The sequence below is a fragment of the uncultured Tenacibaculum sp. genome (assembly GCF_947494125.1).
GTDB lineage: Bacteria > Bacteroidota > Bacteroidia > Flavobacteriales > Flavobacteriaceae > Polaribacter.
On the sequence record NZ_CANLTU010000009.1, the window covers coordinates 1 to 57,671 of the forward strand.

Sequence of the window (57,671 nt, forward strand, 5' to 3'; positions counted from 1 at the left end):
TGGTGCCTCCAGGAATCGAACCAGGGACACAAGGATTTTCAGTCCTTTGCTCTACCAACTGAGCTAAGGCACCAGTTGCTACTTTCGTTAAGCGGATGCAAATATACAATCGTTTTTTAATTATACAAAGTAATTGTTTTAAAAAAATGTAACGTAAATTTGAAATCTAAGAATTAGAGATATGAATTTGATTATTGATGTAGGTAATACTAGAGTTAAAGTTGCTGTTTTTGAAATGAATAGCGTGAAAGAAATCTTTGTTGTTGAGAAAGAACGAATTGTTTTAGAATTGAGAAAAATTATTTCTAAATTTAATATTTCAAGGTCAATTATATCATCTGTAGCCAATATTTCGGAATCTACCCAGCAAGATTTAGTCAAATTATTAAATCCAATATTTTTAAATAATGAGACTAAAGTTCCATTTAGTAATCTTTATCAAACTCCAAAAACGCTAGGAGTTGATAGAATTGCCTTAGCATCTGCCGCAACTAAAAAATATTCTAAAAGAAATGTTTTAGTAATTGATGCGGGTACTTGTATTACTTTTGATTTTATTAATAAAAAAAAGGAATACTTGGGAGGAGCAATTTCTCCAGGAATAAATATGAGATACAAGGCATTGCATAATTTCACTTCTAAATTACCGTTATTAAAACAAAATGAAGTTTTTAATTTCGTAGGTACAGATACAAATAGCTCAATACATTCAGGTGTTGTAAATGGAATTTGTAATGAAATAGAAGGGGTAATTAATCAATATAAAGATGAGTATCAAGATTTAACAGTTGTTTTAACAGGAGGAGATACATATTTCTTGGCTAAACAATTAAAAAGTGGCATATTTGCCCATCCAAATTTTGTTTTGGAAGGGTTACATACTATTTTGACATACAATATAGCGAATGATTAAGAGATTTTTATTAGGGGTACTTGTATTTAGTACAATAACAATAGCAGCACAAAGAAATAGTGCGTCACCGTATTCTTACTTTGGAATAGGTGAAACTTTTGAAGCAATAACTGTAGAGCAAGCATCTATGGGAGGAATTGGAGTTGCTTTAAAAGATACACATCATTTAAATTTTACAAATCCTGCGTCAAATGCAGATTTAAGAGCTGCAACTTATGCAATTGGAGGTAGCTTAAGTTTTTTAACAATTAAAGAGGGTACTCAGTCGCAGACTGGGAACTCAACGAATTTACGTTATATATCTTTAGGTTTTCCAATAGGAAAAAAAGCTGGTTTATCAGTAGGTTTGCAACCTTTTTCATCAGTAGGGTATTCTTTACTAGATAATCAAAATACAGATAATATCACTTTGTTTAGAGGTGAAGGTGGGGCTAATAAAATATATGCTAGTTTTGGAATTTACCCTTTTAAAGATTTTTCAGTAGGAGTAGAGGCTGGATTTATATTTGGTAATCTTACAAATAGTGTGTTGAATCAGAGGTCTAGTGTAGCTTTTGCAACAAAGCAAGAAGAAACTATAAACATAAGAGGAGGACAATTTAAATTGGGAGCTCAGTATAAAAGAGAATTGAAAAATAAATTGAAGTTATACTCAGGTGCTTCTATTACTATAGATAGTGATTTATCTGCTAAAGGAAATGAGAAAATGTATTCATTAACATTTTCTGGAACAGGACAAGAAATTCCAAGAAATGAGTTGTTTAATAGATCTGTTGACGGTGACGTTAGCATTCCTCTGAAAAGTGTTTTTGGATTTGGTTTAGGGAAAGAAAATAAATGGTACGTAGGAGTTAATCAACAATTCCAAAGTGCTTTAAGTTCTAGTAGTTCTCTTATAGCAAATGGAGGAGCATATAAATATGATAAATCAAGTAAGTTTTCATTAGGAGGATATTATATTCCAAAAATAAATTCAATATCTAGTTATTGGGATAGAGTAGTATATAGAGCAGGTTTGCGAATAGAAGATACAGGACTGCAAGTAAAAACTAATAATGATTTTACTTCAATAAAAGACTTTGGCATAAATGTTGGTTTAGGATTGCCAATGCCAAGACAATTATCTAATTTAAACATTGGATTTGAATACGGGCAAAAAGGAACAACTAATAATAGCTTAATAAAAGAAAATTATTTTAATATAAGATTAAGCTTATCTTTGAATGATATTAATTGGTTCCAAAAAAGACAAATAGATTAACAAAAACTGATAGATGATGAAAAAAATTACGTATTTACTAACAGGATTATTTTTGTTTGTAGCCGTAAATGGTGTTAAAGCACAGGCAAGTCAAGAGTGTAATATTAAGTACAATCTTTTTAAAGGAGATGCTACAACAAAAAAATATACTCAAGCTAAACCCAGTTTAGAGTATTTATTAACGAATTGCCCTAAGTTATCAGTTAACATATATAAATATGGAGCAAAAGTAGCAGATAATTTAAAAGATCCAGCTTTAGCAAAAAGAGTATACGAAACTAGGTTAGCAAATTTTCCTGTTAAAGGAGCTGCTAAAGCCCATAGTGATTATGCAACATATTTAATTAAAAATAAATTAGCTTCTGATGCTGAAGTTTATGTGATTTTAAAGAAGGCTTATGATATTTCTCCTAAAGATATGGGAGTTAAAAATATTTTTAGATATTTTAAATCTGTTACAGAAGAAAATAAAGACACAAACCCTCAAAAGGTATTTGATACTTATGATGATGTAATGGAGTCTGTACAAGAAAAATTAGATGGTTACAGTAAAAAAATACCTTCATTACAAGAAAAAGATTCTATTGGTACTATAGGTGCTAAAGAAAAAAGATTGTTAAGAGCCTATACGATGAATTCAAATGCTTTAGGTATGGTTGAGGGAGGTTTAGATGCTATGATTTCTAAAATAGCAACATGTGAAAGATTAATACCTATTTATACTAGAGATTATGAAGCTAATAAAACAGATGGTGTTTGGTTAAAAAGAGCTGTGTCAAGGATGTATAATAAAGGATGTCAAACTGATCCTTTATTTGAAAAATTAGCAAATGCTTATGCAGAAACTACTCAGTCATCAGATGCATATAATTTCTTAGCAGGAGTTTTAGCTAAAAATGGAGATAAAAAAGGAGCTGCTCAAATGAAAAAGAAAGCATTTGATTTAGAAACTGACCCATTCAAGAAAGCAAAGTATAAGTTAAGAGAAGCACAAAGTGCCGGTGGAAGTAGAGCCAGAGCTTTAGCTTACGAGGCATTAAAGTATAATCCAAATATGGGTAAAGCTTATTTATTTATAGCAAGTTTATATCAAAAAAGTGCTAACTCTTGTGGAAGCGATGAGTTCGAAAAAAGAATGGTATATGTAGCAGCTTTAAATAAAGCATTAAAAGCTAAGAGAGTTGATCCAGGATGTGGAGCTGGTAGATATATTTCTAGTTACAGTAAAAATGTACCATCAAAAAAATTAATTTTCCAAAAAGGAGTTGCATCAGGAGGATCTCATAGAATTGGATGTTGGATTGGAGAAACTGTTCGTATTCCTTAATACGATTTAAATGAAATCATATTTAATAAATATATATAATAGCATTGCTGCCATTTGTTTGGTGGCAATGTTTTTTTCTTGTACGAATACAAAAAAAGAAGTGCGAGATTTTTTAGCAGATAAAAATTTACCAATGGGTACCGCTAAAAATATTTATCATGTTCATAAAGATTCAGGAAGGATAACTTCAAAAACGAAAGCACCAATTTTTTATGATTTTTCGAATAGGAAAAGCCATCCATATAATGAGTTTCCTAAAGGAATTAAAATAGTATCAATAAGTAAAACAGGGAAAGATTCTACAACAATTACCGGGAATTATGCTTTAACATATAATAAAACTAAGATTTCTGAAATTAAAGGTAATGTAGTAATCATAAATCATACAGAGAATTCTAAATTAGAAACAAATCAGTTGTTTTGGGATCAAAAAGAACACTATTTTTTTACAGAAGATGGTTTTAGATTAACAACTCCGAAAAGTACTATTAATGGCTTTGGTTTTGAATCTAAAGAAGATTTGACTAAGTGGATAGCTAAAGATATTACGGGAGACGTAGAAGCAAATCAAAAAGAAATATAATGAATACACTTTGGAAATATTTACAATATGGATACCTTGTAGTTGGTGTTATTTTTTTAGTAGAAGGAATTTTAAAATGGAATTCAGATAAAGAAGAGGCATTTATTATGTTTGGATTTGCTATCTTTATTATATTAATTTTCTTCTTTAAAAGACATTTTAGAAGAAAAGTAGAAAACAGAAATCAACAGCGTTAATGCAATTTGAAGTCGTTATCATTTTAACTTCTATATTATTTTCAGCCTTTTTTTCAGGCATGGAAATAGCTTTTGTGTCTGCTAACAAGTTGCATATTGAGTTAGAAAAAAAGAGAGAGGGATTTCTACCTCAAATCTTAGCAAAACTGACAAGAAAGTCTTCGAAATTTATTACTACTATGTTGGTTGGTAATAATGTAGCATTGGTAATTTATAGTTATTTTATGGGGCAGTTGTTAATGAGTTGGTTTCAGTCCATGTTACCATCAAACATATCATTAATAAACTACTTGTTAGATGATTTAAGTTTGTTAACGCAAACAATAATATCAACTGTTGTAATACTAGTTACTGCAGAATTTTTACCGAAAGCAATATTTAGAATTTATGCCAACGAAATGCTTAAGGTCTTTGTAATACCAGCATATATTTTCTATTTGTTTTTTTATGGAATAACATGGATTATAACAAAAATTTCAGACTTCTTTTTACGTGTGTTTTTTAAAACAAAAGAGGATGCTATTCAAACAGAATTTAGCAAAGAAGAATTAGGTAATTATATTTCAGAGCAGTTAGATGGAGGAAACGAAGAAGGAGAAGTAGATTCTGAAATTCAAATTTTCCAAAATGCTTTAGAGTTCCATAAAGTAAAGGCAAGAGAAATTATGGTGCCTCGAACAGAAATCATGGCAGTTGATATTCATGAATCTGTAAGTAATTTAAAGAAGGTGTTTATATCAACAGGTTTGTCTAAAATATTAGTTTACAAAAATTCTTTAGATGATATTTTAGGATATGTAAATGCTTTTGAATTATTTAAAAAACCTCGTATTATAAAATCAATATTATTACCAGTTGAGTTTGTTCCAGAATCAATGATAATTAATGATGTTTTAAATAGTTTAATGAAGAAACGAAAGAGCATTGCTGTTGTAGTAGATGAATATGGTGGAACTTCAGGAATAATAACAGTTGAAGATATTGTAGAAGAGTTGTTTGGAGAAATAGAAGATGAACATGACAATCAAGAGCTGTTAGAAGAAAAAATAAATGAAGATGAATTTAATTTATCAGCAAGACTAGAAGTTGATTATTTAAATGAAGAGTATGGTTTAAATATTTCTAAAGAAGAAGCATATGAAACTTTAGGAGGATTTATTATTAATTATACAGAAACGATACCGAAACAAGATGAAGTTTTAGAGGTAGGCAAGTTTCAAATTAAAATCTTAAAAGCAAGTGCAACTAAAATAGATAGTATCTATTTAAAAGTTCTCCATAAAGAAGAGTAAATAGAATTTTACACTTTACAAAGCAAACTACCTCAAAAACAGCATAAAAAAACATTGCATTATTTAAAGCGAAATTGTATTTTCGCACACTGTTAATAAAATTAAATAACGTATGGCAATTTTATCGAAAATTAGAGAACGTTCAATGTTCTTAATTCTTGTAATTGGTTTAGCACTTTTCGCATTTGTATTAGACCCATCTACAATATCAGATTTTTTCAATGCAAGCAAAGTAAATGAAGTAGGAGAAGTTAATGGAGAAGCAATTTCTCGTCAAGAATTTGCCGAAGCGTTAGACGCCTATAAAGCACAAACAGGTAATAGAGTTTCTGAAATGCAAGCAGCAAAAACTGTTTGGAATAACCTTATTAGACAAAAAATTTACCAAATTCAATTAGAAGAAGCTGGTATTACTGTAGGTGATGAAGACATTATGAATGCACTTTATGAAGCTCCATCATTACAAAATGATCCTAGGTTTCAAACTTCTGGTATATTCGATAAAAATAAGTTAAAAGAATTTTTAGCAACTATTAAAGAAGAAAATGGTCAACAATGGAAAGCTTGGCAAAATTACATGACTTCTTTAAAAAACAATATAGAGAAAACTACGTATGATAACTTAGTAGCTGCTGGTTTAGGAGCCTCTTTAAAAGAAGGAGAAGCGCAGTATTTAAATGAAAATACTAAAGTAAGTGCTAAATTCGCTTATGTACCTTATACTTCAATTGCAGATAGTTTAGTAGTACTTAAAAATAGTGATGTTAAAAATTACATTAATAATCACCAACAAGATTTTCAAGTAGAGGAATCTAGAGATATCAATTTTGTTAAGTTTGATATTAAACCAACAGAAAGTGATGAGGCAGCTATTAAAGCAGAGGTAGCAAAATTAATAGAAGATTCTGAAAATAGAGGAGTAGTTATTAAAGGTTTAAAAAATGCAACTGATTATAACGAATTCTTCAATGAAAATGATTCTGATTTAACTTTAGATGATGCTTATAAATTTAAAGTTCAAGTCCCACAAGTAATTGCTGAAGAGATTTTTAATGGAAAAGAAGGAGAAGTCTTTGGTCCATATAAAGACGCAGATCACTTTAAGTTATCTAAAATTACAAAAGTAGTTCAATTACCAGATTCAGTAAGAGCAAGCCATATATTAATTCCATTTGTAGGAGCACAACCTAGTGGAGCAGCACCAACAAAAACAGAAGAAGAAGCAAAAAAGACTGCGGATAGCTTATTAACAATAGTTAAAGCAAATGTGTCTAAATTTGCAGATTTAGCAAAAGAAATTTCTTCAGATAAAGGTTCTGCTGAAAAAGGAGGTGATTTAGATTGGTTTGCATATAACAGAATGGTTCCTGCATTTAGAGATTATTCTTTTGAGAATAAAAAAGGAGATATTGGAGTAGTAAAGTCTCCATTCGGATTCCATATTATTCAAATAGTAGACCAGAAGAATTTTCAACCAGTTGTTAAATTAGCAACATATGGTCGTAAAATAGTAGCTTCAGAAGCAACAGAAAATGATGTTTTCCAAAATGCTGAAACTTTTGCATTAGAATTAGCTAATGGTAAGAATTTTGATGAAGTAGTAAAAGAAAAGAACTTAACTTCTTTGCCTGCAGTAGGATTAAAATCATTAGATGAAACTGTTCCAGGAGTTGGTAATGAGAGAGAAATTATTTCTTGGTCTTTTGATAATGATGTAGAAGAAGGTAGTTATAAGCGTTTTGATATTGAAGGAGGTTATGTTGTAGCTGTTTTAACAGGACAAACTAAAAAGGGTTTAATGCCAGTAGAAAAAGCTGTATCAAGAGTGCGTCCTATTTTGATGAATGAAAGAAAAGCTGAAATGATTGAAGCTAAAATTAGTGGAAATACTTTAGCTGAAATAGCAAAATCAGGAAACGTAACTGTAAGAAATGCAGCAGATGTTAATTTAAAATCACCAACATTATCAGGAGTAGGTTATGAACCTAAGATAGTTGGGGCGATGTTAAATGCAAAAGAAAAAACAGTAATTAAAAATGTAGTTGGAGACAAAGGAGTTTTTGCTTTTGAAGTTGAGTCTAAAGAAAAGCCAACAGCTTTACCTAATTACGATTCTTATAGAAAACGTTTAGCAAACGAAAGAAAAAACAAAACATTCCAAATGTATGAGGCAGTTAAGAAAGCTTCTAACATTGAAGATAATATGAGTTCTTTTTACGGAATTCAATAAGGAGAAATAAGTCATACAGAAAAAAGCCAAACTCATTGAGTTTGGCTTTTTTATTGGTTTAAAATTTATAATGAATCTAGTTTATTGTTTTCAATATTTTAAGGTTTTAGATTTTTCAATAAACTAAGAGTGTATAAATTTTTAAAAGTAGTTTTAAATAAAAAAGCAACCTCAAATGAGGTTGCTTTTTAATATATTTAATACTTTTTTAATTAAGCATTTAAAGGCTTTCCATCCCAAGCGGCTTTAGCAGCTTCTTTTACAGCTTCCGAGTAAGTTGGATGTCCATGACAAATACGAGCTAAGTCTTCAGCAGAAGCTCTGTATTCCATTGCAACGGCAGCTTCCATAATTAAGTCAGCAACACGAGCACCTACCATATGAACACCTAAAACTTCATCAGTGTTTTTGTCAGCTAAAACTTTTACAAAACCATCAAGATCACCACTAGCACGAGAACGCCCTAAAGCACGCATAGAGAATTTTCCAGCTTTATACTCAACACCAGCATCTTTCAATTCTTGTTCAGTTTTTCCAACAGCAGCAACTTCTGGCCATGTATAAACAATTCCTGGAATTAAGTTGTAATCAATATGAGGTTTTTGTCCTGCTAAAAACTCAGCAACAACTACACCTTCTTCTTCAGCTTTATGTGCTAACATTGCTCCACGAACAACATCACCAATAGCATAAATGTTAGATACATTAGTTTGTAAATGGTCGTTAACTTCTACCATGCCTCTATCGGTAACATTTACTCCAGCTTTATCTAAACCTAAACCTTCAGTGTATGGTTTACGTCCAACTGATACTAAACAATAATCACCAGTAAAAGTAACTTCTTCACCTTTTTTATTTGTTGCTTTAACAACAACTTCATTTCCGTTTCTTTCAACAGAAGTTACACCATGATTAGCGTTAAATTTCATCCCTTGTTTCTTTAAAACTTTAGTAAGTTCTTTAGAAACATCTTTATCCATTGTAGGGGTAATTGTAGGAGCATATTCTATTACTGTTACATCAGCACCTAAACGCTTGTAAACAGAACCTAACTCTAATCCAATAACTCCACCACCAATTACTAATAAGTGTTTTGGTACTTCTTTTAATTTTAAAGCTTCGGTAGAAGTAATTACACGTTCTTTATCAATAGATATAAATGGTAATGTTGATGGTTTAGAACCCGTAGCAATAATAATGTTTGTACCTTCAATAACTTCTGAAGTACCATCATTTTTACTAACTTTTACGTGAGTAGCATCTTCAAAAGAACCTAAACCTTCGTAAACATCAATATTATTTTTATCCATTAAATATTTGATTCCTCCAGTAGTAGTTTCTACAACATTAGCTTTACGAGCAACCATTTTACCAAAGTCAAACGTTGGGTTTTCAACAGAAATTCCATGTTCTTCAAAATGTTTTATAGCGTCGTAATAATGGTGAGAAGAATCTAATAATGCTTTTGAAGGAATGCATCCAACATTTAAACATGTACCACCTAAAGTTGAGTATTTTTCGATAATAGCAACTTTAGAACCTAATTGAGAAGCTCTGATGGCAGCGATATATCCACCTGGTCCAGAACCAATAACGATTAAATCGTATTTCATCTGTTTTATATTTTGTATTTCAGAATTATAACTACAAAATTACACAATCTAACTGACTTGCAATAAAGGTTTATAGAATTGTTTTGTTCTATTTGTTTTACCTTTGAAAATCGTATGAAAACACTTTTAATAATTGGATATGTTTGGGTAGAAAAAACTACAGGAGCTGGTAATAGGATGTTACAGTTAATAGAAGTTTTTCAAAAACAAGATTATAAAATAACTTTTGCTAGTCCTGCTCAAAAGACAGAGAATTCTATAAATTTAATTAGTTTAGGAATTGAAGAAGTTTCTATTGAGTTAAATTCATCCACTTTTGATGAATTTATAATAGATTTAAAACCTGATATTGTGCTGTTCGATCGTTTTATGATGGAGGAGCAATTTGGTTGGCGTGTAGCTGAAAATTGCTCAAAAGCTTTACGTATTTTAGATACAGAAGATTTACATTTTTTACGTAAAACACGTCATCAACAATTAAAAGACAACGAAGAGTTTTCTACAAGTGCTTTATTAAAATCAAACGATGCTAAACGAGAAATAGCAGCTATTTTACGATGTGATTTAAGTTTAATCATTTCTAGTTATGAAATGAAATTACTTAAAGAGGTTTTTAAAATTGACGAAAGTTTATTGTGTCACTTACCTTTTTTACTAGATAAGATTGATAAAAAAGATATAGAAAAATGGAAGTCTTTTGAAGATAGAAACCATTTTATTTTTATAGGAAACTTCTTTCATGCTCCAAATGTAGATACAGTTTTACAATTGAAAAATAGTATATGGAAATTGATTAGAAAACAATTACCTAAAGCTGAGATGCATATTTATGGAGCTTATGCAACACAGCAAATTCAACAATTACATAAACCTAAGGAAGGATTCCTCGTAAAAGGATTTGCAAAAGATGCAATAGAGGTAGTTAGAAGTGCTAAAGTAGTTTTAGCGCCTATTCGTTTTGGAGCCGGAATAAAAGGGAAACTAACAGAGGCTATGGTAACAGGAACTCCATCTGTAACTACAAATATTGGAGCAGAAGGAATGCATGATGGTTTTGAATGGAATGGTTTTGTTGAAAGCGATTTCGATAAGTTTTCAAACAAAGCTGTTCTACTTTATTCTGAAGAGAATATATGGAAAGAATCTCAAGAAAAAGGAATGGAGATAATAAATCATATTTATGATAAAGAAAAAATAGGATTTCGATTTATAAATCGAATAAAAAAAATCCAAGAAGATATGACTACACATCGTATTCAAAATTTTCTAGGAAGTTTATTACAACATCAAACTTTACAAGCTACAAAATACATGAGTAAATGGATTGAAGAAAAAAATAAGTAGTGAGCTTTTTTTATGGCTGGTAATCTAAAGGGAGCATATTAGCAAAAGATTCAAATCCCCAGTATCCTTCATTAAATATAGCATTAGGGTTTAATAGGATCCCAGATTTATCAATAATATCTTTTCCATTTAGTAAAACAATATTTGAGGTTTGTACATTTAATGCCTTTCTTCGTTTGCCAAACATGCCTTTTAAATAATTTTCTTCTTCAGGTTCTTTAGTATAAATTACAGAAAGATAATTTTCGAAGTTTAAATAATGAGTTTTTTTATCAATTAATGTCATGTCCTGGTAGGGTACATTTTTCTTATATAAATAATCTCTATATTTTGGTTTTCTACTTTTTCTTATAGTTATTAAAGCACTGTCTAATGAAGTTGTAGGTGTATCTATTTTTTTTGAAAAATCAACTTTAGTATGTAAGCGAATTAATTCTCTTGCTAATTTTATTTTTTCTTCGGTAGGTCTTTCAGGGTTTAAAACTCGTTTGAATTGATTAACAATAAAACCGTCATGTTTCAGGTTTTGTGAGATTAAGCTTCTTAAAAAATGCATTTGAGAACCATTATAAGCTTCTAGTCTGTTTTGTTTCCATTTTCTTCTTATTGATTTAGATAAGTTCTCATATCGAGCATACCCACTAAAGAATAATTGTTTGCCTTTTAATTCAAAATTAACTAGATCGTAGGTTATTAAATAGCCTAAGTCTTTATGTTTAATTTGTAAAGGTTCTTTTGTAAATGCAGTTAAACTATTTGTTTTACTATTGAATTCAAAATGAAGTGATTTAGGGTTGAGAATTTTACATTTCTCAGCAAGTTTTGTTCTGCCTAAAAAAGCTTGTTTAAAACGAGTTAAATTGTATTTCCATTCATTGTCGTATTTTGTTTTTTGAATAACTACTTCATCTAAAAGAGTAGCATCTTCTAGAAGAGTTACAGTCATTTTCTTTTTAGAAGTATTAATAGGAATTTGTTTGGTTTTATATCCTAAAAAAGAAATTACGAGTGTGTAATTTCCATTAGGAATATTTAACTGAAATTCACCTTTGCTATTTGTAATAGAGCCAACAGTTGTGTTATTAAAATACACAGAAGCTCCTTCTAAACTTTCGTTCTTGTTGGAAATGACTTTTCCTTTAATATTAATTTGAGAAAAACTACAAATAGAAAAAAATGTAAATAGAAACAAAATAATAAATCCCTTTTTCATAAAATAAATTTTTATAAAAATAGGGACTTATTTTTTTGTTTAAAAAGAAGTGTAGTTAATTATTGTTAAAGTAAACCTGCGCGTTTTAATAAAGCGTCAGGTTTTGGCTCTTTTCCTCTAAAACGGATGTATAAATCCATAGGCTTTTCTGTACCACCTTTAGACAAAACATTATTTTTAAACTTAGTTGCTACATCTTTATTAAAGATTCCTTCTTCTAAAAAATATTCAAAAGCATCGGCATCTAAAACTTCTGCCCATTTGTAAGAATAATACCCCGCAGAATATCCACCTTGAAAAATATGAGAAAAAGCAGTACTCATACAGTTTTCTGCAACATCTGGATATAATTGTGTTTCAGAAAAAGCTTTCGTTTCAAAATCTTTTACAGAAGTAATTGTTTGTGGCGGCTCTCCTCCATGCCAATTCATATCTAATAAACCAAAACTTAATTGACGTAAGGTTTGCATACCTTCATGAAAACTAGCTGACTCTTTAATTTTTTGAACATACTCCATTGGAATTGTTTCTCCAGTTTCATAATGTTTTGCAAATAACTCTAATGCTTCTTTTTCATAACACCAATTTTCTAAAACTTGACTTGGTAATTCTACAAAATCCCAAGAGACAGATGTTCCTGATAAGCTATTATAAGTAGTATTTGCTAACATTCCATGCAGTGCATGACCAAATTCATGAAATAACGTGGTAACTTCATTAAAAGTTAATAATGAAGGTTTAGTTTCTGTTGGTTTGGTAAAATTACAAACTATTGAAACTTGTGGACGTTCGTTTATTCCGTCTTTTACTTGCTGAGGTTTATAAGAAGTCATCCAAGCACCATTACGTTTTCCAGCTCGGGGATGAAAATCAGCATAAAAATGTGAAACAAATTTTCCGTTCTTATCTGTTACTGAATAAGTTTTAACATCTTCATGGTAGGTGTCTATTGAATTTATTTCCTCAAATTGTAAATCAAATAATTTACCTGCAATTTCAAAAGCTCCATCAATTACATTTTCTAATTTGAAATAAGGTTTTAGTAATTCTTGATCCAAAGAAAATAATTCTTTCTTTAGTTTTTCAGAATAATATGCTGAATCCCATTTTTGAAGTTGATCAATTCCGTCTAATTTTTTAGCGTAATTTTCTAAATTCGTAAACTCACGTTGCGCTGCTGGCTTCGCTTTTACTAACAAATCATTAGAAAAAGATAAAACTTTCTCTGGTGTTTCAGCCATTCTTTCTTCTAACACAAAATGTGCATGCGTTTTATAACCTAATAAATTAGCTCGCTTATGACGAAGATTTACAATATCTAAAACTATTTGTTCATTATTAAAATCATTCTTTTGAAAACCTTTTTTACCCATTGCAATTGCTAGCTCTTTTCGCAATTCTCTATTATCTGTATAGGTCATAAAAGGAATATAACTAGGATAATCTAATGTAATAATCCAACCGTCTTTATCTTTAGATTTAGCTAACTCTTTTGCTGCCTCTTTTGCACTTTCTGGTAATCCTTTTAAACCTTCTTCATTTGTTAAATGCATTTCAAAAGCATTAGTTTCTGCTAATACATTTTCTCCAAATTGTAATGATAACTTAGATAATTCGGCATCAATTTTACGTAAATCTTCTTTGTCTTTATTATTTAAATTAGCTCCGTTTCTGGCAAAACCTTTATATTGTTTGTCTAACAACATAGCTTGCTCAGATGTTAAATCTAAATTTTCTTTTTGGTCATAAATAGTTTTTACTCTTTTAAATAAAGCTTCATTTAAAATCATATCATTTTTAAACTCACTTAACCAAGGAGAAATATCTTTCGCTATCTTCTGAATTTCTTCATTTGTTTCAGCTGAATTTAAATTAAAAAAGATAGACGTTACTCTACTTAGTTTTTCTCCAGTAAAATCTAAAGCTACAGTAGTGTTTTCAAAAGTAGCTTCGTTAGAATTATCAATAATAGTATTGATTTCATCTTTAGCAATTTCTATAGTTTTTTTTATAGCAGGTTTATAGTGACCTTCTTCAATTTTTGAAAAAGGAGCTGTATTAAAATCTTGTAATAATGGATTTTTAGTCATGAAAATTCATTTTAAAAATTGAGGAAACCTCACAAATCAAATATCTGTGAGGTTTCTATATATGTATTGTACTAAAGTACTTATTTTTTTACTCTTTCAGAAGCTTTTTCAACTTTAAGTTTTAAGCCTTCTTTGTAAGCAATAATTTTATCTAAAACACATTTGTCTGAAGCTCCAATAATTTGAGCAGCTAAAATTCCTGCATTTTTTGCGCCATCTAAAGCAACAGTTGCTACAGGTACACCTCCTGGCATTTGTAATATAGATAACACAGAATCCCAACCGTCTATTGAGTTTCTACTTTTTACTGGTACTCCAATTATTGGTAATGGACTCATACTAGCTACCATTCCTGGTAAGTGAGCAGCACCTCCAGCACCAGCAATTATTACTTTTATACCACGTAAATGTGCGTTCTTAGAATAGTCAACTAATTTTTCAGGAGTTCTGTGAGCAGAAACAATATCTACTTCTATTTGAATATCAAAACTTTCTAAAATATCAATTGCTTCTTGCATGATTGGAAGATCTGAATCGCTTCCCATTATAATTCCTACCATAATTATTTGCTAATTACTTTTATAGTTTCTTTTACTTGTTGAGCGATTTCTCGCGCTTTGTTTATATCTTCATTTACAATCGTTACATGTCCCATTTTACGGAAAGGTTTCGTGATTTTTTTTCCATAAATATGTGGGGTAACGCCGTCTATTTTTAAAATATCTTCAATGTTTTTATATACAACATCTCCGGTATAACCTTCAGCACCGACTAAGTTTACCATAATACCAGCAACTTTACTTTCTGTATTACCTAATGGTAAGTTTAATATACTTCGCAAATGTTGCTCAAATTGATTTGTATAACTAGCTTCAATTGAATAATGCCCTGAATTATGAGTTCTTGGAGCTACTTCATTTACTAAAATTTCATCATCGTTTGTTTGAAACATTTCAACGGCTAATAAGCCAACAAATTCAAAAGTCTTAGCTATTTTTAAAGCAACTTCTTGTGCTTTTTTTGCGACTGTTTCATCTATTCTTGCAGGGCAAATTACGTATTCTACTTGGTTAGCTTCTGGATGAAACTCCATTTCTACTACTGGATATGTTTTTGTTTCTCCATCAGAATTTCTGGCTACGATTACTGCCAATTCATTTTTAAAAGGAATTAGTTTCTCTGCAATACATTCTCCTTCTGGCAAGGATTGTAAATCTTCATAATTACGAACTACTTTCACACCGTTTCCATCGTAACCAAATTGAGCAGCTTTCCATACAAACGGAAATTCAATAATGTTGTTTTCATAAGAATGCTTTAATTCTTCTAAAAAAGCATAATGTGAAAAGTCAGCCGTAGGAATGTGATGATCTGTGTAAAATGTTTTTTGACGTGCCTTATTTTGAATTATTCTTAAATTAGATGGTTTAGGGTAAATAGTTAAACCTTCTGACTCTAGTTTATCAAGTGCATCGATATTTACATTTTCAATTTCAATTGTTAAAGCGTCTACTCTTTTACCAAAATTGTAAACGGTATCAAAATCTAATAAATCTCCTTGATGAAATTCATTGCAAATACGAGCAGATGGAGCATCATTATTTGAATCTAAAATAACTGTGTAAATATCAAATTTTTGAGTTTCGGAAAGGAGCATCCTTCCTAATTGACCGCCACCTAGAACGCCCAATTTAAAATTTGAAGAAAAATAATTTTTCAAGATAAATATTTTATTGTGTTGTTGTTAACGCAAAAATAAGAATCTAAATAATAGTACAAATAGAATTAACGAGATATTCTTAATTGTGAACTACTAATTGAGGTAACAAAATACATTAATGCATTACAACCCACATTGTCTATTGGAGCTCCATTGGCTAAATAATTGTATTTTTTATCGTCACAAGGACATTTAATATGTATCCCATCAAATGTCATTAATGAATTACAAGAAGCTTCTGGACATTGTCTGTCAAAAGCTCTATAACCATTATTTCCTGTTCTAAAAATATAAATGTTTCGACCTTGAATAGTGTTTTGAGAACTTCCACTTGGAACTAACAATCCTTGAAATTCAGGTAGAGTTAAATCGATAATAGTATTCATGGTTACTCCATTAAAACAATTGTTTACAGGGGTGTTATCGCTACAGCCTAAAGAAATTGTAAGGATAAATAGATAAAATATTTTTTTCATTGTTTTTAAATAGAGTTGTATATGTAACGCCACGAATTTACAAATATTTTGTACATTTGTAGTATAATCTCATACCTATCGGCGTGAGATTTTTAAATTTAGAAGTTATGAGTGAAGTATCATATTATACCGAAGAAGGATTAAAGAAATTAAAAGAAGAGTTATCACATTTAGAGCATACTGAAAGACCAAGAGTTTCTCAAGAAATTGGTGAGGCTATAGATAAAGGAGATTTAAGTGAGAATGCTGAATACCACGCTGCAAAAGAAGAACAATCTTTATTGGAAACGAAGATTGCTAAACTTAAAAATATAGTTGCAAGTGCGCGTATTATTGATGAGAGTCAGTTAGATACTTCTAAAGTGTTAATTCATTCTGTTGTTAAAATAAAAAACACGACTAACGGCATGGAGTTTACCTATACCTTAGTTGCAGATTCTGAAACAGATATTAGAAACGGGAAATTATCAGTAAATTCTCCAATAGGAAAAGGTTTGTTAGGAAATAAGGTTGGAGATGTAGCAGAAATTAAAGTACCTAACGGAATTATGAAGTTTGAAATTATGGAGATTTCTCGTTAATTTTTTTAAAATATTTTGATAAAAGCGTTGCAATAGCAGCGCTTTTTTTATTTTTACAAACACACAAAACAAAAAGTTATGGCTAGTATTTTTACGAAGATAATATCAGGAGAAATTCCATCATATAAAATAGCTGAAGATGAAAATTACTTTGCTTTTTTAGATATCAATCCAAATGCTAAAGGGCATACATTGGTAATTCCAAAAAGAGAAGAGAATAAATTATTTGATTTATCTAAAGAAGAATACGATGGATTGATGTCTTTTTCTTACCGAGTGGCTAAAGCTATTGAAAAGACAATTCCGTGCAAACGTGTTGGAATGAGCGTAATTGGTTTAGAAGTGCCTCACGTACATGTGCACTTAATTCCTTTAAACGCTATGAGTGATATTCAATTTATAGAAAAAGTTAAGTTATCTAGTGAAGAATTTGTAGCGTTAGCAGAAGGTATTTCTACAAACTTTCAATAGTTAAGGATAAAAAAAGAATAATTATAACTTTATAGCTGATGAGGTTAAAGCATATTATTATAATGTTTTTTTTGATTATTCATTGTTCTTGTAATTCAGAAAAAAATGAGTCTGATAGTTATGAAATAATGTCAGTAATATTAAACCATGAATTAGGGAGTATACCTGATGAAGAAAATGGCCTTTTTTGGATTAATCCAGATAAAGAATATAATACTGTTTTAATATATAATTATACTAATTTAGGTGAGTTTGATAATATGATTCTAACTGAATTTTATCCTCAGATAAATAGTTCTCTATTAAAAGATCTTAATAAGAAAATAAAAATAGATATCAATAAAATTAAGGGTTATTATAGATATCAGTTAATAGACCTATGTAATGATAAAAATAAAAAAGAAGTAATAGGAACTGTGACTTTTTCTTCAATTAGTTATAGTGAAAATTATAAAAAAGCTATTTTTTTTGTGAAATATCTTTGTGGTGGACATTGTGGGTTTGGAAAATTATTTTATTTGAAAAAAGAGCAAAAATGGTTAATAGAAAAGGAAGAAGAAGTATATGTTTCGTAAAAGTTAAACCTTATCTAACTGAATTTCAAAAGTAGTTCCTTTTCCTATTTCTGATTTTTGAACGGCTATTTTTCCATTATGATAATCTTCAATAATTCGTTTAGAAAGGGATAAGCCTAATCCCCAACCGCGCTTTTTTGTTGTAAATCCAGGTTTGAATATTTGTTTAAATTGAGATTTTGGAATTCCTTTACCTGAATCTGATACGATAATTTTTAGAAGTTTGTTAGTTTCTTTTATTTTTAGAGAAATACTACCTTTTCCTTGCATGGCATCAATGGCATTTTTAATTAAATTCTCAATTACCCAACCATACAATTCAACATTTAATTGTGTTGAAAGTTCTTCCTTGTCAGAAGAAAAAGAGAAGTTAATTTGTTTTGAACTTCTCGATTGTAGGTAATTGAATGCTGTTTGAGTTATAGAAACTATATTGTGTGTTTTTAATTTTGGTAAAGAACCAATCTTCGAAAACCTGTTAGCTATAGTACTTAACCTGTCTACATCTTTCTCAATTTCAACAATATATTCTTCATTAACATTTTCAGTACGTAAAATAGCAATCCAACCTAATAAGGAGGATAAAGGTGTACCTATTTGATGTGCTGTTTCTTTAGCCATACCAGTCCAAAGTTTATTTTGCTCGGCTACTTTATTTGATTTGTAGACCATGTACACAATCGCTAAGAAGAGACATAATATTAAAAGTAATGCTAAAGGGTAATATTTAAGTTTGTATAGTAGATCTGAGTTTCTGTAATAGAAGTATTGTGTAACTCCAAAAGATTCAATCTCAATAGGCTCATTTTGAGCTTTCATAATATTTAATTGCTTCTGAAGGTATGCTGGTTTTTTGGCTTTAATAGTGTCTAGATTTCTATATAAATGAATACTACCATCTTTATTTACAAGTATCGTGGGCGTATCTTCTATCGTTTCATAAACTTTGTTAATTAAATTGGTGTTTTCGTTTAGGTCAGGATTCGAAACTAATTCCTTAAAAGCTGCAGCAAAAATTTCTATTTTACCTCTTTCTTCTTCTTTAAATTTTTGAAAAAATATGTAAGTATTCCATAAAATAAAGGAAACAATTAATAAGGATATAAAAATAGTAATCCGCTTTATCCAGTAAGTATTCTTAAAAAAAGTCATTAGTCAAATATAAACTATTCTGTATAATAACTTAATTTGTAAAACCGTAGTATATTTACAGTAAAAATAAAACCACATGTTATCATTAGATCCTAAAGATTTACCTACAGGAAAACTACATAGTTATTTACTCGGAGCTATTGCTCCAAGGCCAATTGCTTTTGCAAGTACTATAGATAAAGAAGGAAGTCCAAATTTATCGCCTTTTAGTTTTTTTAATGTTTTTGGAGCAAATCCGCCAATGATGATTTTTTCTCCAGCAAGAAGTGTTAGAGGAAATAAAACAAAACATACATTAGATAACGCAGAAGAAACAAGAGAGGTTGTAATTAATGTTGTAAATTATGATATAGTACAGCAAATGTCTTTAAGTAGTACAATGTACCCAAAAGGAGTTAATGAATTTGAAAAAGCTGGTTTTACTATGCTAGCTTCAGATAAAGTTAAACCTTTTCGTGTCGCTGAATCTCCAGTACAATTTGAATGCAAAGTAACTGATATTATTTATACTGGAACTGAAGGTGGTGCTGGAAATTTAATTGTTTGTGAAGTGGTTAAACTTCATGTTAATGAAAATGTATTGGCTGAAGATGGAAGTATAGATCAACATAAAATAGATTTAGTTGCTAGAGCTGGAGGAAGTTACTATTCTCGAGCTAGAGAAGGTTTTTTTGAAATACCAAAACCAATTTCGACTTTAGGAATTGGAGTAGATCAAATTCCTAATGAAATAAGAAATAGTACTGTATTAACAGGGAATAATTTAGGTATGTTAGGTAATGTAGAGCAGTTGCCTAACGAAGAAACTGTTAATAACTTTGGTAAAGAACATCCAGAATATATTTCGCTTTCAATTGAAAAAAGACATACATTTGCACAAGATTATTTACAAAAAAATGATGTAGAAAGTGCGTGGAAGGTACTTTTAATTAAATAGATAAGAATATGGAAGTTATAGGGAAGATTAAATTAATTAACGAAACACAAACATTTGGAGCTAGCGGATTCAGAAAACGTGAATTAGTTGTAACTACAGATGAGCAGTATCCACAAATGATTATGATTGAATTTGTACAGGATAAATGTGATGTTTTAAACAGCTATGCAGTTGGTCAAGATGTAAAAGTATCTATTAATTTAAGAGGTAGAGAATGGATTAACCCAGAAGGGGTAGCTAAATATTTTAACTCTGTTCAAGGATGGAGAATTGAAAACTTAGCGCAAGCTGCACCACAAGGTACGCCTCCAGCAGGACAATTCGAACCAGCTCCAGATTTATCAGCTAACGAACCAGACGATTTACCTTTTTAATAAAAAGTTAAATTAAGTGTTATATACAAAACCTATGAATTTTATTCATAGGTTTTTTTTGTAAAATAATTATGTTTCTAATAAAACAATAGATCTTGTTTTTCTAATAATTTTTTTATTATTTTCTAGAATTCGTAGCCCTCTAGAAATAGCTTCTCTTGAAAAATTTAAATCTTCAGATATTTCCAATAACGGAATTTTAATTTCTGAGTTTTTATAGAGTTTAGATTTTGTTTTTATATAGCTAAGTAGGAGTTCTTCCAAAGATTGATTTCTTATTTCCTGAGTTTTATTTATAATATTCATATAATGATATTGGAATGATGCAATCATAAAATCTCTAAGTTCAATATACGTACTTGTCCATTCTAAAAATAAATCATTAGGAATATTTAAAATAGTAGCATCTTTTATAATAGTACTGCATATTACATCTGAAGATATATTAGGTGTATTGGTGTAATTCATAATTATAGGGTTACTACAATCTAGATGATATAAAAGTATTTTTTTATGATTATGTTTTATAGACATTTTAACAATTCCTGATATTAAAATACAAACTCCTTGATCAAAACGATTACAGTCTTGTAATAAATACCCCTTTTTGTAATGTAATATTGTTCCATAGTTTTTTAGTAGGTCAATTACCTCTTTAGACAGTGGTAAATTTTTTAGCATAAATTTATTTTGTTGATTGTCTAACCTAGGTAATACCTAGGTTAATAGTTAGTTAGCATTTATTTAATATGATTAAGGGGTAGTAGATTTTTAGAGGTTTGCAATTTGCAAACCTCTGTCAAAAAGTTAATTATTTAAGATACTGGTTTATACGACTAGTTGTATAGACCTAGGTTTTCCAATTATTTTATGTTGGTTTTCCAAACGTTTTATTGCTCTTGAAATGGAGGATTGAGGAGTCTTTAAATCTGAAGAAATTTCAGATCTAGATATACGAATGTCTTTTTGTTCATAAATATTAGACTTGTTTTTTAAATAATAAAACAATCTATTTTCCAAAGAATCAGTTAAGAGGTTTTGAAGCCTGTACACCATTGTACTAATATTATGCTCGCTAGAGTTAATAATAGCTTTTTTAAAGGACAAGCAACAGCTTTGCCATTCGGAAATTTTATCATTTGGAACCCATAGTAGAGTACTATTTTCTATAGCAGTTATAGAGATAGGAGAAGCTTGGTTCTCTGTCATATTCATTAGTGCTATGAGTGGGTTTTTTTTAGGAGAAATATGGTATAATAGTAATGAGCTATTATCTTGGTCTAAATGCGCTTTTAAAACGCCTTTAATTATAATAGCACTATGATTAATAGGGACATCTTTTAATAAAATTGGATCGCCTATGGTATATTTCTTTTTTATAGCATTAGATCGAATTAATCTAGCTGTTGATTCTTTACAATTAATGAGGGACTCTAAAATCATTATAAATTATTTTACAATTAATTATTACTTAAATCTGTAAGCAGTTATTTAGTAGTAAATTATATTGTGTTCTTACAATATATTTTAAACAGTATGAAAAAAGAAAACCCTATGTTTTCTTTATACGAAATACTTATGAGGTATAAGTATTACTTATAGCCTAGGGATATTCAAGGGTAAGCAATAGTTAGATTGTTTTTTTTGAAAAAAGAAAGTAATTTTTTATTCATTGATAGTATTTTTTAGGGGACTAATATTCTAATAAAGACGAATTTAATACAAAATGTTAAATTAATGTTAATTTTTTTGTTAAAAACGCTTACTTCGAGTTTTTTAAGAAGAAATTGCTAATTCTTTTTGTTGAAAAAACCTAGTGAATATCTTAAAAGCAAGTATTTAATGTGATGTAAATCAAATATTGATGCATGTTAAATGGTGATTCCTGTTAAATCAAATGGTTTTTCTTACCTCAATTTTGTGAGCTTATAATTGACTGCTTAGCAGTTAAAATAAATAACCATAAAATTAAGTATAAATGAGAAAAACAATTTTTTTAATTACCACTTTATTATTAGCAAGCTATAATATAAAAGCGCAAGGAAGTACCCATGTAATTTACTTTGATAAAGATGGAAGTCACCAAGGTTCTGAAGGATTATACCTCAATGGAGGTGTTGGAGGAGGAGGTACAATAACTACTTTTAGATCCTATACAACAGGAAATATTTCAGAAGTAAACTTTAGAGCAAACAGAGAGTTACGAGTTAAAGGACGTTTTTATTCTGATGGCGACGCATCATTTGCAAGGGCAGTTAGTTTTAATCGTGGATTAAATGCTTCTAGTAACAGTATTTTTTCGAGAATAGGTATAGGTACTACTAATCCTGCGGTTGGGCTTCATTTAAGAGATCAAAATATCCGAGTAGATAATGGTGAAGTTCAAAGTCATGGGCCTCTAGTATTTCATCCAGATGTAGATAATACAGGAGATGATAAAATTTCATTTAGAGATAGTCAAAATAGCGAAATGGCATCGTTACAAGACGGTACACTTACAATCAATAGAGGTGTTTTTAATAATAGTATTTCTGCTTCAGAAGGTAGATTTGGGAGTATTTCTTATACACAAAGTACAGGTAGACTTAGTTTAGGGCATGGTACTAATGAAAAAATAACTTTTATAAACGGAGATAGTAACGAAATGGCATCACTACAAGATGGAGTTTTAACATTAGATAGCGTTGTGCTAAACGTGGGGTCATTTCCAGATTATGTTTTTTCAAAAGATTATAAGTTAATGCCTCTAAAAGAAGTAGCAACATATATAAAAAAGAATAAACACTTACCGAATATGCCTTCTGAAGCTGAAGTTATAGCAAAAGGAATGAATGTAAAACAAATCAATACAGTTTTAGTAGAAAAAGTAGAAGAACTTACGCTTCATACAATTTCACAAGAAGAGAAAATAAATAAACTTCTAAATGAATTGATAGCTGTAAAAGAAAAATCAGAAAGTACAGAAAAGAGAATAGAAATTCTTTTAGAGAAGTTATCAAATATAGAAAAGCAATATAATTTATTAAAAAAATAGCAATAAAAAAGATGATAAAAAAAATTACATTAACAGGTTTATTATTATTTGGAATTAGTATTGTACAGGCGCAACATGTAATCGGAACTGTACGAGGAATTGATATAAAGGCAGATACCGATGCAGATCCTACATATTATGAAGGGATACGATTCTATGCAGCAAACAAGAAACTAGCTGCATTCTATCCAGGGTATAACAGGTTTTATGTACCTACCCATTTTTCTGATAGGGTAAATTTCAATGAGTCAGCTACTTTTTATAAAAAAACTAATATTTATTCTGATTTTGAAGTATCAGGAAACAGTAAGTTTTCAAAAATAGGCTTAGGAATAACTCCTACAGAAGGAATCCATGTAAAAAATAAAAATATTAGAGTAGATGGTGGAGAATACCAGAGTTGGGGAGCAATAATACTACGCCCAGACGTGGATAATAATGGAGATGACATAATCTCTTTTAGAAATAGTACTAATGGAGAAATGGCAAAAATTCATGATGGTGTTTTAACAACTAATACTGGCGTTTTTAGTACGAATCTTACCTCTAATAGCGTGCAATTTCAACAAGGAACATTTGGTAGTATTTCTTATACTCAAAGTTCAGGTAGACTTAGTTTAGGACACGGTACAAATGAAAAGATAACTTTCGTAAATGGAGACAACAACGAAATGGCATCACTACAAAATGGAGTTTTAACATTAGATAGTGTTGTGTTAAATATTGGGTCGTTTCCTGATTATGTTTTTTCAAAAGATTATAAGTTAATGCCTCTAAAAGAAGTAGCAGCTTATATAAAGGAGAATAAGCATTTACCAAATATGCCTTCTGAAGCTGAAGTTATAGCAAAAGGAATGAACGTAAAACAAATCAATACAGTTTTAGTAGAAAAAGTAGAAGAACTAACACTTCATACAATTGCTCAAGAAGAAAAAATAGAAAAGCTATTAAAAGAGTTAGAAACAATTAAGAAAGTAATAAAATCAATTAAAAATAAATAAGAGATATGAAAAACAAATTTATTTTGTTTTTGTGTCTATATGCTTTAGGCACAGGAATAATTGCAGCTCAAAATATAGAGTTATTTCGATTTACAAACGTAAACGTAGTTGAAGGTAATGAAATGGTGTTATTTCATAATATCGCTGACAATTCTATCAGTTTAGTCGAGAAATCTAATTCTAATCTAAATGAAAAAGATGGGTATTTACAATCTTTTATACTAAAGAGATTAGAAAGAGGAAGAATATTAATTGCATCAGCAAAACAAAAAAAATACTTTTTAAAATTCAATAATACTTCAAGTGATGTTGTTTTTTCAACGATAGAAAACCCTAGTGAATTAGAGAATTATACTTGGCAAATTCAGTTTGCAGGAACAGGCAAGGTTTTAATTTCACCATTAAACAATCTTAGTAAAGGATTAGTGCAAAAGAGCGGTAGTACAATAAAGTTAGAGCTGTTTAAAAATGGCAATAATCAAGTATTAACTGCAGGAGAAAAAGTAGGGAATCAGTATAGGTTTACAATAGAAAAAATAGCAAACGTACTTTAAAATAATAAACATGAGAAAAAATAAAATTATAGGCTATTTATTAGTAGTTCTATTACATTCATTTTCTTTTATACATGCCCAACAATCACATGATTTAGCGGTTTTGCAAATACAAAGTAAAGGAAGGTATAATAGGGTTTTTAATCCTCAAACAAAATTAAGTCGTTTATTAAGCAACGGTATAAATAATAAGGCAACAATTGAGTTTTGGGGAATGCATAATACCGCAACATCAGGTAATTCTGAGGCCGTAAAATGGCAGTTTTCTAATCTAGAAGCAGGAAACAAAGAATTTACTTTAAGTATTGAAGAAGATAAAATTTCTTTAAAAATAGGAGATAATGATGCACAAATAGGAAACTTTTTATTAAATGAAAGACTATTTAAAAATTCATGGCATCATTACTCAATCACTATAGATAAAGAGTTTAATGAATTGCGAGTATATATAGATGGAGTTGAATATTTTTTTAACACTCAACTTACTTTTGATGTACAAGAATTATACTTTCTAAGTGATAAAAAAACCGATTTGTTTTTAGCAGAATATAGAGGTTGGTCGAATGTAAAAACTAAGAAACAAATAAAAGAACAGCAGTATCGTACTTTTTATAAAGAAACAGAAAATTCATTATTGGAATTAAAAAATAATGGTTTAGAAATAGTATATACTAATACAAATTATAAAAACGAAGATTTTTTTGGAGGAAACGTACTAACATCTGTTTCTTGGGAAAACTTATTATATGAATATTTTCCAAATGATAATTTAGTTAAAGAAGCTGAATTTTCATCAAGTTTGAAGACTAATGTTATAGGAAGAATAGGCTCAGATATAGAACATCCAGTACTAAATTTGAATAAAATTATAATAAGGGCAAGTGATGGAGATGGTATAGATCATACCTTATTATCAGGAACAAATGGAGTTTTAATAGAATGGCAGCATGTAAGAAATGTTGAGGGGTACGATATAAAAAGAAGAAATTTAAGAGCAGGAACTACAAGTACAGTAATACACTCGTTAAAAGATACAGAAACAAGAAATCCTTCAGAATCTTTATTTTTTGTAGATAAAGGAATATTGCCAAACGAATTATATGAGTATACAGTTGAGGCTAAAAAAAATGGAGCAACAACATTATCAGGTAAAGATGTAGGCTTTGTGTTACCAAATGGAAAAGTAAACGGGATTATCGAAACTTCATCAAATGTAGCTACCAAATATGCAAAGGTAGAAGCAATTGCAGATGGAAATACAAATCCAGGAGGAGCATTAAAATTTATACAAGGAAAAAAGCCATTACTTATAAAAAATATTAATGCTTTTAGAAAAGCTAAAGGAGGAGCTACTTTAGAATTTTGGTATAAAACTCCAGCAGTGTCAGCAGGAGAAAATAAAATACTTAAAATAGGAAACAGCGAGTTAGTTCTTACAGAAGATAAAATAATAGTTAAGTTAAATGGAGCTAGTTATTTAGAAGGAACAAGAACATCTGATACAAATTGGCATCATTATGCATTTGTATTTAGTGCTACGGGAGGAATTTTATATGAAGATGGAAACCCGATAAATAATGCAAGCACAACTAGTTTACTTAACTTAAGTTTAAGTAATGTTAATACATTCTATTTAAGTGAAATTACAAACGTAACGTATTATATTGATGAGGTTCGATTATGGAACGCACCAAGAACTCCAATAGAAATAAGTAAATATGCAAATCATATTATTGGAGGAGATGTAGAGAATTTATTTGCTTACTATCGTTTTGATTTTAATGACAGTCATAAAATATTTAATTTTTCGCCAACAAGAAGAGGAGAGTATATTGCAGAAACAGAAGGAGAGTTAGAGCATTTGGCAGCAGAAGAGCAACCAAAAATAACTTATGCAACCTATACAAATGAAACAGGAAATTATGAATTCAATAGTTTAAACACAGGAATACAAGGTGTAACTAATAACGATAATAAATTTGAATATACCATAAGGCCTTCAAAACCAAGATTTAGCTTTTTGCCTAAGAATAGATTAGTAGGTATACCAAGAAGATTAAATGGAGCAGAGGTAACTAATGTGAATTTTAATGATGTATCTAGTTTACCAGTAACGGGAGTTATATCTTATAAAGTAGAAGAAGAATTATATCCAGTAATTAGAGGAACAGCAATAGAAGTAGATGGTTCAGTTATTCAAAGTGCTGAGGATGCTAAGGTAACTACAGATAATACCGGAACTTATGCTATTAAAACGGCTCCAGGGAAACATATAATCACTCCTAGTGCTAGATTGTCATTAATGAATGAAGAGCGTTTAAATGAAGGAAGTTTAGGTTTTGACGGAAAAACAGGGTATGCAAATTCTTCAAAATCTATAAGTAATGATGGAGAAAGTTTTGTTTGGACAGGATTTATAAGACCATTTTTAAGAACTAATACAGAAGAGGAAATTCCAGCGATTCAGACTGTTTTACAATGGGGAACTTTAAGTTTAAAGTTAATTAATAATGCTACATTAAAAGTATATACAGGAACTGAGGAAAAATTATCAGAAACATTACCAACAAATAGTCCAGGACAATTTTCTTTCTTTAGTATAAACTACGATAAAGTAAAAGGAACGATGTCACTTTATGTAAATAGTAAGAGGAAGAATACTTCATTAAGTTCGTTAACTGTAGCTGGAAATTTAGTAGTAGGAGCTGAAGAAAAAGCAGGAGAGCATATTAATTTTTCAAAATCGCATATTGATTTATTAGAATACAGAACTACAGCGCTTGAAGAAGAAGATATTGCTAAAGTAAGAGAAGGAAAATATCTTACATTAGAAAAATCACAATTAGAATTATCTTATAGTTTTGATCAGAAGTATGGAACTAAAGCAATTAATTTAATTACTAGCGATTTAGAAAATAATTACCTACAATTTGAAGGAGGTTGTAAATTTGATAATACTACACATAAACAGTATGTAAGAGATGTAGAATATACATACAAAGCCGTTAATACGAGTTTAAACCCTAAAGGGAATAGTTATGAAGTAGTACTAGAAGAACCTTTACAAAATGTAAATTTTGAAAATACAACTAGACGTAGTTTTATAGGAAACATTGTAGTTCCTTGTAATAATAGTGTTGGAGCTTGGACAGGGAAAATTGTACGTACAGATATTGAATTCCCAAAGTTTGAGAAAATAATAAGTCCAGCTAATTTTAATAATGATGCTACAGTTTTTACAGTGAATGATTTATTACCAGGTCAATATAGAGTAGAAATTACGAATACAGATACAAATAGAGCATTAAACAGTCCTATTATAGATCTACGTAGAAATAACGTGATATATGATTTTGAATTTAGAAACCCTATAGAATTAGAAATAGAGCTATTCAAGTTTGATATGGCAGGTGTTAGAGATGTAGCTAATATGAGAGATTATGTTGGGGAACAAATCAATAGTACATGTAACGGAAGCTATACATTTAATTCTCATGATGGTTTTAAAATGGATATTAGTGTTTTTGAAAGATATGGAGCAAACAAATGTGCAGTATCAGGAGCAGAGATATCACTTGGAGGTGATGCAATTTTAGCAGATAGTAATTTAGCAGGAAATAGTTTAAGTAAAGGACTGTTAGAGTTTTTTACACAAGTGTCTTCACCAAACTTTTTAGGAGATCATACAAGGAGTTTTTTAATATCAGCAAGTCATAATGGAAGAACAGCTTCAATAACTAAAAAAGCAATTATTCTTGGAGCTCGTCAAGGAAATTCAGATTTTACATTAATAGAACCACAGGTAGGTTTTGTATTGCATGATCCTCCAGGAGATAATAGTTCAGCAACTTTAGCAAAAGGAGCTACGTATTCGTATTCGTTTTCAGCAGAAAATGGAATAGGTTTAGAAATAGACAATTCAATAGGAGCGAAATTAAAAGTTAAAAAACAAATTTTAACAGGTGTAGTTGCAGCTCCATTGGGAGTAGGAACCGTAGCAGGGTTTGTAAATCCAGTATTACAAACAAGCAGTGATACGAAAGGTTTAATAGGTGGAAAATTCGATTATGTAAGACATAGTGGTAATTCAGAAACGGTAACTCTAGAAAAATCAATATCAACGCCTTCAGATCCAACTTATGTAGGAGAAGATGCCGATGTATTTATAGGTACCTCTAAAGTAATTACTTTCGGAACAGGACAAGTATTAAAACTAAACGGATGTTCTCCTGTAGTTGAGAGCTCAAGTAAAGTAGCAAAACCATCTACCGTTACACCTTTTGCGTATACAAAGCAAAGCTTAAATGATATTGTAATACCTAACTTATATCAATTAGCTATAGCTAAGTACGATCAAAATAATAATATCGTAACGGCTCCAGAAGACAGAGATCATTTAGATTTAAAAGGAACTTTAGAAAAGTTATTAGCAAGTACACCTAAAGATAGAGAGGATAAAGACATTCTAAATTACTTACATCAAATATCTAGATGGAATGCGATTATAAAAAAGAATCATGATAAGCGAACTAAAGCATATTTTGATAGAGCTCCTAATTTTAGCTCAACAACTAAGAAGCTTACAAATGATAATGATGTAGGGCAAAGTGGTGCAGGATTAAATGCTTCGGCATTAGATCAACGTATTACATTTGATGCATTAACCGAAATTAGTTATACATTATCAAGAGGAAAAACAGAAAGCACAGGGAATTCGTTCAGTGGAGGACCATATGTAGGAGTTAGTTTTTCAACAGATTTTACGGTTTTTGGAGTAGGACTTACGTTAGAAAATCAAACAAAAGTTCATAATTTTAATAGTAGAACAGATACAGATGAAAACGGAAATAATAGAGTCGATAGTTTTACTTTAAATGATGATGATGCAGGAGATCATTTTGATGTTTTAATTAAAAGAGATCCAGAATACGATACTCCAATGTTTTTAACAAATGCAGGAAGAAGTTCTTGTCCATTTGAATCAGGAACAGTACCTAGAGAAGGAGTAGAGTTAATTGTTGATAAAGTAGTAGGTTATGGTACTGGTGATGAATCTATACTTTATAATTTAACACTACGTAACACACAAATAGCAAAAGATGCAACTAGAAAAACGTATATAGTAGGTATGGCAGGAGCTTCTAATCCTTTAGGAGCAGTAGTAAATCTAAATGAGTCACCTATTTTTGAGCCAACTACATCTTCAAAATTTGTATTTGATTTAGATTCAAGCTCACCAACAGGAGTAAGAAATGAAATTAAAGCACAGTTACGAATCTCTAGAGGAACCGATGCTCCATCAGAAATTTCATACGAGAATATAAAAATTCAAATGTATTCAGAATGTGAACAAGCAGGAGATCGTTATCGTTCATATGGAGTAGATGAGTATAATGAAGTAGGAGTAAAACCGTATGCAGAAATATTAGTAACTGCTCATTTTACAGGAGCTTGTATAGAGGAAATTACTTCCGATGCACCACAAAATGAATGGGTTGTAAATGGATCTGATAAGAAGAAGTTAGATTTTACATTTAGAATACCAGAATTAAAAGGACTGGCTGATGAAACTGATTTCTCTGTAGATTTAGAGTATACTATTAAAGGAAATAATACACCTAAAATATTAAAGAAGTTAAATTTACAAACCTTAAAAGAGCACTTAAATTCAAAAACAGATCAAGTTGAATACAGTGCAGATGTATCAGGCTTGGTAGACGGGGAATATAGTTTTAGAATAGTACCAGTATGTAGCGATGGAGGTTCAGGGAATCCAAATAATAGGAAGAACCCAACTCCATTTGTAGAAGGAAAAATAGCAAGAGAAGCACCTCAATTAGTACTAACAACTCCAGATAATGGTGGAATTTTTACTACAGGAACTATTTCAGCTAAATTTTCAGCACCAATAAACCCAGCTACAGTAAATTTAAACTCATTGGCAATGAGAGGAATTTTAGGAGGTGTGCCAAAACCATTAACCTCAGTTAAACTAGATAATGTTTCAGATATTATTACGATTCCACATAACAATAAATTTAGTTTAGAAGACAAGTTAACTATTGAAACGTGGATTAATCCATCAAAATACCCTTCAGGAATTAATGTTCCAATTATTCAAAAAGGAGGAAATTATCATATCTCATTAATGCCAGATGGAAAGATAATAACGAATGATGGAGTAAAATCAACAAGAGGAGTCCAACCATTTACTTGGACACATATAGCAGTAGTATATGATAAAACTAATGGAAATGCTATCGTTTATTTTAATGGAGGAGAAGTAGGCTCAGGAAATATATCTACAATAAGTAATGAAGTAAATACGGAAGATGTAATAATTTCACCAGAAGTATCTTCAGATTCTTTTGTGGGATCATTAGATGAAATGAGAATATGGCAATCAGCTAGAACACCATTACAAATTGCTAGTAATTTTAAAAATCAATTACTAGGAAATGAAGATGATTTAGAAGCCTATTTTGTATTTAATAATAACATTTTAGCAAAACAAGGAGTTGATGGGAATCCAGATGAAGCAATTCAAGATTTTACAGGAAACGCCCAAAGAACTACGGCTACAGGAATTGACTTTGTAATAAATGAAGCAGCAGCACCATTAGATAAAACAAAAATGGTAGATGATATTCAGTTTACAACAACGATGTCTGAAAACAATACGATTATTAATTTTAATATGAAGATTTCGGATTTAGAATTTGTAGAAGGAGCGCGATTAACAGTTTTTGTAAAAGATAAAAAGCTACAAGACCCTCTAGGGAATAAAATTGACAAAACATCTTGGAGTTTTATTATAAATAGAAGTAAACTAAAATGGAGTCATAATAATATATCAATAAGTCAAAATCAAGGAGAAGCAACGCTAATAGATTATGTAGATTTAATAAATGAAGAAGGTGGTGTAGATGTTGCCTATACTTTTGAAAATTTACCAGTTTGGTTTGGTGTAAATAATGGAGCAAACCCAGATAAAGATGCTTTAAATATAATAAGAGCAACAGAAACGAATAGAGATTTACAATTTGAAGTAAAAAACTATTTAAATCCAGGAGTTCATACAGCTACTATTTATATAAAAACTAGTAATAAAGATACAGGTTTAAAATTAGGAGTAGAGAGTTTTAGAGTTGAGGTAACAGTAAAATGTCCAGAACCAACTGTGGAAGCAGGGTTTGAAAATAATTATCCATTTTCAATGAATATGAAAGGTAATTTAGTTATTAACTCAGAAAACTCTGTAGATATAAACGATGTAGTAAAAGCATATGTAGGCAATCAAATAAGAGGATATGCAAAAGTTGGAACTTCAGGTTTGGTTGATTTAACAGTCTTTGGAAATATTGGAGAAACATCAATGCTAAACTTTAAAGTATGGGATGCTTCAAAATGTACCGAGTATGAAGGGATTATTGAAAATTATAGTTTTAATTCAAATCAAACTATAGGTTCTAATTCAGTGCCTGTTAAATTTACGGTAGGTAAAAAAGTTACTAGAAGAATACCAGTTGTACAAGGGTACCAAGAATTAAGTTTCAATTTAAAGGATAATCAAGCATCTAATAAGTTGTCTTTAACTGCAATTAAAGGATTACCAGTTAATTCTCAAATTATTGATTTGTTAAATAATAATGTAGCAGTATTGGGAAGTAATGATGTTTTTACTGGAAGTTTAACTGAGTTAGATGTAACAAAAGCTTATTTAATAAATGTAGCGGCTACTCATGAAAGCGTGAAATATATTGAAATAAGTGGTATACCTGTTGGTTTAGATAACAATCTATCAGTAAATGGAGGTAATACAAGAAATGCAATTCCTTTTTATCCAAATGATTTACAACGTACAGGGTATGCATTAAGATCATTTACATCAACAAATGTGAGTGAAGGAGATAGAATAGAAAGAAGAGGTTTATTTGCTGAATATTCAACTTCTGATGGATGGCGTGGTAGTTTAACACATTTAACACCAGGGTTAGGTTATATTTTTAAATCACAAAATGCAGGAGCAATAAATTATTCAGGTATTATTAAAAATGTAGCAGCAAGATCATTTGCTAAAGGGGCTCAACTTGTAAATAAACAATCAAATTTATTCAGTAAATTAGAGGATGTACCGTCGTATAAAGATTTAGATCTATCTATAGATATTAATAGATACGCTAATTTTATGTATGTAAATGGTATTATTAATAGTGAAAACTTAGATTCAAGTAAAGTACAAACAATTTTAGCTTTTATAGATAATGAATTACGAGGTGTTTCAAAAGTAGAATTCATTAATAATCAGTATCATTATTATATAGGAATAGGTAGCAATAGTTCTAAAAAAGTTAAGTTTAAACTGTATGATGGAACAAATATTGTCGATTTAAACAATGTTGAAGACTTCATAATTGATAAAACATTAGGTGACATGAAGACTCCATATGAATTTGAATTAAAATCTAAAGAAGCTGCGTTAGACGATAACTATAGTTTGGTATTATCTCAAAATACACCAAATCCAGTAGGAGAGTATACTCAAATTAGTTTTAGTATTTCTAATGATGCCTATGTAGATCTTAGTTTGTATAATTTATTAGGGCAAAAACTGCACACTTTTGTAGCATCAAAAGTAAAAGGTACTATTAAACACAGTATAAATTGGAATGGAGCTATAAGAGGAAGTAAACTTCAAACAGGAGTTTATATTTATGAATTAAGAGTAAATGGAAAAAGAAAGAAACGTAAATTAATAATTAAATAAATAATCTAAATATGAATGAAAAGAGGTGGTGAAAACTGCCTCTTTTTTAATGCTTTTATTTGAATATATCAATAGCATATGTAAATAATTTAGTGTTTTGCGGAAATCTGCATTTTTTTTTGCGGAAATCCCATTTTATTATTTATTAGTTCAGCATATATTTGTACTGTCTTCGTCCAGTTTTTAACTGGTAGAGGAATTTAAGGGGAAAAATAAAACCTTCTGATTTATCAGAAGGTTTTTTATTGTCTTATTTTTTCTTAGGCTTAGGAGGCATCGGGCCTCTTAAATGAATAATCAACCCATTTAAAAAATTTCTAAGAATTTGATCTCCACATTCCATGTATTTAGGATGCTCTTCATTTCTGAAAAAAGCACCTAATTCACCTTTAGAAACTTTAAAATCAACTAAAGCACAGATTTCAATAATATCAGTGTCGCGTAATTTATGAGCTACTCTTAATTTTTTAAAAATATCATTGTTCGATAATCCACCCATTGTAGTAATATAAAGATTTGTATTAGTTAACCATTTTAAAAATTGCCCATGCGTAAATGGCAAAACGCAAAAAACGAAATAATCCGAAAAGAACAACGTTTTTAAAAGGATATTTAATCATACCAGCTGTTAAACAACTAATAGCAAAAGGCAAAGGTAATAAAGCTCCAACCAAAATTAAAAAACCACCCCATTTACTTGTGTTTTTAAGGTTTTTAGCCATTTTAACTTCCAAGTAGTTTCTTACTGAATCTATTTTTAAGGAAGCTCTACCAATAAAATAAGCAGTTAAACCTCCAAAATATGATAAAGTAGCTAAAATAGCTAAGTTTAAAACTGGGGCTGCAGTTTTTTTAGACCAAGCAATAAAAATTTCAGGAGGAATTAATCCTAATATTGTTTCAGAAACAAAGAAAGTGATTAGAACACCAACTCTCGAAAAAGTTTCAGTCATGGCTTGTAAGCCATCATTAATATTATAAACGTATTTATTGAATAAAAATATACCTACGACTGCACCAACTATAGGCCAGAAAGCTTTTTTTAAACTTTCCCAAATAAACATATAAAAACCAGTACGTTGGTAGTAGTTATGTAAACGTTTTACGTGCGGTTTATTCTTTTTTTTCTTTCTTTTTTTCTCCACTTTCTTTTACTTGGTTTTCTAAAGTCTTTTAGAAGGGGCAAAAATACAAGGTAATTACAGATAAATCAAAGAAATATTGTTAATTATAAATTAGCAATTGCAGCTTCAGCGCAACGCTCACCATCCATTGCAGCAGAAATAATACCACCAGCGTAACCTCCACCTTCACCGCAAGGGAATAAACCTTCAATTTGTGGATGTTCTAAATTCTCTTTTCTAGGAATATTAACAGGTGATGAGGTACGAGATTCTACCCCAATAATATTAGCTTCAGAAGTGTAATATCCGTGCATTTTTTTTCCAAAAGCATCAAAACCTTTACGCAATCTAGCTCCAATTAATCTTGGGAGTAATGAATGAAGTGGAGAAGATTTTAAACCAGGTTGATACGAAGTTTCATTTAAACTTGATGATAATCTACCTTCAACGAAATCAGTTAAACGTTGCGCAGGAGCAACTTGACTTCTTCCTCCAGCATTAAAAGCTATTTTTTCTAAATCTTTTTGAAACTCTAAACCTTTTAAAGGTCCAAAATGTTCATATTTTTTAAAATCTTTATCAATATTTAATTCAACAACAATTCCTGAATTCGCAAACTTGTTATTTCTACGAGAAGGAGACATTCCATTTACAACAACTTCACCATTAGCAGTTGCGGCAGGAACAATAAATCCACCAGGACACATACAAAACGAATATACACCTCTATTATTTACTTGTTGAACTAAGCTATAAGCTGCGGCAGGTAATAACTCATCTCTTTGACCAGAACAACTATATTGAATTTGATCAATAATTTCTTGAGGATGTTCTACACGAACTCCCATTGCAAATGATTTTGCTTTTAATAAGATATCTTTTTTATGAAGTAATTCGTAAATATCTCTAGCAGAATGTCCAGTGGCTAAAATTACCGAATTCACAGTCATTTCAGTACCATTTTGTAACTGTATGGCTTGTAACTTATTATTTTTAATCACAAAATCGGTAACACGAGTATCAAAATGAACTTCACCTCCATATTTTATAATATTCTCGCGAATATTTTGAATGATTTTAGGAAGTTTATTGGTTCCAATATGTGGATGTGCATCGATTAAAATTTGCTCTGTAGCACCATGGTATACTAAGTTTTCAAAGATTCTTCGAACATCTCCACGTTTTAAACTTCTAGTGTATAATTTTCCATCAGAATAAGTACCAGCACCACCTTCACCAAAACAATAATTAGAGTCTTCATTTACAAAGTGTTCTTGGTTAATAGCACGTAAATCTCTACGACGATCTTGTACATTTTTACCGCGTTCTAAAACAATAGGTTTGTAACCTAATTCAATACAGCGGAGCGCGGCATACATTCCTGCAGGTCCAAAACCAATTATATGAATTTCTTTAGCTTTCGAAACATCTTTGTAGTCAAAAATATAATCAGGAGTGTCAGGTAAAGGTTCGTTAATATATACGGCTATTTTATAGTTGAAAACAACATCTTTTTTACGAGCATCTATAGATTTTCTAAGAACTTTTATTGCTGTAATATTTGCAATATTAATTTCTAATTTTGTAGAAGCCTTCTTTTTTAGAATATCTTCTTTCTTTTCTTCTATTAAATTAACTCGTAGTTGAAGTTCTTTTACCATGCTGCAAAGCTAGGTAAATTTTGAATTACTCGCTAAGTGAGATATGAAATACTCCAAAGTTTTGATTAAGAAGTAAGGAGTTAATAATAAATACTCAGAAAATTTATGCTAAAGGAGTTTACTTGATTTGTTTATTTTAGCGAAACAAACTTAGTTTTATGAAGATTACTCAGGTTATAGAAAATGTATTTAAAAAATACTTGCCATCTCCTTTTACCATTGCCATTCTATTAACTTTACTGACATTAATTTTAGCACTTGTTTTTACAAAACCAATAAATGTTTCTGTAGGAACTTATTCATTAGAAGTTTTAAAGTTTTGGGAAGGAGGTATTTGGACAAATGGCCTGTTGGTTTTTGCTTACCAGATGATGTTAATATTGGTATTAGGTCATGTATTGGTGTTAAGTAAACCTATAAGTAATTTAATATTAAAGGTTACTAAATACTGTACAAATACAGCAAATAGTGCTGCTATTGTAAGTAGCACAACAATGTTCGTTGCTTTTTTTAATTGGGGTTTGGGGTTAATTTTTGGTGCTTTATTAGCACGTAAAGTTGCAGAACATGCACAGAAAAATAATATTAAACTGAATTACCCTATTATTGGAGCAGCAGGTTATGTTGGTTTAATGGTATGGCATGGAGGGATTTCAGGATCAGCACCTATAAAGATTAATGAGAGTGGGCATATTAAAAGTATTATGAATACAATTTCTTCAGAAGAAATATTAGCTCAAATACCTAACGTAATTGATTATTCTCAAACTGTATTTAGTTGGTGGAATTTGCTTATTTTTTTAGTTGTTTTGATAGCGGTATCAAGCACATTTTATTTTTTAGGAAAGAGAGCTTTACCTATAAAAATAAATTTACCAGAATATAAAATGGATGTAAATGAAAAAGCGAGTACTCAAGCAGAAAAACTAGATGCCTCTAAAGTTTTAGCATATGTTTTTGGAATATTAATTTTAGTAGCGTTTTCATACAGATATTTTGATGAGATTAAAATATTGAAAATAACACCCAATCTAATTAACTTTTTTATGTTAGGATTAGGAATTATTTTACATGGAAGTTTAAAAAAATTTAGCAATGCTGTAGGAGAATCTATAAGTGATGTTTCTGGAATATTAATTCAATTTCCATTATATTTTGGAATTATGGGAATTATGAAAAGTACAGGAATGGTAACATTAATATCTAGCTTTTTTGTCTCAATATCTACAGCAACTACTTTACCTATTTTTACATTTTTTAGTGCTGGATTGGTAAATATTTTTGTTCCAAGTGGAGGAGGGCAATGGGTAGTGCAAGGCCCAATAGTTGTAGAGAGTGCTTTGCAGTTAGGAGTTCCTTTACCTAAAGCTATTATGGCTTTGGCATATGGAGATCAAATAACAAATATGCTACAACCATTTTGGGCATTACCTCTATTAGGTATCACAAAGTTAAAAGCGAAAGAAATTTTACCATATACATTAATTGCAATGGTAGTAGGAAGCATTGTTTATTTAATTGGTTTATTAATATTTTAGTATGATTTGGCTTTCCGAGAAAATAGAATTTCCACCTTATGAACTGGCTACAGAAGATGGTCTTTTGGCTATAGGAGGAGACTTGTCAGTAGATCGTTTAGTATATGCTTATAAAAAAGGAATATTTCCATGGTTTAATGAAGGGGAACCTATTATTTGGTACTCACCATGGCAACGAATGGTTTTATTTCCTAGTGAATTAAAAATTTCAAAATCCATGAAACAGGTTTTGAAGAAAAAGAATTATACAATAACTGAAAATAAAGCATTTAAAGATGTAATTTTTAATTGCCGTCATATTGATAGAAATGACCAATATGGTACTTGGATAACTAACGAAATGGAAGATGCTTATATTAGTTTACATAGTAAAGGCTATGCAAAATCTATAGAAGTTTGGATTGATGATGAATTAGTAGCAGGTTTGTATGGAGTGGATTTAGAAAATGGTGTTTTTTGTGGAGAGAGTATGTTTAGTAAAACAAGTAATATGAGTAAAGTAGCATTTATTCATCTAGCTCAAAATTGTGGTTATAAATTGATCGATTGTCAAGTATATAATGAGCACCTAGCAAGTTTAGGTGCTCATGAAATTGATAGAAAAGATTTTTTACCGTATTTATTATTTAAATAATTGGGGAAAGAAGTAACCTAAAATAACCCCAATTATAAGAAAGGTAATTGTTAATATTAAAACTAAGAGTATTAAAACACCTATAAATCGCAACAATTTTAATATAGATTTTCCAAAACTATGTTTATATAATTTATTGAAAACATAGAGGTAGTAAATGATAATAATAAAGAAACTAGAAAGGAAAATGTTAGGATGAATAATCATGCCTAAAAAAAACGCAATGATTGATATGTACATTGAAGTACCTTGTATATATGCATTGCTTACAATATGTTCACCAAAATTATGAGGCTTTGTATAAGTTAGTTTACTCAGTAAAGCATAAAAAGGGAGTAATAAAAATGTCATTATATTAAAATAACGTAAAAATAAAACAACCCAATTCTCCATAAAAGCTAATTGTTTTTTTGCAATTTGTTGTTTCGCCTTTAATTTATTTAATTCTATTTCAGATATATTTTTAATTGTAGTTAAATCTTTTTCAGCTAATTCTTTCAGCTCTGTTACTTGTGTTTGATTAACAGTACTTTGCATTTTAAGATAATCATCAGAAAAATAATTAAAAATAATTAATGAGAGGGCAGCTCCAACCGCTAAATAAGCAAAAGGATTTATATAACGTCTTCTTACTCCTTGAAGATATTCATTCATTACATCTTGAGGAGCTGTAAACATTTTCCTTAAAGTTGTTAGGTATAAGCTATCAATACCAAATACAGCGAAAAGCTCTATCATTAAAAATTTAAAAGTAATACGATTTTTTATGACTTTAGCTCCACAATTATCACAAAAATGAGCGTCATTTTCTAAGATCTCATTACAATTTTTACAATTCATAGTTATTCTTTTAAAACAGTTAAATTAATAGAAGAATCTGTGAATACCGTATGTGTTTGCGTTTTAAAATCTTTTTCGTCAGCTTTATAAATATTATCTACATACGTTTGAGGGTTTAAATCAATTAAAGGGAACCAAGTACTTTGTATTTGTACTTGAAGTTTGTGTCCTTTTTTAAACGTATGGAAGACATCTTGTAATTTAATATTTACAGAAGTTTTTTTATTAGGAATAAAAGGTTCAGGATTTTCAAAACTATTTCTAAAACGACCACGCATAATTTCACTACGAACCATCATGTGATAATTACTTAGTTTTAAATGTGTTTGCATTTCTTTATTATCGTTTTTTAAATCGTGAGGATGTACATCAATAACTTTAACAATCCAATCGGCAGCAGAACCAGTTGTAGCAACATTTAATTTAGCTAAAACGTCACCAGCTAATGTAAAGTCTTCAGTTAATTTATCAGTTTCAAAAACTAAAACATCAGGTCTTCTAGCTGCAAAACGTTGATCGTCTGTCATATATTTACGAGGTGTAAATACAGTTTTTATATCTTCTGAATAGGGTACAGGATGTTTTATATCACTAATAAAATTAATTTTATCAATTCCTTTTTGAGAAGAACTTAATTCTTGATTTTCTGATAAGTAAAAAGTTTCTTTTTGAGTGTTTTTTGGAGGCCAAACATCATATGATTTCCACTCTTTTTTTCCCGTATCAAAAACATAAGCTTCAGGTAAACCACTATTCTTAGAACCATTTCCTTTTAAGAAGTGGTTAAAAAATTTAGTTTCTACGTTTTTTTGAAATTTTAAAGAAATAGAATCACCAAAATAATAATTACCTACCTTATTAGGTACTTTATTTCTAGACCATCCTCCGTGATCCCAAGGACCAAATACTAGAGTGTTATAATTATTAGGTTGATGTTTCTCAATATTTTTATACGTTTCTAATGGTCCATATAAATCTTCAGCATCAAACCAACCACCAACAATCATTGTAGCCACAGTTGAAGGTACTTTGTTTAGGTGTTGAATAATACCTTTACTTTTCCATATAGAATCGTAGTTAGGATGTTCTACAATTTCTTTCCAGAAAAAATCATCAATATTATTTTCATTATCAGGAGTTTTAGTATCTAACTTATCGTATTGAAAATAGGTATTTAAGTTTTTTAAAGGACCTTTATCTAAGAAAAACTGATATTGATCTTGGGTTTTCATATCAGGAATAGAATACCAAGAAGAATCAGTAGGTTGATCTTTATACGTTCCAAAAACAGGAATAGCTTTAAAGTAGCTTAATAAAAAAGCTCCATTGTGATGAAAATCATCAAAAAAGAAATCACCAATACAAGCTTGAGGTGAGGCTGCTTTTAAAGCAGGGTGAGCATCAATAGTTGATACAGTTGCATAATGACCAGGATATGAAATTCCCCAAGTACCTACCTTTCCATTATTGTTGGCTACATTTTTAACTAACCAATCAATAGTATCATAAGTATCAGTAGTTTCATCGGCTTGTAATCCTGTTTTATTTGGTATATATGCACGCATATTATCATAAACACCCTCGCTCATCCATCGCCCACGAACATCTTGGTATATAATAATATTACCTTCTTTCATTAGGTTTAAATTAGGACCTATTTTATTTCTAAACTTATTGTCACCATAAGGTTGACAACTATAAGGAGTACGTTGTAATAATATAGGATACGTTTTACTTGTATCTCTAGGAGAGTATATAGTTGTATGCAAGTTTACTCCGTCTCGCATGGCAATACGTACTTCTTTTTTAGTATAATTATCTTTTACAAAAGAGTCTTTCTCTGTGATTGTAGGTTTATTCAGAGTTGTTTTTTTTGTACAACTTATCGTAGTTAATAGTATAACTAAAAATAGCTTTAAGTAGAGTTTCATAACGTTATTTAGTTGTTTGGGAGGTAAATATAAAAAACTGATGCGGTTTAGCTATGAATATTTAATATTTTAGCTTCAAAATATATTTTATGAGAGTTTTAGTTTTAAGTATTACTATTTTAATGTTGATTGGATGTACTAACACAGTAGCAAAAAAAACAGTAAAAGAAGAAGTAAGTAAAAAAGAGTTTCCAGAGATAAAACCAGATCGATATAACGTAGCTTTTTTAATAATGGATGGAACTTTTAATACTGAATTGACAGCTCCGTTTGATATTTTTCAACACACTATTTTTAGAAAAGGAATTAAACCGATGAATGTTTTTACTGTAGCTGATACAGATAAATCAATTACAACATTTGAAGGAATGAGAATATTACCAGATTTTAATTATTTGAAAGATAGTTTACCTAGAATAGATATTTTAGTAGTGCCTAGTGCTGAACATCATTTAGATACCGATTTAGAAAATACGGATTTAATTAATTTTGTAAAAAAAGTTGACAAAGAAGCACAGTATGTAACTTCTCATTGCGATGGAGCTTTTGTATTGGCAAAAGCGGGAGTATTAAATGGAAAAGTATCAACAACATTTCCATCAGATATAGATAAAATGCGTACAATGTTTCCTGATTTAGATATTAAAAAAGAGGTGTTGTTTGTCCATGACGGTAAATATATTACTTCAGCAGGAGGAGCTAAATCTTTTGAAGCGGCCTTGTATTTATGCGAATATTTATATGGAAAAGAGATTGCTAAATCTTTAGCAGGAGGCTTGGTTATTGATTGGGATGTAGATAAAGTTCCTCATATAATTTTGAATGATTAACTAAAAAAGGCAACCATTTGGTTGCCTTTTTTGTTTTCCTTAGTAAAAAAAGAATGTTAGTTTTTTAACCAAGCATTTCTTAAAATTACTTTTGCGTCATTTGCAGGCAATTCTTCAAGTACTAAACTAGAACTTTCATAGGTTGGTTGTATAAAGTTACCTTCAAGTTTTATTATTTTTCCACCTCTAGTAACTTCCATAGTTATTTTATCACCAGCTTTCCATTGCATTGTTTTTCCTATTGCTGGACGAATGTTTGCTAAAGATACTTTTTCTCCATTTACAGATTCTAAGATGTCTCCAGCTTTAATTCCTAAAGCTATTAATGCAGAGTTAGTTCTTGGTGTAAAAAATATCTTTTTATCACTATTAACAGAAATAAAAGGTTGTCCTTTAGCATCTATAAAATAAGCTGAATTGGTTGTTTTTGTTTCTTTTTTAACTCCAACTTTATTGAAGTATACTGAATAGTCAATAGGAGTAGTTCCCTCTACATGATTTGCAAAAAACGCACCAACTTTAGGGTTTGTCATCTTTACAATTTCAGCAATGATTTGATCATCTTTAAATGGTTTATGTTGCCCATATTTGTTAGATAAATCTCTCATTAAGTCACGTAAACCATATTTACCGTTAGTCTCTTCACGTAAAATAATATCTAAACACATTCCAATTAATGCACCTTTCATGTACACGTTAGAATAATTAGAAGCATATTTTTTATCTAAAATGTTTTTACTCATTTCAGTAAAAGACATATCATCTTTAAAACGTTTAGAAGTTGCAATTTTACCTTGCATTTTAGAAATAAATGCTTGTGGTGTAATTAAGCCTTGGTTTACTTGGAATAAGTTTGCAAAATATTCAGTAATTCCTTCATACATCCATAAGTGCTTAGACATATTTGGTTCATTAAAATTGAAATTATGAATTTCTTCCGAATGAACAGATAAAGGTGATACAATATGGAAGAATTCATGAGAAATAGTTCCATTAATCATACCGTCTGCTAATTGTTTTTTAGTATACGTTTCAGGGTAAACAACTGTAGTTGAAGAAAGGTGTTCTAAAGCTCCAAAGCTACTCCAATTATAAACTTTAGGATCAAATAAGTATAATAAAATATTGTACTCTTTAGTAGTCTTAAACCCTTTTAAAAAGTTACTCTGTGCTTGAACCATTTTCTTTAAGTCAGCTTCCATATCTTTTGCAGCATGCACATTGTTTGGAGAATATACAGCTAAAGTAACATCAATTCCATCAACATTAAAACTGATAGAATTTAATGGAGCATACATAATTGGGTTGTCAGATATTTCATCATATCTAGATGCTACAAATACATCTTTAGTATTATCTTCTTTAGTCACATTTTTATTTATTAAAGAAGAAGTTTCATATAAGTCAGAAGGATGTAAAACAGTAATTTTATAAGGCGTTTCTTTTTTACCTTTAAAGTACCCTACAAAACCAGGAAGGTTTAAGAAAAAGTTTTTGTCTTTTTCAATATTTGTTCCCGCCATAACATAGATTCCGTGTTTTACCTCAGAATCGAAAGTGTCATCTACCCAGTAAGATAATTTATCCATTTTAGTAGCATTTGCTACTTGCCATGAATTCTCATCTATTTTTTTTACAGTTAATTCATTTCCATCATAATCAAAAGCCTTGAAGTTTGATACAAATTGACCATAATTACTCATCGCATAAGTTCCAGGAACTATAGCAGGAATTTGATATACAATTGTTGATTCTTTTATCTTTTGAGGATTTACTTCTATTTGAACTTTATCGTCTACTACATTAGTAATATCAATAGTAGTTTCTATTAAAGGTTTGCTTTCGGCAAGTTTCTTAGTTGATGAACAGCTGGCTAGTAGTGCTAATGAAGCTATTCCTAATATTATTTTTCTCATGATTATGTTTTGTTATAGTTGATAAGTATCTATAAAAGACGTTATGTTACAAGGTTTGTTACATATTTAACATCTTTTTAAGATAGGTAATATCAATTAAAACGTCGTACCTTTGCAGTGGCATGAGAATTAGACGAGTTTCAGATTGGTTACCTACTACAAATAAGGAGGTTAAGTTAAGAGGATGGGAAGAATTAGATGTAATTCTTTTTAGTGGAGATGCATATGTAGATCATCCATCATTTGGTCCTGCAGTAATTGGGCGTATATTAGAGAGTTATGGATTGCGAGTAGCAATTGTACCACAACCTAGCGTACACGATAATTTACAGGATTTTGAAAAATTAGGTACCCCACGATTATTTTTTGCGGTTACCGGTGGATGTATGGATCCAATGGTGAGTAATTATACGGCAAGCAAACGACGTAGAGATAAAGATGCATATACTCCAAATGGAGATAAAGGTTTTAGACCTGATTATGCAACTTCAGTATATTCTAAAATTTTAAAGAATAAATTTCCAGATGTACCAGTTTTAATAGGAGGTATTGAAGCTTCATTACGCCGTGTTACACACTACGATTATTGGTCTGATAAATTATTGCCATCTATTTTAGAAACTTCTAAAGCAGATATGTTGGTGTATGGAATGGGAGAGCAGCCTTTGCGAGAAATTGTAGAGTTGTTGCAAAAAGGAGTTCCATTTTCGAGTTTAAAAACGATTAAACAAACAGCTGTTTTTGTTGAAAAAGGCGAAAGCATTCCGAAAAATAAAAACTGGGACGATATAGAGATTAATTCTCATGAAGCTTGTTTAAAAGATAAAAAGACATTTGCTTCTAATTTTAAAGTGATTGAACAAGAATCAAATAAATTAAAAGCGCGACGTATTTTTCAGAAAGTAGGAGATAAGAACTTGATGATTAATCCGCCATACCCTACAATGACTGAAAAGGAAATAGATGGATCTTTCGATTTACCTTTTACACGTTTGCCACATCCAAAATATAACAAGCGAGGGCCAATTCCGGCTTTTGAAATGATAAAGTTCTCTATTAATATTCACCGTGGATGTTTTGGAGGATGTAGTTTTTGTACCATTTCTGCACACCAAGGTAAATTTATAGCAAGTCGTAGCCAAGAATCTGTTTTAAGAGAAGTCGATAAGGTTGCTGAAATGGATGATTTTAAAGGATATTTATCTGATATTGGTGGGCCATCTGCTAATATGTATAAGATGAAAGGTAAAATACAATCTATCTGTGATAAATGTGTTGCACCATCTTGTATTTCACCAGTAATATGTAGTAATTTAGATACATCACATAAACCTTTAACAGAATTATACCAGGCAGTTGATAAGCATCCGAAAATAAAGAAATCGTTTATTGGAAGTGGAATTCGACATGATATGTTGGTGCCAGAGTTCAATAAAAATGCAGATCCGAAAGAATTAGATGCCTATACTGAAGAGGTAATGACGAATCATATTTCTGGACGATTAAAAGTAGCACCAGAGCATACTTCTGATCCTGTTTTAAAATTGATGCGTAAACCATCGTTTAAATATTTTCACATGTTTAAAGATAGATTTGACCGTATTAATATAAAGAAAAAATTAAAGCTTCAACTTATACCTTACTTTATCTCTAATCACCCAGCTTGTGAAAAAGAAGATATGGCAAATTTAGCAGCCGAAACAAAAGATATGGGATTCCAGTTAGAGCAAGTACAAGGGTTTACACCAACACCAATGACGGTGGCTACGGTAATTTATTATAGTGGGTATCATCCATATACGTTAAAACCGACGAAAACTCCTAAAACAGCAAAAGAAAAAGAAGAGCAACACAGATTTTTCTTTTGGTATAAAAAAGAAAATAAAGACTGGATTAAAAAGACATTAAATAAAGTTGGAAGACAGGATTTATTAAAAGTTTTATTGCCTGAAAATAATTCTTGGAAAAAGAATAAAAATGCAAAAGAAGCTAAAAATACTTTTGATGATACTGTAACTCCTTTTAACCCAAAATCTCGAGGCTCAAGAAATAAATCTAACTCTAAAAAAGGAAATGGATTTAAGAAAAAGAGAAGGTAGATGAATTAAAAAGGTTGGGGAATTTCCCAACCTTTTTAATTCATTAAATAACTGCTAATTCTTTAGAAAAATTATGGACTCTAATTCTAATGTTACTTAAATTTTCATCAACTAACAAATTTCCGTTTTTAAAAACTTCTCGTAATTCACCTTGTTGTTCTTCTTCCCAAGTTACTTGATCGTATAACTTATATTCTCCGTCTTCTAAAGTTATTTTTAATAAGCCTTTGGCAGATTTTTTTGTGCCATCATCAGTAATTGGGTCTTTAAAAATCTCTCTTCCTTTTCCTGCAACTTCTCCATAAGTAGCTTTCATAGCAAATCCAAAAGTATCTCGAGTATTGTATTGATAGGTAAAAGAGCCAATTCCTAGTACAACGTTGGTAGAAGCAAAGCCTTTTTGTTTTAATCGTTCGCAAATTTGGGTAGCTCTTTCAATAGTTATACTGTCTCCGTATATAGCCCCAATATGAGCATCTAACTCTTTATATCCTTTTTCGTTAGTATTACCTCCAAAAGTTTCCCAAAGTAGTTGAATAACTCCTTTTTGCTCTTCTTTAGTTTTTCCATTTGGATTTCCACAAATAATGTCTACAGGATCACCGCTATCAGGTCTTATTACTACTTTTCCATCACGTGCTAATACTTCATTTTTTAAGTTTGGTAAGTATTCTGTAAGAACCTTCCATAAGTCCCAGGTATCAGAAACAATAGAAACAATCCCATTTGGATATACTTCGGTAATTAATCGTTTAAAAGTTTCTTGTTCTCCATTATTTGTCCCCATACACATTACAGAATGTTCTGTAGCTGCTACAGATCCGCCAATTATTTCTTCATCTGTATTAGCATTGTAATAGGTTTCTAAAAAATCGATAGCTGGAATAGTATCGGTACCTGTAAAACTAAGTAAATGACCAGCAGCACTTAATTCTGCAGCTTCTAATCCAGCCATACCTCTCATAGAAAAATCATGACCTTGCCAGTCTACAAATTCAGGTACTGAAGAAGTTTCATCTGCATATTGATCTAAAATTTTTCTGTATTGTTTTGCAATTGTAGCAGAATTACATGGTAACCAGACTGTTGTAGATATAAGTGTTTCAAAATAATTGGTTAACCAAAAGAATTCTGGTAGGGTATTATACATTGTAAACATTGGTACTCGTATAGGTACTTCTGTACCTTCAGGTAATGCTTTTATAACCATTGGAATGTATCCTAAATCGTGCAAAGCCTCAATATGTTTGATACCTACTTGATTTTCTCCTAAGTAATTATTGATTCGTCTGCTATATTGTTTACAAACTTCTTTTCTAGACTTGTTAAAAAAGTTTGTTTGGAAGTCTTGAAGAATGTATTTTTTAATAAAGTATTGCAATCCGAAGAAGACTACTTTTTCTATACCGTCTATTCTACTTTTTCTAGGTGTCCAGTTTGAATATACTAAAGTGGTTTGATTCGGGTATTGTCTTCTGTGGTCTACTTTATAACCGTCTGTATATAATAATGGATTCATAGTAAATAATTTAATTTGCGTCAAAAATACGCAAATTAAATTAATCTCACAAATCCACTTAATTATTCTTGTTGTTCATAGCTAATAAGAATAGTATCTTCTCCTTTAATAAGAATATTATTATTCGTTAAAATTTCTATGCTATAGTACCATGTAATTTCAAAATCGTTATTGTTAATTGAAATTGGTAGTGATTTTTCAGGAAACTCCGATTGATAGGTTAGTACAGTTTTCGGAGTGATTTTATTTTTAACTCCATTAAAGAAAGCTCTAGTAGTTGTAGATCTACTACTACCATTGTCATAAGTAACTTTTTCTTTCCCTATTAATTGACAGTTAATTTCTTTTATAATATTTGATCTTTTTTTTAGTTTTAGATTTACTTCATATGAGTTTTTATCTAAAACATTCAACTTATAATTGATTAAACCAACAGCTTGTGAAGGTCTAATTTTATAGTAATACACAATGCAAAAAAGTAAAGTATACAGGCCTAGGAAGGTATAAATTACTTCAATTGTTTCTATTGTATTGTAAAAAAATATGCAAAGCACTACTGAAGCAATTAACCCAATTAATAAAATATTATGCGCTTTTTTTAAACCAACTCTAATGCTGCCTTTATTTTTTTCAAATAGATAATTAGTATTACCTTTTATTATGGTAACAGGTGTTTCATTATAAAAATCGGGGCTAAAAAGGCCCTTTAGATAACCACCAATTTTGAAATTAGATAATTTTTCATCTCTTAAGAGTTTTTCACTTTCTTTTTTAATATCTACTTTAGTCTTTATTAGAATGGTTTGCGTTATATTATACCCATTGAAAGAAACATTGTAAGCAGGATTAAAAGTAAACTTAGAGGAGATAGTTTGTCCTCTGGCAATTCTTTTAAATTCATGGATAGTATTAGCTTCTAAAATGATTTCATCAGTTTCTCCTTTACCTTGATGCTTTAGAGCTAATTTAATTTGTATATTTTCTAATTCTAAATGTATAGGGCTGTTGTTTCTTACAAAAACTTCTCCTGTAATATTTTCATTTGCATGAAACTGTTCTTTGTCAAATGCTATTTTTATAGCTACAAAGCTTTTATAACTCATATAATTTTTTGTTTGGATTCAAGAAAAAGTTATACAAACACAATTGAACAGCACGTATATTATTGCCATAATCTTTTATCAAACTTTCGAGATATTCACGTTTAATTTTTGGCAATTTATTTTGAGGATCCAAAGAGGCTAATTCAATTCTGTATTGTACAATTTTTTTTAAAAATTCGATATCAATATCGAGTTTATTAAAATTTACTTTTTCATATAATTTACTTTTCGAAAAATAAGGAATTTTATGAGAGTAATGTGAACTAATAATTACTTTATTTTGATTCTTAAGTAATTGTAGTTTGTTTTGAATGGAAAGAAGTTGAAAGGAATCTATAATTAAAATACCTGGTACCACGTTTACGTATTGGTGCTTCTTCTTTTTTAATTTGACAAAAGTAGCATTGGGTAAGTGGTTAGAGTAAAGAGATTGTAAAAGAGTTGATTTACCTCTTCCTTTTTTACCATAAAACTCAACAAAACAAGAATCACTAGATTTTATTTTTTTGGTTAATCTTTCTAGATTAATTCTTTCGAAAGTAACTTGTAATAATTCTTGATCATTAAGATAAGAAAAAGGATTGTATTTTAAATTTAGTCTAGAGTAATGGTCAATTTCAAGCATAAATAACTAAAATATTTAAAAAGTTAATTGCTCTCTAACTTCCATTAAGGCATAACCTAATAGATTATCTCCTTGCCAATTATTAGGGTTTGTGATATTAGGGTTATCTGATGCCATCCCAATTCCCCATATAGGATCTACAGGACTAGCTTCAACAATAATTCGATCTTTTGTATTCAGTAAATATTCTTTTAAAGATTGGTTTTGAGAGAATTTAGCGTGGTTTGCCTGTAAAACAATATCAAACTTATGTTCATTCCATTGCTCAGGAGAAAAGTTTTTTACTTTTCGTCCTAGTTTTTTCACATTATGTGGATGTTTTACGCTAAGGATTTCTTGTAGAATCTCATCATCGTTAAATAAGCGAGCCTTTCCAGCCATCATATAATGTTCTGCAGTAGGATAGCTAATGCCTTCAATTTCAAATGAAGCTTCCCACCATTGACTAAAACAGCTCTTTCCAATACTCTCATCTTTGTTAGGTTGGTGTCCCCAAAAGTACAGGAACTTTAATGTCTCATTATTGTTAAAGCGTTCTATTATTTTTTCGTTTGTGTATTTCATAGTATAATTTTTATTTAGTCATTCCAATGAGGTACGAAGAAGGATTTTTTTATTATAAAGATTGCTTAGGTTGTTTACACTTCCTTGCAATGACATTTAATTTCTTCCTTTTTCATTAGGATATAAATCTTTTACAGGTTCGCTTTGCCAAAACTCTTTTGTGTCAATATCCATAATTGTTAATGGACCTGTAAATGCAGCTCCAGTATCTAAATTCCAGATGTTTATAGCATTTAAAGGTGTTGTACTACTATAATGAGTTGTAGGAGTATGACCAATATATATTTCTCGATAATGTTTTAACCTATTTGGATACAGTTCAGAATCTTTTTCAATTCTTTTATCCATAGTTAATGCCATTTCCCAAAGAGTTCTATCAAAATAATAATTCATTTTGAAGGTTTCTTTTTCTACCCCATGCATAGAAGTAAAACCAGCATGAATAAATAATTGATTTTTAGTATCTATATAATAAGGCTTCATTTGTTTAAAAAATGCCAAATGTTGTTGCTTTTTTTCTTCTGAAAAATTTAAGTAACTTTCTTTAGTTTCATTACCTCCGTGCATTTCCCAAACAACTTCACCTTCTCCTGTTCTTAACCAGTTTTGACACCATAAATCATGATTTCCTTTTATAAAAATACATTTATGTGTTTTTGATAATTCTATAAGAAATTCAATTACTTGTGCAGATTCACTCCAGCCATCAACATAATCTCCTAAAAAGATTAAAGTGTCTTTAGGAGTAATTTTAGCTTTTTCTAGTACTTGAGGTAAAGCTTTTAATCCACCATGAATATCTCCTATTACAAATGTTCTCATTTTAAATTCTTTTATACATTATATCAGTACGTAAAACATATTTTGTTCCTGACATTATTTCTTTTCCTTCATGTTTTAAACGATGTTTAAATACTAATGCAGTTCCTTGTTGTGGAGTAATAGTAAACATTTTTCTAAATTCAGTTTCACCACCTTCAAAATCATCATTTAAGTAAATAAGAAAAGAATATAAACTTTCTTCATTCAAATTTCTACGAAAGCTACCATCTATATGCATTTTAAATCTTTGTCCGGCTGAATACTTATAAACACGAAACATTTCGTTAAGTTCTAACGCTTTATAAAATCCAACTTTTTCAGGAATAAACTGTTTTAAATTATTCCAAAGTTTTTCAGCTAGTTTTTTATTGAAAAAAATATGACGATCATTATTTCTGATATTTTTATTCATTACTTGTTGACCATCAATAGAAATTTTTGCTTCTTCAAACTTTATGTTTTTATACAATTCTAAATATTCATTGCATTCGTCTGATGTAAAGAAATTTTCTATTGTAAAAACTTCAGGATGTAGCTCAATTTTTTTCATAGTTATTTGTTTTTAAAACTGAATAAAATGCGATGGTATATTGTCTGTTAGCCAAACCCCATTTTCTGAAAGATAAAACTTATATCCTTCTTTGTACATTTCATCAGTTCTAATAGTTAAAATTACTGGTTTTCCTCTTCTGCTTGCTACTTTTATAGCTGTTTCTTTATCTAGACTTAAATGAACATGCTGCCTATTCATTTTTTGTAAGCCAGTTTCTTTGATGGGTGCGATAAACTTTGCTACTGTTCCATGATATAAAAATGGAGGAGGAGTTTGTGTTTCAGTTAAAATCTCTACATCTTGTATAGAATGTCCTTGACTGGCTCTTATTTTTGTTTTGTCTTCATTAAAAGCAAAACGTTGTTTGTCGTTTGTTTTAACTATAAGTTCCAAATCTTCTTTTGAAAATAAGGTTCCTGCTTTTTTTGATTTATTGATAAGCTCCTCTACAATTGCCCAGCCATTTTTATCTAATGTTAAGTCAATTTTTTCTGGTTTATGTCTTAACAATAAACTTAAAAATTTACTGATCTTTTTTATTTCTTTTTCATTCATAGTTTTTAAATCTTTTAAACAAAATCGTACACAGTGGTAGAGATTTGATTTTTAGATAATTCTTTGATTATTAAAGGTTCTATTTTATCCCATGTTCCACCTGCTAAACCACAACCTATTCTTGGCATATGTATAGATGCTTCAAGCTCTTTTGTTTTGTTATGAACTTTTTTTAAACCCTCTTGTATTGCTTCATAACGAATCGGAGGATTACCATTTTCATCTTTTCTAACTTTATGCTGTCCAATAAGATTTGCAATCCAAAGATCTTTTTCTACTTGTACAAATTGAACAGCTCCTAAAGTAAAATTATCTTGAGAAGTATACCATTTTCGATATTCTTGCTCTGGAGCTTTCCATCTTTTAGAAATAGCCATAACAAATCCTTTTCCCCAACCACCTATGTCATTACATATATGTACAATGATTTTGTTTCCTTCTGCTTTAGGTTTTGTTGCATCTCCTTTAGTATACTGTATGTTATTCATAGCTAAGTAGTTTTTTATATATGTTATAATTTTCCTCATCAAAACAAATAAAAATAACTTCTTCTAAAATAGGGTTATCTTTAATTGTCTTTACAGCTATCTCAGCAGCTAAAAGCTTTGGGAAACGGTAAATTCCTGTACTAATGCATGGAAAAGAAATAGATGATAAACCATTTTCTTTAGCGAGTAGCATACTGTTTTCATAACACTTGGATAATAATTCTTTTTCTGTTTTTTTTCCGCCGTTATATACCGGACCAACTGTATGAATTACATACCTAGCGGGTAATTTACCAGCCCCAGTGATAACAGCTTCACCAGTTTTACATTTCCCTTGTTTATTTCTTATTTTTTGACATTCTTCTAAAATTGCATGTCCACTGGCTCTATGTATTGCTCCATCAACGCCACTACCTCCTAATAAACTAGAATTTGCTGCATTTACGATAGCATCAACTTTTATTTTTGTAATATCTCCTTTGATAAGTTTGATTATCATCACTTAGTAATTTCTTTATAAAAAACACTATTAAAAGCATTTATAAATTTTTCGTTTTTAGAATAAATAGCAAAAACAACATGTTTAAAATGGTTTTTAAATTTACCACTTAGATGTTTATGAAATAGAATAGCGATAGTTTTAGGGTCGTTTTGAAAAACTCCGCATCCCCAAGCACCTAGTATTAATGTTTCATAGTTTTCTTTAGCACATATAGATAACATTTTTTCAATTCTCAAATCCATGATGTCAGAAATAGAGCTTAACAAATGTTGTTCTTTTAATTTTATGACACCCTTATTTACAGCAGCAGAAGTGATAAAACCACAAGTAGTATAGTTTTGGATTAGGTTACCATTTCGATCTCTAAAAACAGGTATATTAGGACTATGAATCATGTCATCGGTATAAATACATGATTTCATATTTCTATGGGTATTGTAAAATTCATAAGCTTTTATTTGGCAGGCATATAAAGCTGAAGAAATGGCTAAACTTTCTTCTTGAGCTAAAGCACCGTTTAAAAAACCACCTCCTGGATTTTTAGCGGAAGCAAAATTTAAGCACATTATTTTGTTTTTGCTTTTCTTTGATAATCTTAATATACTACTAATTGAATCTTCTTGAACAATAGTGAATTCGGTTTTAGTATCGGTTTTAAAATTGATTGTTTCTTTTAAGTTATCTAATTCTTGTGATGTAAAATATCTAGTATCATTTACAGCTTTTTCAATTTCCTTACTTATTGTTACTTTATTATTGCTCGTGTCTAAATAAAAACCTTGCTCGATTATTTTTAGAGTTTCTTGCGCTTTTATTTTTCTTGTTGATTTTTTCATTGCAATCTTAATCTTTTGTTAATTTTGTTGTTTTTACTTAAATAAGGTTTTTCAACAGGAACAATTAACTTGTCTAAATTATTATTTAAAACATGCTGGTATTGTTCTTTTACAAAATTTGAAATGTCTTCAATTTCTATAATATCCTTAGTAGCATATTGAATAATTTCTTCATTTCTAATACCTAGTTGTATAGCTCTTCGGTCTAACTTGTTACCATAAGGATCGTGATCTGGATCCCATTGCAATCTTATTGAAGAATTTTTCACCTCTTCTTGCCATTTGTCCCAGTTTTCGTATACGTTTTCTTGAAAACTAGAATAGACAGCATTATTGAGATAACGTTCAAAAGCTTCTCGTTTTAAGTGTATTGCTAATACTACTTCTTGGCCTTCTTTTGTTCCCCAACCATTACGATACATCATCCATAAAAAGTTGGGTTTTATCCAGGTCATTCTCGTATATTTAAAAGGGCCTCCGAAGTATTGGTTCTTCATAGCAAAATTCCCAATAGCTGGACGGTACGATTGATACACAATCACTTTTTCATCATCATATTGAGCCATTATATGATGTCCTTCATGAGGCCACTTTTTTAGTTGATCTTTATATAGCTCTTTTTTTAATTTCATAGTTATTTATTAATTAATCGATTCAATAGAACTTGCTCACAATTTTTATGATTGATGGTTTTAAAACTATCTGTAGTAAAAATTTTGGAAAATACTTTTTCAAGTTTATCAAAACCATTATTGAATATTCCATGGCTAACTGCTAAGTATAAATTACCAGCATTCTTTGCTTTTAATTCTTGTGCTAGTCCTAAAAATGTACCTCCACCATCACAAATATCATCCACAATTAAACAATCTTTTCCTTGTAAATCGTCTGCATATACTTTAAATCCTGTAAGTTCTCCAGTTCTTACATTCCTGCTTTTTGAACCTTCTATAACTTCGTATTTCTGTAAATGTGCTGCTACTTTATAAATCTTCTTTAAAGCACCTCCATCTGGCGAAATCAACAATAAATCATCAGATAGTTGTTGAGTTATTTGTCTAATAAATGTATGATTGTCTATTACTTTGCAGTTATTTAATAATGCAGGTGTAACCTCTGAATGCGGATCGAATATTGTTACCGATTCATAGTTTTGTGCATTGATAATATCAGCATATACTTTTACTGATAAAGGTTCGCCAGTTTGCATTAATCTATCCTGTCTTGCTGCTGGAAAATAGGGAAGGAGTACTTTAATTTTTTTTATATCCATATTTTTAAGCGCATTGGTAGCTAACAATAGTATACCTAAATCATTAAATGACTGGATACGATGTGTTATAGTTACTTCCGAAACACCTTTTAAATCTGTTATGATTTTAATATGTGGTTCTCCTCCCGAGAAAGTAAAATAATTGTACTCTATGGTGTTAGTAATTCCGTATGGAGAAAAATGTTTGTCTAAATTTAAAATCATATTGCGTAATTTTGACGCAAATATAAAAAACATTTATAGTTGTAAAAAGTTTTTTGTGTTTTTTTTACGCAAACTTTATTTCGAAATGGAAACCGCTTTTTTGTAGTTCTTTATATTTTTGAGCATTGAACTTAAAAAGTTTGGCTGGTCTACCACTTGAGGGCTGGTGAATCTTATCAGTTTCTGTTAAAATACCGAAGCTTAATATTTTTTTTCTAAAGTTCCTTCTGTCTATTTTTCTATTCAAAATAGTTTGGTATAAGTGTTCTAAATCAGAAAAAGGAAATTCTTTTTTTAGCAACTCAAAACCTATTGGTTGGTAATTGATTTTACTTTTTAATCTTTTTAAAGCTATGCTTAAAATTTTATCATGATCAAAAGCTAATTCAGGTAACTCATTAATAGAAAACCATTGTACTTCATCAGCATCAGTATCGGCACTAATTTTAAAATTATTAGGACTTACCAGAGCAAAGTAGGTTACTGATACAACTCTGTTTCTTGGATCTCTTCCGGGGATTCCAAAGGTGTATAACTGCTCTAAATAATCAATAGTTACTCCAGTTTCTTCTTGTAATTCTCTTTGAACTGCATCTTCTAAAGATTCATTTTCTAAAACTAAACCTCCAGGAAGTGCCCAACTGCCTTTAAAAGGCTCAACACCTCTTTTTATTAATAATACGGAAAGTTCTTTTTGTTCGTAACCAAAAACAACAGCATCTACGGCAACTTTTATATTTTGTGGAATCTTCATTTAGTGTTGATTTTACACAAAATTACAAAAACTTTGTGTAAATAATGGTAGATATTAAGAGGTATGAGAATCTTTTTAACTTGACTCTTCACGGCTTTTTAGCCATTTTTTATATGTTGGATAATTCTTTCCAAGGCATTTTTCAATGTCTCCCTTTGACTGTGAAATAAAAAAACATTAAAAACTTATTGTAAATACACCACATTTATTATACGAATTATAATTTGATTATTATTAATCAGCATTGTCTTCAAGCCTTAACTCTTTCCACTTATAATTACCTTTATTCATAATGGCTTGATATTCCTTATGAATTTCGTTTATCATATTTTGATTATTTTTATCATCATCACTTAGAAGCCTCAATTTTAATAAAAGTGCTTTTAAGTTATTTTTAGAATCACCATAATAAACCCAAAGTTGTTTGTGGTTATAAAAGCCATCCCAAGCTGCTAAAACTGTACTTAAGGCACTAAAAAATAAGGTAACTACTTTTAAAGTAGAACTCCATTCTTTGGGTATATCCCCACCAATTGCTACGAGAAATGTTACTAGTGCTGATGAAATTGAAATACCAATATAAATTCTAAACGATTTTTTTTTATTTTGAATACTTGAGTTTGTGGTTTTCTCTATCATTTTTGAAATTTCTTCTTGTAAAATTTCAAATTTAGTTAAGGGGCTTTTGGTCATAGTTAGTTGATTCTTTTTTCAAACTTATTTAAAAAAAGAAAAACAACAAAATAAAAAGTAATTAATGACAAATCTTACAATCATCCTTATCTTGAATTTCTCCTACTAATTTCCCTTCTTCATTTAATACAAAACCACAACAGTCCATAAAACCTTTAGCTATTAGTTTACGTGCTCGTTGTATTTGCGATTTAGTTGTAGGTAAACTTTGTTTTAATGTATCAGCTACCTCTTGTTGTTTTAAGCCTTTAATGTCCGATAAAAATAAAGGATCTCTATATTTTTTTGGTAAGCTTTGTAAAATACCACGCAAACAATCTTTTTCTGTATGTGCGTTTTCTTCTATGGTAGTTTCTGTTTCAAAACTAGCCAATTCAAATGTTTGGTTGGTGTTCTTAAAATAATCCATTATTGAATTTCGAGCAATAGTAAAAATCCAAGGTTTTAGTTTTGTTATATCTTTTAAAGTATGCAGTTTAGTGTGCACTTTAATAAAAGTGTCTTGCAAAAGATCGTCTGTAACAGTAATGTCTTTTACTTTACTTAAAATAAAAAACTTAACGTCATCTGCATATTTTGTCCAAACCTGATTTGTAGTCATACTATAAATTTACAAAAAATGTCATTACGAAGCTTAAAAGCATTTTTTGATTTATCAAAATTACTTCGTGCTTCGTAATGACAGTTAACATATATTTTTAACAATTGCAATTGTTACAAGAGCAGTTCTCACATGTGCAATTTGCACAATTTCCTGTTTTACATCCATCGCAATTACAAGTACATTGATTTTTATATTCCATAATCATTAATTTTAAGTTCATATAGTAGACTTTTTAATGTTTAAAAAGATGCATTTATTTCGAAAAATATTTTTGTAATTCTTTTCTTATGGGAATAGG

The 57,671-nt window shown here is 30.0% G+C and carries 52 protein-coding genes and 1 tRNA gene (1 of these 53 running past the window's edge); 21 read left to right on the forward strand and 32 right to left on the reverse strand.

From position 1 onward, the window contains the following. Positions 1-73 (reverse strand) — tRNA-Phe (locus Q0881_RS13465). Positions 74-181: 108 nt separating this feature from the next. On the opposite strand from Q0881_RS13465, the gene Q0881_RS13470 reads away from it, so the two are divergent. The 7 genes from Q0881_RS13470 to Q0881_RS13500 all read left to right on the forward strand — a co-directional run bounded on the left by Q0881_RS13470 (position 182) and on the right by Q0881_RS13500 (position 7,803). Continuing rightward, a complete protein-coding gene (locus Q0881_RS13470) occupies positions 182-913 on the forward strand; it encodes a type III pantothenate kinase (RefSeq protein WP_299161229.1) in 732 nt (243 codons plus the stop codon). Continuing rightward, entirely contained in the window at positions 906-2,174 is a 1,269-nt protein-coding gene (locus tag Q0881_RS13475; protein WP_299161231.1) for a hypothetical protein, read from the forward strand. The genes Q0881_RS13470 and Q0881_RS13475 overlap by 8 nt, the downstream gene beginning before the upstream one ends. 13 nt (positions 2,175-2,187) lie before the next feature. Beyond that, on the forward strand, positions 2,188-3,501 hold the full coding sequence (locus Q0881_RS13480) for a hypothetical protein (RefSeq protein WP_299161233.1): 1,314 nt from the start codon (positions 2,188-2,190) through the stop codon (positions 3,499-3,501). Between the two features lie 10 nt (positions 3,502-3,511). Further along, on the forward strand, positions 3,512-4,084 hold the full coding sequence (gene lptC / locus Q0881_RS13485; RefSeq protein WP_299161234.1) for an LPS export ABC transporter periplasmic protein LptC: 573 nt from the start codon (positions 3,512-3,514) through the stop codon (positions 4,082-4,084). Next, a complete protein-coding gene (locus Q0881_RS13490; RefSeq protein WP_299161237.1) occupies positions 4,084-4,281 on the forward strand; it encodes a hypothetical protein in 198 nt (65 codons plus the stop codon). Before lptC ends, Q0881_RS13490 begins: the two co-directional genes overlap by 1 nt. After that, the gene (locus tag Q0881_RS13495; RefSeq protein WP_299161240.1) at positions 4,281-5,573 is read left to right on the forward strand and encodes a hemolysin family protein; all 1,293 of its coding nucleotides are present in this window, start codon (positions 4,281-4,283) and stop codon (positions 5,571-5,573) included. Before Q0881_RS13490 ends, Q0881_RS13495 begins: the two co-directional genes overlap by 1 nt. 112 nt (positions 5,574-5,685) lie before the next feature. Next, positions 5,686-7,803, forward strand: a complete 2,118-nt coding sequence (locus Q0881_RS13500) for a peptidylprolyl isomerase (RefSeq protein ID WP_299161243.1) — start codon at positions 5,686-5,688, stop codon at positions 7,801-7,803. A 212-nt stretch (positions 7,804-8,015) separates the two neighbouring features. Here the strand turns inward: Q0881_RS13500 and lpdA are convergent, their stop codons facing one another. After that, positions 8,016-9,416, reverse strand: a complete 1,401-nt coding sequence (gene lpdA, locus Q0881_RS13505; protein WP_299161246.1) for a dihydrolipoyl dehydrogenase — start codon at positions 9,414-9,416, stop codon at positions 8,016-8,018. Between the two features lie 114 nt (positions 9,417-9,530). On the opposite strand from lpdA, the gene Q0881_RS13510 reads away from it, so the two are divergent. Further along, positions 9,531-10,760: a glycosyltransferase gene (locus Q0881_RS13510; protein ID WP_299161249.1), complete on the forward strand. Its 1,230-nt coding sequence runs from the start codon at positions 9,531-9,533 to the stop codon at positions 10,758-10,760. Between the two features lie 10 nt (positions 10,761-10,770). Here the strand turns inward: Q0881_RS13510 and Q0881_RS13515 are convergent, their stop codons facing one another. The 5 genes from Q0881_RS13515 to Q0881_RS13535 form a co-directional block, all read right to left on the reverse strand. Further along, positions 10,771-11,973: a carboxypeptidase-like regulatory domain-containing protein gene (locus tag Q0881_RS13515; protein ID WP_299161251.1), complete on the reverse strand. Its 1,203-nt coding sequence runs from the start codon at positions 11,971-11,973 to the stop codon at positions 10,771-10,773. 65 nt (positions 11,974-12,038) lie between these two features. Continuing rightward, positions 12,039-14,063 carry a M3 family metallopeptidase gene (locus Q0881_RS13520; RefSeq protein WP_299161253.1) on the reverse strand — a complete coding sequence of 675 codons (2,025 nt, stop codon included), beginning with the start codon at positions 14,061-14,063 and terminating at the stop codon, positions 12,039-12,041. An 80-nt stretch (positions 14,064-14,143) separates the two neighbouring features. Continuing rightward, positions 14,144-14,623: a 5-(carboxyamino)imidazole ribonucleotide mutase gene (gene purE / locus Q0881_RS13525; RefSeq protein WP_299161255.1), complete on the reverse strand. Its 480-nt coding sequence runs from the start codon at positions 14,621-14,623 to the stop codon at positions 14,144-14,146. Positions 14,624-14,625: 2 nt separating this feature from the next. Then, the gene (locus Q0881_RS13530) at positions 14,626-15,783 is read right to left on the reverse strand and encodes a 5-(carboxyamino)imidazole ribonucleotide synthase (protein ID WP_299161258.1); all 1,158 of its coding nucleotides are present in this window, start codon (positions 15,781-15,783) and stop codon (positions 14,626-14,628) included. A 65-nt stretch (positions 15,784-15,848) separates the two neighbouring features. Next, positions 15,849-16,259 (reverse strand): Rieske 2Fe-2S domain-containing protein, encoded by a 411-nt coding sequence (locus Q0881_RS13535; RefSeq protein WP_299161260.1) that lies wholly within the window; start codon positions 16,257-16,259, stop codon positions 15,849-15,851. Between the two features lie 107 nt (positions 16,260-16,366). Between Q0881_RS13535 and greA the strand changes: the two genes are divergently transcribed. From greA to Q0881_RS13550, 3 genes are all read left to right on the forward strand, one after another. Next, complete coding sequence (greA, locus tag Q0881_RS13540; protein ID WP_299161261.1) at positions 16,367-16,840, forward strand: transcription elongation factor GreA; 474 nt, start codon at positions 16,367-16,369, stop codon at positions 16,838-16,840. Positions 16,841-16,918: 78 nt separating this feature from the next. Then, positions 16,919-17,311 carry an HIT family protein gene (locus Q0881_RS13545; RefSeq protein ID WP_299161263.1) on the forward strand — a complete coding sequence of 131 codons (393 nt, stop codon included), beginning with the start codon at positions 16,919-16,921 and terminating at the stop codon, positions 17,309-17,311. 38 nt (positions 17,312-17,349) lie between these two features. Beyond that, on the forward strand, positions 17,350-17,886 hold the full coding sequence (locus tag Q0881_RS13550) for a hypothetical protein (protein WP_299161265.1): 537 nt from the start codon (positions 17,350-17,352) through the stop codon (positions 17,884-17,886). A 3-nt stretch (positions 17,887-17,889) separates the two neighbouring features. On the opposite strand, the gene Q0881_RS13555 is transcribed toward Q0881_RS13550, so the two are convergent. Next, positions 17,890-19,038 (reverse strand): ATP-binding protein, encoded by a 1,149-nt coding sequence (locus tag Q0881_RS13555; protein WP_299161268.1) that lies wholly within the window; start codon positions 19,036-19,038, stop codon positions 17,890-17,892. 76 nt (positions 19,039-19,114) lie between these two features. Here Q0881_RS13555 and Q0881_RS13560 point away from each other — a divergent pair, with 76 nt between their 5' ends. Together Q0881_RS13560 and Q0881_RS13565 are read left to right on the forward strand one after the other, a co-directional pair. After that, the gene (locus Q0881_RS13560) at positions 19,115-19,975 is read left to right on the forward strand and encodes a flavin reductase family protein (protein WP_299161270.1); all 861 of its coding nucleotides are present in this window, start codon (positions 19,115-19,117) and stop codon (positions 19,973-19,975) included. 8 nt (positions 19,976-19,983) lie between these two features. After that, complete coding sequence (locus Q0881_RS13565; protein WP_299161272.1) at positions 19,984-20,349, forward strand: DUF3127 domain-containing protein; 366 nt, start codon at positions 19,984-19,986, stop codon at positions 20,347-20,349. Positions 20,350-20,418: 69 nt separating this feature from the next. Here the strand turns inward: Q0881_RS13565 and Q0881_RS13570 are convergent, their stop codons facing one another. Together Q0881_RS13570 and Q0881_RS13575 are read right to left on the reverse strand one after the other, a co-directional pair. After that, entirely contained in the window at positions 20,419-21,030 is a 612-nt protein-coding gene (locus Q0881_RS13570; RefSeq protein WP_299161274.1) for a hypothetical protein, read from the reverse strand. A 147-nt stretch (positions 21,031-21,177) separates the two neighbouring features. Then, positions 21,178-21,792, reverse strand: a complete 615-nt coding sequence (locus Q0881_RS13575; protein ID WP_299161277.1) for a Crp/Fnr family transcriptional regulator — start codon at positions 21,790-21,792, stop codon at positions 21,178-21,180. Positions 21,793-22,327: 535 nt separating this feature from the next. Between Q0881_RS13575 and Q0881_RS13580 the strand changes: the two genes are divergently transcribed. Genes Q0881_RS13580 through Q0881_RS13595 form a run of 4 tightly spaced genes read left to right on the forward strand, consistent with a single transcriptional unit; the run spans position 22,328 to position 33,705 of the window. Beyond that, positions 22,328-23,383 carry a hypothetical protein gene (locus Q0881_RS13580; protein ID WP_299161279.1) on the forward strand — a complete coding sequence of 352 codons (1,056 nt, stop codon included), beginning with the start codon at positions 22,328-22,330 and terminating at the stop codon, positions 23,381-23,383. An 11-nt stretch (positions 23,384-23,394) separates the two neighbouring features. Then, positions 23,395-24,384 carry a hypothetical protein gene (locus tag Q0881_RS13585; RefSeq protein ID WP_299161281.1) on the forward strand — a complete coding sequence of 330 codons (990 nt, stop codon included), beginning with the start codon at positions 23,395-23,397 and terminating at the stop codon, positions 24,382-24,384. A gap of 5 nt (positions 24,385-24,389) precedes the next feature. After that, entirely contained in the window at positions 24,390-24,938 is a 549-nt protein-coding gene (locus Q0881_RS13590; protein ID WP_299161283.1) for a hypothetical protein, read from the forward strand. Positions 24,939-24,948: 10 nt separating this feature from the next. Next, positions 24,949-33,705 carry a LamG-like jellyroll fold domain-containing protein gene (locus tag Q0881_RS13595; protein WP_299161286.1) on the forward strand — a complete coding sequence of 2,919 codons (8,757 nt, stop codon included), beginning with the start codon at positions 24,949-24,951 and terminating at the stop codon, positions 33,703-33,705. Positions 33,706-33,955: 250 nt separating this feature from the next. On the opposite strand, the gene Q0881_RS13600 is transcribed toward Q0881_RS13595, so the two are convergent. The 3 genes from Q0881_RS13600 to Q0881_RS13610 form a co-directional block, all read right to left on the reverse strand. Further along, positions 33,956-34,204, reverse strand: coding sequence for a DUF1456 family protein (locus Q0881_RS13600; protein WP_299161288.1), 249 nt, complete (start codon positions 34,202-34,204; stop codon positions 33,956-33,958). 22 nt (positions 34,205-34,226) lie between these two features. Next, positions 34,227-34,850, reverse strand: coding sequence for a short-chain dehydrogenase (locus Q0881_RS13605; RefSeq protein ID WP_299161290.1), 624 nt, complete (start codon positions 34,848-34,850; stop codon positions 34,227-34,229). An 83-nt stretch (positions 34,851-34,933) separates the two neighbouring features. Next, complete coding sequence (locus Q0881_RS13610; protein ID WP_299161293.1) at positions 34,934-36,490, reverse strand: FAD-dependent protein; 1,557 nt, start codon at positions 36,488-36,490, stop codon at positions 34,934-34,936. 158 nt (positions 36,491-36,648) lie between these two features. Here Q0881_RS13610 and Q0881_RS13615 point away from each other — a divergent pair, with 158 nt between their 5' ends. Both Q0881_RS13615 and aat read left to right on the forward strand, forming a co-directional pair. Next, positions 36,649-38,028 carry a TIGR00366 family protein gene (locus Q0881_RS13615; protein ID WP_299161296.1) on the forward strand — a complete coding sequence of 460 codons (1,380 nt, stop codon included), beginning with the start codon at positions 36,649-36,651 and terminating at the stop codon, positions 38,026-38,028. Position 38,029: 1 nt separating this feature from the next. Next, positions 38,030-38,662, forward strand: coding sequence for a leucyl/phenylalanyl-tRNA--protein transferase (gene aat, locus Q0881_RS13620; protein ID WP_299161299.1), 633 nt, complete (start codon positions 38,030-38,032; stop codon positions 38,660-38,662). Here aat and Q0881_RS13625 read toward each other — a convergent pair. Both Q0881_RS13625 and Q0881_RS13630 read right to left on the reverse strand, forming a co-directional pair. Continuing rightward, complete coding sequence (locus Q0881_RS13625) at positions 38,651-39,502, reverse strand: DUF3667 domain-containing protein (protein ID WP_299161302.1); 852 nt, start codon at positions 39,500-39,502, stop codon at positions 38,651-38,653. The genes aat and Q0881_RS13625 overlap by 12 nt on opposite strands. A gap of 2 nt (positions 39,503-39,504) precedes the next feature. Next, positions 39,505-41,433 (reverse strand): CocE/NonD family hydrolase, encoded by a 1,929-nt coding sequence (locus tag Q0881_RS13630; protein WP_299161305.1) that lies wholly within the window; start codon positions 41,431-41,433, stop codon positions 39,505-39,507. An 89-nt stretch (positions 41,434-41,522) separates the two neighbouring features. On the opposite strand from Q0881_RS13630, the gene Q0881_RS13635 reads away from it, so the two are divergent. Continuing rightward, on the forward strand, positions 41,523-42,263 hold the full coding sequence (locus Q0881_RS13635; protein WP_299161307.1) for a DJ-1/PfpI family protein: 741 nt from the start codon (positions 41,523-41,525) through the stop codon (positions 42,261-42,263). A 56-nt stretch (positions 42,264-42,319) separates the two neighbouring features. On the opposite strand, the gene Q0881_RS13640 is transcribed toward Q0881_RS13635, so the two are convergent. Then, entirely contained in the window at positions 42,320-44,179 is a 1,860-nt protein-coding gene (locus Q0881_RS13640; protein WP_299161309.1) for a peptidase M61, read from the reverse strand. Between the two features lie 122 nt (positions 44,180-44,301). On the opposite strand from Q0881_RS13640, the gene Q0881_RS13645 reads away from it, so the two are divergent. Beyond that, positions 44,302-46,278: a YgiQ family radical SAM protein gene (locus Q0881_RS13645; protein WP_299161312.1), complete on the forward strand. Its 1,977-nt coding sequence runs from the start codon at positions 44,302-44,304 to the stop codon at positions 46,276-46,278. 43 nt (positions 46,279-46,321) lie between these two features. Here the strand turns inward: Q0881_RS13645 and Q0881_RS13650 are convergent, their stop codons facing one another. From Q0881_RS13650 to Q0881_RS13725, 16 genes are all read right to left on the reverse strand, one after another. Next, the gene (locus Q0881_RS13650; RefSeq protein WP_299161314.1) at positions 46,322-47,797 is read right to left on the reverse strand and encodes a nicotinate phosphoribosyltransferase; all 1,476 of its coding nucleotides are present in this window, start codon (positions 47,795-47,797) and stop codon (positions 46,322-46,324) included. Positions 47,798-47,859: 62 nt separating this feature from the next. Continuing rightward, positions 47,860-48,900 carry a hypothetical protein gene (locus tag Q0881_RS13655; protein WP_299161316.1) on the reverse strand — a complete coding sequence of 347 codons (1,041 nt, stop codon included), beginning with the start codon at positions 48,898-48,900 and terminating at the stop codon, positions 47,860-47,862. Beyond that, on the reverse strand, positions 48,890-49,525 hold the full coding sequence (locus tag Q0881_RS13660; RefSeq protein WP_299161318.1) for a hypothetical protein: 636 nt from the start codon (positions 49,523-49,525) through the stop codon (positions 48,890-48,892). Before Q0881_RS13660 ends, Q0881_RS13655 begins: the two co-directional genes overlap by 11 nt. Positions 49,526-49,540: 15 nt before the next feature. Continuing rightward, complete coding sequence (locus Q0881_RS13665; protein WP_299161321.1) at positions 49,541-50,089, reverse strand: NADAR family protein; 549 nt, start codon at positions 50,087-50,089, stop codon at positions 49,541-49,543. A gap of 96 nt (positions 50,090-50,185) precedes the next feature. Further along, positions 50,186-50,911 carry a metallophosphoesterase family protein gene (locus tag Q0881_RS13670; protein ID WP_299161323.1) on the reverse strand — a complete coding sequence of 242 codons (726 nt, stop codon included), beginning with the start codon at positions 50,909-50,911 and terminating at the stop codon, positions 50,186-50,188. Between the two features lies 1 nt (position 50,912). Continuing rightward, positions 50,913-51,461: a 2OG-Fe(II) oxygenase gene (locus Q0881_RS13675; RefSeq protein WP_299161325.1), complete on the reverse strand. Its 549-nt coding sequence runs from the start codon at positions 51,459-51,461 to the stop codon at positions 50,913-50,915. Between the two features lie 12 nt (positions 51,462-51,473). After that, positions 51,474-52,019: an RNA 2'-phosphotransferase gene (locus tag Q0881_RS13680; RefSeq protein ID WP_299161327.1), complete on the reverse strand. Its 546-nt coding sequence runs from the start codon at positions 52,017-52,019 to the stop codon at positions 51,474-51,476. A gap of 14 nt (positions 52,020-52,033) precedes the next feature. Then, a complete protein-coding gene (locus Q0881_RS13685; protein ID WP_299161330.1) occupies positions 52,034-52,507 on the reverse strand; it encodes a macro domain-containing protein in 474 nt (157 codons plus the stop codon). Continuing rightward, positions 52,500-53,006: an O-acetyl-ADP-ribose deacetylase gene (locus Q0881_RS13690; protein WP_299161333.1), complete on the reverse strand. Its 507-nt coding sequence runs from the start codon at positions 53,004-53,006 to the stop codon at positions 52,500-52,502. The genes Q0881_RS13685 and Q0881_RS13690 overlap by 8 nt, the downstream gene beginning before the upstream one ends. Beyond that, positions 53,006-53,845 carry a TIGR02452 family protein gene (locus Q0881_RS13695; RefSeq protein WP_299161336.1) on the reverse strand — a complete coding sequence of 280 codons (840 nt, stop codon included), beginning with the start codon at positions 53,843-53,845 and terminating at the stop codon, positions 53,006-53,008. The genes Q0881_RS13690 and Q0881_RS13695 overlap by 1 nt, the downstream gene beginning before the upstream one ends. Next, the gene (locus tag Q0881_RS13700; RefSeq protein WP_299161338.1) at positions 53,842-54,477 is read right to left on the reverse strand and encodes a DUF4291 domain-containing protein; all 636 of its coding nucleotides are present in this window, start codon (positions 54,475-54,477) and stop codon (positions 53,842-53,844) included. The genes Q0881_RS13695 and Q0881_RS13700 overlap by 4 nt, the downstream gene beginning before the upstream one ends. 2 nt (positions 54,478-54,479) lie before the next feature. Then, on the reverse strand, positions 54,480-55,322 hold the full coding sequence (prs, locus tag Q0881_RS13705) for a ribose-phosphate diphosphokinase (protein ID WP_299161340.1): 843 nt from the start codon (positions 55,320-55,322) through the stop codon (positions 54,480-54,482). 64 nt (positions 55,323-55,386) lie between these two features. Then, positions 55,387-56,076 carry an NUDIX domain-containing protein gene (locus Q0881_RS13710; RefSeq protein WP_299161342.1) on the reverse strand — a complete coding sequence of 230 codons (690 nt, stop codon included), beginning with the start codon at positions 56,074-56,076 and terminating at the stop codon, positions 55,387-55,389. A 234-nt stretch (positions 56,077-56,310) separates the two neighbouring features. Next, complete coding sequence (locus Q0881_RS13715) at positions 56,311-56,769, reverse strand: SLATT domain-containing protein (RefSeq protein ID WP_299161345.1); 459 nt, start codon at positions 56,767-56,769, stop codon at positions 56,311-56,313. Between the two features lie 61 nt (positions 56,770-56,830). Beyond that, complete coding sequence (locus Q0881_RS13720; RefSeq protein ID WP_299161347.1) at positions 56,831-57,370, reverse strand: sigma-70 family RNA polymerase sigma factor; 540 nt, start codon at positions 57,368-57,370, stop codon at positions 56,831-56,833. Positions 57,371-57,626: 256 nt separating this feature from the next. Then, a protein-coding gene (locus Q0881_RS13725; RefSeq protein WP_299161349.1) for a DUF3703 domain-containing protein crosses the window boundary here: on the reverse strand, positions 57,627-57,671 show its end. Its footprint extends 297 nt past the window's final position; the window shows 45 of its 342 coding nt (coding positions 298-342); its start codon lies off the right edge, out of view; it ends in the stop codon at positions 57,627-57,629.

Bases quoted from the DNA above. Each gene is read 5' to 3' on its own strand.
- Q0881_RS13470 (WP_299161229.1), top strand. From the start codon at position 182: ATGAATTTGATTATTGATGTAGGTAATACTAGAGTTAAAGTTGCTGTT.
- Q0881_RS13475 (WP_299161231.1), top strand. From the start codon at position 906: ATGATTAAGAGATTTTTATTAGGGGTACTTGTATTTAGTACAATAACA.
- Q0881_RS13480 (WP_299161233.1), top strand. From the start codon at position 2,188: ATGATGAAAAAAATTACGTATTTACTAACAGGATTATTTTTGTTTGTA.
- lptC (WP_299161234.1), top strand. From the start codon at position 3,512: ATGAAATCATATTTAATAAATATATATAATAGCATTGCTGCCATTTGT.
- Q0881_RS13490 (WP_299161237.1), top strand. From the start codon at position 4,084: ATGAATACACTTTGGAAATATTTACAATATGGATACCTTGTAGTTGGT.
- Q0881_RS13495 (WP_299161240.1), top strand. From the start codon at position 4,281: ATGCAATTTGAAGTCGTTATCATTTTAACTTCTATATTATTTTCAGCC.
- Q0881_RS13500 (WP_299161243.1), top strand. From the start codon at position 5,686: ATGGCAATTTTATCGAAAATTAGAGAACGTTCAATGTTCTTAATTCTT.
- lpdA (WP_299161246.1), bottom strand. From the start codon at position 9,416: ATGAAATACGATTTAATCGTTATTGGTTCTGGACCAGGTGGATATATC.
- Q0881_RS13510 (WP_299161249.1), top strand. From the start codon at position 9,531: ATGAAAACACTTTTAATAATTGGATATGTTTGGGTAGAAAAAACTACA.
- Q0881_RS13515 (WP_299161251.1), bottom strand. From the start codon at position 11,973: ATGAAAAAGGGATTTATTATTTTGTTTCTATTTACATTTTTTTCTATT.
- Q0881_RS13520 (WP_299161253.1), bottom strand. From the start codon at position 14,063: ATGACTAAAAATCCATTATTACAAGATTTTAATACAGCTCCTTTTTCA.
- purE (WP_299161255.1), bottom strand. From the start codon at position 14,623: ATGGTAGGAATTATAATGGGAAGCGATTCAGATCTTCCAATCATGCAA.
- Q0881_RS13535 (WP_299161260.1), bottom strand. From the start codon at position 16,259: ATGAAAAAAATATTTTATCTATTTATCCTTACAATTTCTTTAGGCTGT.
- greA (WP_299161261.1), top strand. From the start codon at position 16,367: ATGAGTGAAGTATCATATTATACCGAAGAAGGATTAAAGAAATTAAAA.
- Q0881_RS13545 (WP_299161263.1), top strand. From the start codon at position 16,919: ATGGCTAGTATTTTTACGAAGATAATATCAGGAGAAATTCCATCATAT.
- Q0881_RS13550 (WP_299161265.1), top strand. From the start codon at position 17,350: ATGAGGTTAAAGCATATTATTATAATGTTTTTTTTGATTATTCATTGT.
- Q0881_RS13555 (WP_299161268.1), bottom strand. From the start codon at position 19,038: ATGACTTTTTTTAAGAATACTTACTGGATAAAGCGGATTACTATTTTT.
- Q0881_RS13560 (WP_299161270.1), top strand. From the start codon at position 19,115: ATGTTATCATTAGATCCTAAAGATTTACCTACAGGAAAACTACATAGT.
- Q0881_RS13565 (WP_299161272.1), top strand. From the start codon at position 19,984: ATGGAAGTTATAGGGAAGATTAAATTAATTAACGAAACACAAACATTT.
- Q0881_RS13570 (WP_299161274.1), bottom strand. From the start codon at position 21,030: ATGCTAAAAAATTTACCACTGTCTAAAGAGGTAATTGACCTACTAAAA.
- Q0881_RS13575 (WP_299161277.1), bottom strand. From the start codon at position 21,792: ATGATTTTAGAGTCCCTCATTAATTGTAAAGAATCAACAGCTAGATTA.
- Q0881_RS13580 (WP_299161279.1), top strand. From the start codon at position 22,328: ATGAGAAAAACAATTTTTTTAATTACCACTTTATTATTAGCAAGCTAT.
- Q0881_RS13585 (WP_299161281.1), top strand. From the start codon at position 23,395: ATGATAAAAAAAATTACATTAACAGGTTTATTATTATTTGGAATTAGT.
- Q0881_RS13590 (WP_299161283.1), top strand. From the start codon at position 24,390: ATGAAAAACAAATTTATTTTGTTTTTGTGTCTATATGCTTTAGGCACA.
- Q0881_RS13595 (WP_299161286.1), top strand. From the start codon at position 24,949: ATGAGAAAAAATAAAATTATAGGCTATTTATTAGTAGTTCTATTACAT.
- Q0881_RS13600 (WP_299161288.1), bottom strand. From the start codon at position 34,204: ATGGGTGGATTATCGAACAATGATATTTTTAAAAAATTAAGAGTAGCT.
- Q0881_RS13610 (WP_299161293.1), bottom strand. From the start codon at position 36,490: ATGGTAAAAGAACTTCAACTACGAGTTAATTTAATAGAAGAAAAGAAA.
- Q0881_RS13615 (WP_299161296.1), top strand. From the start codon at position 36,649: ATGAAGATTACTCAGGTTATAGAAAATGTATTTAAAAAATACTTGCCA.
- aat (WP_299161299.1), top strand. From the start codon at position 38,030: ATGATTTGGCTTTCCGAGAAAATAGAATTTCCACCTTATGAACTGGCT.
- Q0881_RS13625 (WP_299161302.1), bottom strand. From the start codon at position 39,502: ATGAATTGTAAAAATTGTAATGAGATCTTAGAAAATGACGCTCATTTT.
- Q0881_RS13630 (WP_299161305.1), bottom strand. From the start codon at position 41,433: ATGAAACTCTACTTAAAGCTATTTTTAGTTATACTATTAACTACGATA.
- Q0881_RS13635 (WP_299161307.1), top strand. From the start codon at position 41,523: ATGAGAGTTTTAGTTTTAAGTATTACTATTTTAATGTTGATTGGATGT.
- Q0881_RS13640 (WP_299161309.1), bottom strand. From the start codon at position 44,179: ATGAGAAAAATAATATTAGGAATAGCTTCATTAGCACTACTAGCCAGC.
- Q0881_RS13645 (WP_299161312.1), top strand. From the start codon at position 44,302: ATGAGAATTAGACGAGTTTCAGATTGGTTACCTACTACAAATAAGGAG.
- Q0881_RS13650 (WP_299161314.1), bottom strand. From the start codon at position 47,797: ATGAATCCATTATTATATACAGACGGTTATAAAGTAGACCACAGAAGA.
- Q0881_RS13655 (WP_299161316.1), bottom strand. From the start codon at position 48,900: ATGAGTTATAAAAGCTTTGTAGCTATAAAAATAGCATTTGACAAAGAA.
- Q0881_RS13660 (WP_299161318.1), bottom strand. From the start codon at position 49,525: ATGCTTGAAATTGACCATTACTCTAGACTAAATTTAAAATACAATCCT.
- Q0881_RS13665 (WP_299161321.1), bottom strand. From the start codon at position 50,089: ATGAAATACACAAACGAAAAAATAATAGAACGCTTTAACAATAATGAG.
- Q0881_RS13670 (WP_299161323.1), bottom strand. From the start codon at position 50,911: ATGAGAACATTTGTAATAGGAGATATTCATGGTGGATTAAAAGCTTTA.
- Q0881_RS13675 (WP_299161325.1), bottom strand. From the start codon at position 51,461: ATGAAAAAAATTGAGCTACATCCTGAAGTTTTTACAATAGAAAATTTC.
- Q0881_RS13680 (WP_299161327.1), bottom strand. From the start codon at position 52,019: ATGAATGAAAAAGAAATAAAAAAGATCAGTAAATTTTTAAGTTTATTG.
- Q0881_RS13685 (WP_299161330.1), bottom strand. From the start codon at position 52,507: ATGAATAACATACAGTATACTAAAGGAGATGCAACAAAACCTAAAGCA.
- Q0881_RS13690 (WP_299161333.1), bottom strand. From the start codon at position 53,006: ATGATAATCAAACTTATCAAAGGAGATATTACAAAAATAAAAGTTGAT.
- Q0881_RS13695 (WP_299161336.1), bottom strand. From the start codon at position 53,845: ATGAAAAAATCAACAAGAAAAATAAAAGCGCAAGAAACTCTAAAAATA.
- Q0881_RS13700 (WP_299161338.1), bottom strand. From the start codon at position 54,477: ATGAAATTAAAAAAAGAGCTATATAAAGATCAACTAAAAAAGTGGCCT.
- prs (WP_299161340.1), bottom strand. From the start codon at position 55,322: ATGATTTTAAATTTAGACAAACATTTTTCTCCATACGGAATTACTAAC.
- Q0881_RS13710 (WP_299161342.1), bottom strand. From the start codon at position 56,076: ATGAAGATTCCACAAAATATAAAAGTTGCCGTAGATGCTGTTGTTTTT.
- Q0881_RS13715 (WP_299161345.1), bottom strand. From the start codon at position 56,769: ATGACCAAAAGCCCCTTAACTAAATTTGAAATTTTACAAGAAGAAATT.
- Q0881_RS13720 (WP_299161347.1), bottom strand. From the start codon at position 57,370: ATGACTACAAATCAGGTTTGGACAAAATATGCAGATGACGTTAAGTTT.